We start from the raw sequence: 57,671 nt of genomic DNA on the forward strand, positions 1-57,671 counted from the left end.
CTCTAGTATCTGGAAAAGCAACTATATTTATTTTTCCAGATTTAAATACTGGAAATGTTGTATATAAAGCAGTTCAACAATCTAATAATTTAATTTCTATAGGACCAATAATACAAGGATTAAAAAAACCAGTAAATGATCTTTCTAGAGGATCCTCAATACAAGATATTGTATACACAACAGCTATAACAGTAATTCAATCATATTTAAATTAAAAATAATTTAATTAATATATGTTTAAAAAAAATTTCTATAAAATATAGATAACGAATTAGATATACTTTTCTATACAATAATCATTTATTTTTAATAAAAAGTTTTTTTTTAATAAAAAATAAATACACTTACTATTATATTTATCTAAATAAATACAAAATATATATAAGTATAAATATTTAATACAATTATTTGGATTTTATTACAGATAATTAATTAATATTTTATAATTTAAAATTTTTAAATTCATTACTACTTAAATTAGAATCGATTTGTCCTACTAAATACGAACTTATTTCTGCCTCTTGAGGTGCTACTTGTACATTATCCGACATTAACCAAGAATTAATCCATGGAAGAGGATTAGAACAAGTAGGAAATATTGTTTTTAAACCAACTGATTTCATTCTAATATTAGTTATATATTCAATATATTGACATAATATACTAGTATTTAATCCTAACATTGAACCGTTTTTAAATAAATATTTTGCCCAAATTTTTTCTTGATTAGCTGCATTTTTAAAAATTAAATAACATTCATTTTTACATGAACTAGCAATTTTATGCATACCTTCATGCATATCAAATTTTGATATAATATTAATTATATACTGAGTAGCAGTTAGATGTAACGATTCATCTCTAGCTATAAGCCTAATTATTTTAGCATTACCTTCCATTAACTTTCTCTCTGCAAAAGCGAAAGAACACGCAAAACTAACGTAAAATCTTATAGATTCTAATACATTTACACTAACTAAACATAAATATAATTTTTTTTTTAATTCAGTTAAACTAACTTTTAACATTTTATTATTAATAATATGTTTTCCTTCTCCTAAAATCTGCCAGTAATGAGTCATTGTTATTAACTCATCATAATAACGCGAAATATCTATAGCTCTATTTATAATATGTTTATTAACAATAATATCCTGAAATATACTGGAAGGACTATTAGTAATATTTCGAATAATATGAGTATACGATCTAGAATGAATTGTTTCTGAAAAAGACCACGTTTCTATCCAAGTTTCTAACTCTGGAATAGATACTATTGGTAAAAAAGCAACATTAGGACTTCTTCCTTGAATTGAATCTAATAAAGTTTGATATTTTAGATTACTTAAAAATATATGTTTTTCCTGTTTAGATAACTTTTCAAAATCAATTTTATCTCTAGATAAATCAATTTCTTCTGGTCTCCAAAAAAAAGATAACTGTTTTTCTGTTATTTTTTCAAAAATTTCATATTTTTGTTGGTCATATCTAGAAATATTGACAGATTGCCCAAAAAACATTGGTTCCTTTAACTGATTGTTGTTTTTTTTTGAAAAAGTAGAATATTTCATAAAATTAATAACCAATTATATGTTTAAACATCATCTTAAAGAATAAATATATGCTACTAAAAACAACATAAATTATACTCTATATAATACATGCGCCATTATCACAATGATCAAAAAAATCAGAATTTTTTTTATTATTTAATTCAAGTTCTCCTGCTCTATCACGTGTATTTTGATAATATAAAGTTTTTAAACCAAATTTGTAAGCAATTAATAAATCTTTCAATAAATGCCTTATAGGAATTTTTCCATTTAAAAATAATTCTGGATCATAATTAGTATTAGTAGAAACACTATGATCTATAAATTTTTGCATAATACTAACTAATTTTAAATACCCAAGATTATTAGGTATACTCCATAATAATTCATATTTATTTTTTAATTTTTCATAATCTGGTACAACTTGTTTTAATATTCCATCTTTTGAAGTTTTAATACTAATAAATCCTCTTGGAGCTTCTATTCCATTAGTAGAATTAGAAATTTGAGACGATGTTTCTGATGGCATTAACGCTGATAGAGTAGAATTTCTTAATCCATATTTTTTTATTTTTTTTCTTAAAGATTCCCAATTAAACTTTAATGGTTCATTACATATTTCATCTACACTTTTTTTATACGTATCTATTGGTAATAAACCTTTAAAATAATTAGTTTCGTGAAACAAACTACATGGACCTTTTTCTTTTGCTAGATTAGAAGAAGCACGCAGTAAATAATATTGAATAGCTTCAAAAGTATTATGAGTTAATTTATTAGCACTACCGTCAGAATATCGAACATTATTTTTTGCAAGATAATATGCAAAATTAGTCACTCCAATACCTAAAGCTCTTCTTCCTATTGCACTATTTTTAGCAGCAATAATAGGATAATTTTGATAATCTAATAAAGCATCTAAAGCTCTTACAGTAATATTTGCTATATCTTCTAAATCCTCTATTTTTTTTATTTTTCCTAAATTAAATGCAGATAATGTACATAATGCTATTTCTCCATTTTCGTCATTTAAATCATTTAAAGGTTTAGTAGGTAATAATATCTCTAAACATAAATTAGATTGACGAATAGGAGCTTTATCAGAATTAAAAGGACTATGTGAATTACAGTGATCTACATGCTGAATATAAATTCTACCAGTCGAAGTTCTTTCATTTAAAATTAAAGAAAATAAATCAGTAGCTTTTACACACTTTTTCCTTATATTTTTATCTTTTTCATATGTTAAATATAATGTTTTGAACTTTTTTTGATCACAAAAAAAAGAATTATATAAATCTGGAACATCTGAAGGACTAAATAATGTAATATTTTTTCCAGATAAAATCCTCTCATACATTAATTTATTTATTTGCACTCCATAATCTACATGTCGAACTCTATTTTCTTCAATTCCTCTATTATTTTTTAAAACTAATAAACTTTCTACTTCATAATGCCAAATAGGATAAAATAGCGTAGCTGCTCCTCCCCTTACTCCACCTTGAGAACAAGACTTAATTGCACTTTGAAAATATTTATAAAATGGAATACAACCAGTATGAAACGTTTCTCCATTTCTAATAGAACTACCTATAGCACGAATTCTTCCTACATTTATTCCAATACCAGCTCTTTGAGAAACATACTTTACGATAGCACTAGCTGTAGAATTAATAGAATCAAGACTATCAGCACATTCTATTAAAACACAAGAACTAAATTGACGTATTGGAGTTCTCACTCCTGACATAATAGGAGTAGGCAAAGAAATTTTAAACGTAGAAATAGCGTTATAAAACTTCTTAATGTATGTCATTCTATTAATTTTAGGATAAGTAGAAAATAAACAAGCTGCTATTAGCATATATAAAAACTGAGCGCTTTCATAAATCTTACCAGTAATTCTATTTTGAATTAAATATTTTCCTTCTAATTGTTTAACAGCTGCATATGAAAAATTCATATCTCTATAATGATCTATACATGAATCCATAACTAAATATTCATCTATAGAATAATCTTCCAATAAATGCTTATCGTATTTCCCTTTTTTTACCATATTTATCACATGATCATATAATGAAGGTGGATGAAATTGACCATATGCCTTTTTTCTAAGATAAAAAATAGTTAATCTAGCAGCTAAAAACTGATAGTCAGAAGCATCTTCTGTAATTAAATCTGCAGATGATTTTATCATTATTTCATGTATTTTAATGGTTTGTATGCCATTATAAAACTGTATTTTAGAACGAGATATAACTTTAGACAAAGAAATTTTATTTAAACCATTTGCAGCCCAATTTAATATTTGATTAATTTTTTTTAAACTAATTATTTCTTTTCTACCACTTCGCTTAGTTACAAATAACCTATCATTCATATAACATATACCTATACTTTTTTCGTTTTAACTAATAAAAATAAACATAATAATTTTTGTTAAATACAATTATTATGCATAAACAACAAAATTAATAATTTTATCATTCTCAAAATAATATAGTTGTACATAACAACTTGTTAATTTATTACCATATATATATATATGTATATATACTTATAGAATTAATTAATCTAAAATAGATTCGTTCACTTTTTGTAAAGCTACTACTTTTTCTTTAGAAGTAGTTCTTATTAATATTATTCCTTGTGTATTTCTTCCTAAAATACATACTTCTGAAATCCTCGTTCTTACTAAAGTTCCAGCATTAGTTATAATCATAATTTGATTATTATTTACAACTTGTATAGCACCTATCATTATCTTATTTTTACTAGTTATTTTAATTGCAATCACACCTTTTGTAGCACGCGACTTTACAGGAAATTCTGATAATTTTGTTTGTTTTCCATATCCATTTTCAGTAACAGTTAAAATATTTCCAGATCCACGCGGGATTATTAAAGAAACTACTTTATCTTTTTCATCCAGTTTTATTCCTTTTATTCCAGATGCTACTCTTCCCATAGTTCTAACTTTATCTTCAGCAAAACGCACTACTTTTCCTTTTTTTGTAAATAACATAACATGATCTGTTCCATTTGTTAATGCAACACCAATTAATTCATCATCATTTCGTAAATTTATTGCAATAATTCCTTTATTCCTTGGGCGTTTAAATTCTGATAATCTTGTTTTCTTTACTATTCCTTTTGCTGTTGCCATAAATATATTTATACCATGATTATATTTATTAATTGGTAAAATAGCTGTAATTCGCTCTTTATAACTTAAAGGTAATAAATTGACAATAGGTTTTCCTCTAGCATGTCTACTCGCTTCTGGTAATTGATACACTTTCATCCAATAGATAATTCCTTTACTAGAAAAACATAAAATCGTATCATGAGTATTAGCAACAAGCAAACTTGCAATAAAATCTTTTTCTTTCATTGAAGTAGCAGATTTTCCTTTACCACCTCTTTTTTGAGCATTGTAATCGGATATAGGTTGATATTTCACATACCCAGAATGAGATAGAGTTACGACAACATCTTCTTTATTGATAATATCTTCTATAGTAACATCTGATTGATCAACTATTATTTTTGTTCTTCTTATATCTTTAAAATTCTTAGAAATATCTTTTAATTCAGTTTTAACTACATTAATCAAGTTTTCAGAATATTTTAATATATCTACTAATTTTTGAATTTCGATAACAATTTGTTTATATTCGCTAAAAATTTTATTTTTTTCTAAATGCGTTAATTTATATAGTCGTAAATCTAAAATTGCTTGAGCTTGTTTTTCATTTAATAAATATTTTTTATTAGTATTAATAAATGCATGGTTTATATTTATTGATTGTAGTATTGCATTTTTTTTATAAATATTATTTATAAAATCTATTTTATTCACTATCCATCTTCTAGATAATAGAATTTTTTTAGCTTCTAAAGAACTAGAAGCATTTTGAATAAGTTGAATCATTCTTTTAATATTACCTAAAGCAATAGTAAATCCTTCTAATACTATAGCTTCATTCATAATTTTTTTTAGTTGAAAAACCGTACGACGTCTTACTATATTTTTTCTATGTTTAATAAAACAATGTATTATTTCTTTTAATGTCATTATTTTTGGTTGTCCATTACATAATGCTACCATATTAATTCCAAAAGAAATTTGTAATTGTGTTAATAAATATAACTTATTTAATATAACTTCTGATATAGCTTCGCGTTTTATTTCTACTACAATTCTCATACCATCTTTATCTGATTCATCTCGCAAAGCAGTTATTCCACTAATCCTTTTTTCTTTCACTAATTCAGCAATTTTTTCTATTAGTTTAGATTTATTTACCTGATATGGTAATTGATAAATTATTATCGATTCTTTTTTAGTTTTTTTGTTTATTTCTATATTTGTACAAGATCTTATATATATTTTTCCTTTTCCTGTACTGTAAGCTTCTTTTATACCAGATTGTCCATTAATTATACCAGAAGTTGGAAAGTCTGGACCAGGTATGTATTTCATAAGATCTTGTACATTCAAATTACTATTATCAATATACGCCAAGCAAGCATCTATTACTTCTTTTAAGTTATGAGGAGGAATATTAGTTGCCATCCCTACAGCTATACCAGAAGACCCATTTATTAATAAATTTGGAATTTTTGTAGGAAGAATATCTGGTATTTTTTCTGTCTCATCATAATTATTTACAAAATTAACTGTATCTTTGTCTAAGTCACTTAATAATTCGTAGGCTATTTTTGACATTCTTACTTCCGTATACCTCATAGCAGCTGCAGAATCGCCATCTACAGATCCAAAATTTCCTTGTCCATCTACCAGCATATAGCGCAAAGAAAAATTTTGAGCCATGCGAACAAGAGAATCATAAACTGCTGAATCACCATGAGGATGATATTTTCCAATAACATCTCCTACAATTCGAGCTGATTTTTTATATGGTTTATTCCAATAATTACCAAGTACACTCATAGCAAATAGTATTCTTCTATGTACTGGTTTTAAACCATCTCTGACATCTGGTAAAGCTCTACCTATGATAACTGACATAGCATAATCTAAATACGATTTTTCTAATTCTTTCTCAATATTTACTTTTTCAATTTCTCTTGAATCATCTAACATAAAACAATTATCCTTTACATTTTTTATTACGCAAAAAACGAATATAATTTATATATAATACTATTAAATTAATTCTATGATCTTCTCTATTTTAGATAAGAATTTAATTAGTGTTAACTACCTATCAACTATTTTATTGAAAATATATATACTTACATTAATATAATATTTAATTCTACTTTATATCTATAACAATAGAAGCATTAATACAATATTATTAATGCTTTATTATACTAATAAACACATATATTTAAACAAAATAAAAAACAATAAACATAGTAATATTTTACTTAAAATGATATATTTATAAAAATTTTATACATATAAAATATATAATTCTTAACATCATATTAAAATTTTGTAAATTTATTACAATAAATGACATTAACTAATTATATAATTTTGTAGTATTTTATAAAATATGATGATATGCGATTATATAATAAAAATCATACGTATTCGAAACTGTAATAATTATATGTACATACCTATCTAACTACAATAGTGCAATACATATTAAAAATTACAACTAACATTTAATTTTAGGATATATATTTCATGAAACAAGAAGAAAAAAATCTTATTGAAAATTTGTTTAATCAATTAAAAAAAAATGAAGAAAAGTTTCCAGGAAGAAATACAGAAGCTGAAAAATACATTAAAAATTTAATACTAAAACAACCAAACTCCATTTATTATATAGTACAAACAGTTTTAGTTCAAGAAAGCGTGATTAAAAAATTAAATACTGAATTAGAGTTACAAAAAAAAAATTATAAAGAAAAAGAAGAACCTAATTTTTTATCTTCTTCATCATTAGATCAAAAAAATAATACAATTTCTTCTATTAATAACACTACTTCAGAAACAAAAAAAAACTATAATCATAGCCAATTAAACCCAAAAAACAATATTAACGATCTATATAATAATCATCCTAATAATACTAACAATGATAGCTTTTTAGGAAGTGCGATTAAAACAGCAGCAGGAGTAGCAGGAGGAGTAGTATTAGGTAATATGTTTTCAAATTTATTTCAACATAATAATAATGAAAAACATGTCGATCATATTATAGAACATGACACAATTATAGAAAAGAATATCAATAATACTAATTTTCAAAATAATAATAAAGATGATTTAAATAATACAGAAGAAGAACTGTCTTCTCATAATATGTTTCATACTGATAGTAATAATACAGAAGAAGAACTGTCTTCTCATAATATGTTTCATACTGATAGTAATAATACAGAAGAAGAACTATCGTCAAATGATATGTTTAGTGATAACGACGATATCGATGATCTTAATGATTTATAAATAAATTTTATATTTATCAAATATACTGAAATCAAAATAAATTATAATAATATTTTAAACCAATCATTATAAAACCAGCAAAAATCATATAACTATGCTGGTTTAAACTTTATGTTATATATATACTAAATATAAAAAATTATAAGCTATTACTATGTTTTATCAAAAAACTTTTAACACCTAATGAAGAAGGAATCATTCCTTCTTTTCCTTTTTTCCAATTCGCAGGACATACTTCTCCAGCTGTTTCAGTATGTTCAATAGAATCTATAATTCTTAATAATTCCTGTGTATTTCTTCCAAAAGGAAGATCATTGACAACTTGATGTCGAATAATTCCATGTTTATCTACTATAAAAGATGCTCTTAAAGCTACTCCTAAAATAGGATGTTCTATACCATACAATTTTTGTATTTTTCTCTTTATATCAGAAACCATTACATATTGCACTGGTCCAATACCTCCATTTCGACGATCAGTATTTCTCCAAGCATTATGCACAAAAACTGAATCTACAGAAATACCTATAATTTGAACCTTGCGTTTTTCAAAATGAACATAGGCATTATCTAAAGATATCAATTCAGAAGGACATACAAAAGTAAAATCCATAGGCCAAAAAAATATAATAGAATATTTGTTATGTATAAATTTTTTTAAATTAAAATTATCTACAATATTACCATTTTTTAAAATAGCTGATGCAGTAAAATCTGGAGCAGGTAATGTTACTAATGCCATAAATTTTCCTTAATAGAATGTTAACTATTTTAAACGATATCAATTTATATCTTTTACTTTTAAAAAATGTTATTACGCGGTATAATTATTTATAAAAAATATAAGTCTGTATATATATTTTAAAAACTAATTATTTAAACATTGTAAAAATGGAATCTATTCTAATAAAAATGAAAAACATTAACTATTCTTGGAATAATATTTTAATAGAAGAAAAAAAAAACCTTACTTTTTAAATCTAATTAAATTTATAAAACAACAAAGATTAAAAAAAAATATATATCCTAAAGTAAAAGATATATTTAACGCTTTTAAATTTACGCCATTTTATGGTATAAAAATAGTAATAATAGGACAAGATCCTTATCATAATAGAAATCAAGCTCATGGATTAGCTTTCTCTGTCTGTTCTAAATGTACTATAATTCCTCCATCACTAAAAAATATTTTTAAAGAAATCTATAATGATCTAAAAAAAAAAAGTTTGTTTACTAATGGATGTCTAATTCCTTGGGCTAAACAAGGTATTCTTTTACTAAATACTATTTTAACAGTAGAAGAAAACAAACCTATGTCTCATGCTAATGTTGGATGGGAAATTTTTACAGACCAAATTGTCAGTAATATAAATAAACTAAAAAAAAATATAATTTTTATACTATGGGGATCATTTGCAAAAAAAAAACTACCATTAATTAATAAAAAAAAACATTTTATATTAACTTCATCACATCCATCCCCACTATCAGCTCATAGAGGATTTATAGGATGCAATCATTTTTCTAAAACAAATAAAATATTATTAAAAATAAAAAAAAAAATTATAGTTTGGTAATACAATATCTAATTAAAAATTAAGATCATTTTAAATAAAATTTTTAACAAAAATAATATTTATATATTCCATTATATCATAATAATAAGTTAAATTTTATTTAACAACGTTCACTCTAGATTTTCTTAATATTTCATTATTAAATAAATAACCTGTTTTTATAACATCATATATATGATGTGAACCTTTATCTTTAATATCAAGATAATTATTAACTTCATGTTTTTTATGATCGAAAAAACTATTTTTACTTACTTCTATTTTTTTTAATCCAAATTTAAAAAGGCACTTTAAAAGCAGATTTCTAGTTAATACAATTCCTTCGATAATAGGATCTTTTAACGTATTATCTTTTTTTACTATACATAATATATTATCTAATAAATCTAAAACAGAAAAAAAATCTAAAAAAAATCGTTTTAAATATTCATTTTTAATAATTAGTAACTCTATTTCTATTTTTTTTTCAAAGTTTTCTATATTCGCTTGATGCCTTAAATTCAAATTTTTAATTTCTTTTTTTATATTAAAAATTTTTTTTTGAATTTCATCAACATTTTTTAATGTATATTTAACATTTTTAATATTGTCTATTTCATCTATAATAGACTCATTGTGGTCTTTTGTTTCTTCTAATATTTTTTGATCTTGCTCTTTTTTTAAAAAATTTTTATTTTGACTAGTTTTTTTATTTTTTTCATTCATAAAACACCCTTTAGAAAGATAAAAACTTTATATTATTAGTTAAAATTTAAACGATAAAAAATCGTTATATAAAATTTAAAAATTTTATTATAATTTAATATTTTTTGATAAATCCAATAAAAAGGAAATAACAGTGGTAAACAAACAATTTTACTACATTGGAATAATTGGTCAACCTAGAAATAATCATTCTTTGATAACTCATAAAATTCTATATTACTGGTTACTTAAGAAAGGATATGAAGTAATTATCGAAATTGATGTTTCAAAAAAATTAAAATTTAAAATAAAAACTGTTGGTACATTAACAGAAATTGGAAAATTATGTGATTTAGCTATTATCGTAGGTGGAGATGGAAACATGTTACACGCAGCTAGAGTTCTATCTTCATATAATATAAAAATTATCGGAATAAATCGAGGAAAACTAGGATTTTTAACTGATTTAGAACCTGATACTGCATTGAAAACACTAGAAAAAGTACTTAACGGTAAGTATTTTTTAGAAAAAAGATTTTTTTTAAAAATACAATTATCTGAAAAATTTGATAAAAAAAAAAAAGTTTTAGTGCTATTAATGAAGTCATTCTACATTCAAATAAGGTATCTAAGATGATTGATTTTGAAGTATATATTAATGGAAAATTTTCTTTTTCTCATCGATCAGATGGTTTTATCATATCCACTCCAACTGGATCTACAGGTTATTCATTATCAGCTGGAGGTCCTATTTTAGAACATTCTTTAAAAGCAATAATACTTATTCCAATGTTTCCTCATACTTTATCATCACGTCCTGTAGTAATTAGTAACAAAAGTAACATTTGCTTAAAAATAAATAATAAGTACGAAAATTTACAAATTAGTTGCGATAATCAAGTTATTCTTCCTATAAAAATAAAAGAAAAAATTTTTATACAAAAAAGTGCAAATTACTTATATTTAATACATCCGAAAAACTATAACTACTTTAGTCATTTAAGATCTAAATTACATTGGTCAAAAAATTTTTTTTAAAATATATAAATATATACAGTTTAAATGTATTAAATTAATATATTGCTATTGATTTATAACGTAACATACAAAACATATTTATTTTATGGAGCTGGCGGGAGTTGAACCCGCGTCCAAAACACTTACAATTATGGTTCTACATGTTTAGTCTATATTAATTTATTATTCTTCTGATATAAAATAGACATAGATCAGAAAAAAATCTTATAAAAACTTTAACATAAAATACTTATAAGAAAGTATTGACTATGCGATCTTTTTAATTATAACCTTTTATACACAAAAACGAAAAAGAAACGTTTTTGTAAAAGGGCTTTATATAGTTTTTTAAGCTGCTAAAGCGTATTCTGTTTTTTTATTTGCGTTTAAATTTTAACGGTTTTTACGAGGCAACCGTAACCCTCGACATGCACCATATATTTTTGGTTATTTTGTCGAATCCATAATCAGCCCCAAAAAATATAATTATCATTATACCAAATATTTTTTTTTTTATATACATTTTTCACATTTATTTAAAACACGCATATTTTTAAAAATATTATATATCTCTTTCAAAAACATATTAAATGTACTATATTTATATCACATTTAACTAAATTTATACGAATTTATTCGCTAATTTATTAGTATTTTTTTATATATAAAAATATACTATTAATTAAAATTAAATTCTTATTATTGTAAATTAATTTTAAGGAATCTTATAAAATATTATGAATACTCTTGAAAAAATAAAAAAACAAATAAAAAAAAATAGTATTTTACTATATATGAAAGGTTCTCCTGAAAAACCTCAATGCGGATTTTCCGCTCAAGCAGTACAGGCTATATCTTTATGTAAAAAAAAATTTGCTTATATTGATGTTTTAGAACATCCAGATATACGCAAAGAATTACCGAAATATGCTAACTGGCCTACTTTTCCACAATTATGGATAAAAGAAGAACTTATTGGTGGATGCAATATAATATTAGAAATGTTTAATAATGGAGAACTTCAAAAATGCATTAATTCTGTTTAGAACACTATTTTCGAACTTTATCAATTACCAATTTAAACTTTTTCTATATACGTATATAAAAAACATTTACTAATTTAAATATAATTAATCTTGTATAGATTGAAATAACAATAAACAAAATCGTATAACCTATTTATATTTTATCAAATCATATAATTTAATTTTTAATTAAACATTATTTTCGTTTGGAGGCCATCCCCCTAATCGCTTCCAACGATTAACTAATTCACAAAAAAGATCGGCTGTTTGTAACGTATCATATAATGCAGAATGCGCTTGATTATTGTCAAACAAAATACCTGCTGCTTTACAAGCTTTAGCTAGAACAGTCTGACCAAAAACTAAACCACTAAGTGCTGCTGTATCAAAGGTAACAAATGGATGAAAAGGATGTTCTTTTATTCCTATTCTATTTATTGCTTCAATCAAAAACATATGATCAAATGCAGCATTATGTGCTACTACTATTGCACGACTGCATTTTTCTCCTTCAATTCCTTTGTATATACAAGAAAAAATAGACTCAAGAGCTTTTTTTTCACTTACTGCTTGTCTTAAAGGATTATAAGGATCAATTTTATTAAAAGCTAATGCTTCTTTTTGTATACATGCGCCTAAAAATGGAATAATATGAAAATGTAAAGTATCTTTTTTCTTTAACCATCCATTTTCATCCATACTTAATGTTACAATAGCTATTTCCAATAAAGCATCTTTTCGTGGATTAAATCCAGCTGTTTCTAGATCTATTACTACTGGATAAAAATTACGAAACCTACCAGATAAAGAATTTTTTTTATTATTATTTAACATATTACATCTCATTTAAATCATATTTAACAAAATTTTATTATTTATTAAAATAAATAATAAAAATAACAAACATATATATATTTTAACTTTTTTATTTTAATCACATACATATGTACATAAATTAAAAAATAAAGTGTATACTTTATACATAATTTATATAATAAAACTTTTTAAGTACAAATAAAATACTAAATTATTAAAATCACAATATATATATTGTTCATAATAATATGTTTATTAAAAAACTTATATAAAGTATAAATACTTTTTTTAAAAAATAAATAAAATATTATTTCTATTAAAAACACTATTATTTATATAATTAAATCCATCCAATGAAATAAAATAAAATCATATTTATTAAAAATAACATCACTCATTCTATTATACTACAGGAAAAAAAATGCGATTTATCTTACCAGAATTACCTTATTCATATGATGCACTAGAACCTTATTTTGATAAAAAAACAATGATTTTACACCATACTAAACACCACCAAAATTATGTCAACAACACTAACGCAATTTTAGATTCTATCAATTATCAAGCAAATTCCATTGAACAACTTATTTCATCTTTACATGCAGTTCCATTAGATGAAAAAAAATTAATATCTTTACGCAATAATGCAGGTGGTCATGCTAACCATAATTTTTTCTGGAATTGTTTAAAACCAAAAACAAAACTTACCGGAGTTTTAAAAAACAAAATCGAAACTCAATTCAACAACATAAATCATTTTAAAGATATATTTGAACAAACTGCTGTAAATCATTTTGGATCTGGATGGGTATGGTTATTACATAATGAAGGAAAATTAAATATTACTTCTACAATTAATCAAGATAATCCTTTAATGGAAAAAAATACTAAAAATTTTAAAGGATATCCAATTTTATGCCTAGATCTATGGGAACATGCATATTATTTAAATTATTTTAATAATAAACTAGACTATATAAAATCTTTTTGGAATATAGTAGATTGGAACGAAGCTACAAATAGAATTTAAAAAATAATATTTTAGTTGAATACTACTTCAATAAAAAATAAATTTGTTTATAATAATTATTTTATAAATTTGACATAATCATAAAAAACTTAAAATATTGTTATTTAAAGTTGTAAAATTTACAAATTTAAATAACAAAATTATAACTTAAAGTTAAAATATGAAAAATATAAAAATGATAGTAGGATTAGGAAATTCAACAAAAAAATTTGAAAAAACTCGACATAATGCTGGACACTGGTATATAAATAAATTAGCTCAATTCTTTAATATATCTTTAAAAAAAAAAAAAGAAGGAGAGATAGGAACAATAATAATAAATAAATTAAAAATAAAATTATTTAAACCAAATTCTTTTATGAACTTAAGTGGAAAACTTATATTTTATATAGCTTCATTTTATAAAATTAAATTAAATAATATTTTAGTTGTTCATGATGATTTAGACTTAATACCAGGAATCATTAAATTAAAAAAAGGATACGGACACAACGGACATAACGGAATTAAAAGCATAATCAATAATTTTAATCAAGAAAATAACACTGAATATTGGTTTTTTAGAATTCGAATCGGAATTGGAAGACCTACTAATTCTATAACAGTATCTGATTTTGTATTGTCAATTCCCTCTTATGAAGAAAGACTATTAATAAATAATTCTATTAAAAAAAACATAAAATTAACTTATACATAAAATATATAAATTGTAAAAATAGGATAACAATGGGATTTAAATGCGGTTTAATAGGTCTACCTAATGTAGGTAAATCAACTTTATTTAACACATTAACAAACATGAACGCTTCTGCACTAAATTTTCCTTTTTGTACAATAAAACCAAACATAGGAATAGTACCTGTAATAGACGAAAGATTAAATATGATTAAAAATATTGTACATCCTAATACCACTATTCCTGCAAAAATGACATTAATAGATATTGCAGGACTAGTAAAAGGAGCTTCAGAAGGAGAAGGTCTTGGTAATCAATTTCTCTCTAATATACGTGAAACAGATGTAATTATACACGTTATTCGTTGTTTTAAAGACGATAAAATTATTCATATATATTCTAAGGTAAATCCTATTAATGATGTAGAAATTGTTGAAACAGAACTAATTCTTTCTGATATAGATAGATGCCAAAAAATTATTTCTAAATTAAAAAAACAAAATTCAAAATTAAATAAAAAAATAATCGAAACAAAACATTTATTAAACTCATGTTTAACATATTTAAACCAATCTAAAATGTTAAATAGTATTAATTTTGATGAAATTGAATTAAAAATTTTATCTACATACAATTTTTTAACCTTAAAACCGTTTATTTATGTAGCTAATATTGATGAATCAAAAAATCAAAAAAAATTTTTAGATTCTTCATCTTTGTTAAAAAATAAAAAAATAATACCTATTTGTCTAACTCAAAAAAAAGATCTTAACTCTTCACCTTTAATAAAAAATAAAAATGAGAAAATTAAAAAAAATTTTGAAAATTTAAAAAAAATTATAAAATGCGGATATGACTTACTAAATTTAGAAACATTTTTTACAGTTGGAGAAAAAGAAGTCAAAGCTTGGACTATCAATAAAAATAGCTATGCTCCTACAGCAGCAGGAAAAATTCATTCTGATTTTGAAAAAGGATTTATAAGAGCAAAAGTTATATCTTATGCAGATTTTATTTTTTATAAAGGAGAAGTACAAGCTAAAAAATTTGGAAAATGTAGATTAGAAGGAAAAAAATATATAGTAGAAGATGGTGATATTATTCAATTTTTATTTAATAACTAACTTATAGAAAAAATATTTATTATAATTATTATTAAATACAAAAACATTATTTATATTTCTGAAATTTATATCTTCTAGAAATAAATATACAATTTTCTAGAAGAAATATAAATTTATTGATTTAATAAAATATTTTTTAGTAAAATAAAATCAGGATTGATATTTTTAGAAAGAAGTATGCTTTTTTCTCTACTTGCTAATTCTTTTGGTAAAGATAAAGAAATATTTAAAACTTCATCAACTACAGTTTTAAATTTAGCAGGATGAGCAGTTCCTAAAAAAATACCATATTCATGGTCACGTATTTTTTCTTTTAATAACTTATATGCAATAGCAGCATGAGGTTCAGATGTATAATTTAAGCTATATAACTCTTTAATGTTTTTTTTAGTTTCAATATCCGAAACAGAACCAAAACCTAAACTTGTCATACTCCATTTTTTTCTTCTAAATATTTCTTCTACTCTAGGCCAGTTATTAGGTTGACTAATATCCATAGCATTTGATATAGTTGAAACAGTTTTTTTAGGTTTCCATTTTTTATTTAATAAAAATCTTGGAACTGTATCATTAGCATTAGTAGCAGCAATAAAAGACTTTATTGGTAAACCTAATGATTTAGCTAATAATCCAGCAGTTAAGTTACCAAAATTTCCACATGGAACAGATATAATTAATTTTTGTCTATTTTTCTTTGGTAATTGTGAAAAAGCTTCAAAATAATAACAAACTTGAGCTAATATTCTACTAATATTTATTGAATTAGCAGAATTTAAACCATAATTTTTTCTTAAGTATTTATCATTAAATGCTTTTTTTACTAAATCCTGACAATCATCAAAACTACCATTAATAGATATTGTTTGTATATTATTACCTAAAGTACAAAAAAGTTTTTCTTGTAATGCACTAATTTTACCTTTAGGATACAAAATAACCACTTTTACATTATCCATTAAATAAAAAGCATGTGCTACAGCAGCTCCAGTATCACCGGAAGTAGCAGTTAAAACAGTAACACGTTTACTATTTTTTTTATTTAAATAAGATAATGTTTGAGCCATAAAACGAGCTCCAAAATCTTTAAAAGCTAAAGTTGGACCATGAAACAATTCAAAACATGAAACGTTTTGATTTAGTGTTCTTATCTTAGGACTTGAAAATGAAAAAGACCTTCTAACTATTTTTTCAAGTTCATCAAAAGGTATTTCGTTACCTATAAACATAGATAAAACAAAAGTACTTCGATAAATAAAATCCATATCAAGTATTTTTTCTAAATCTGATGACTTGATAATTGGTAATTTTTTAGGAAAAAATAACCCTTGATTATTACCCAAACCTAACTGAACAGCTTGTGAAAAAGTAACTATTTCTGTAGTGTCTTTTAAATTATATAACTTCATATTAATATTACCTTATTTTTCGTGCTCCCACTGTATCAACACGACAAATATCAACGAAACCTCTATCATTATCTAAATAATTCTTTGATAACCACATAGCAATATTATTAGCTTTTGTAATATCTTGACATACACTAAAAAAGGTTGGACCAGATCCAGATATTCCACAAGATAAAGCACCTAGATTCATAGCTAATTTTTTAGCTTCTAAAAATTTAGGTAATATTTTTTTTCTATATGGTTCAGCAATAAGATCTTTCATACAATTAGCTGCTAAATTAGATTGATTAGTATATGAAGCATGAACGAAACTAGACAAATTTCGACTATGTTCGATACAAATAGATCTTGAATAAACATTAGGAAGTAAAGACCGAGATAATTCTGTAGAAACTTTAGTGCCAGGCCAAGCTATAATCCAAAACCATTTTTTAAAACTAGGAATAGATTGAGATATTATATCTTTTTTATGAATGATTAACTGTAGTCCTCCCAAATAACACGGAGCTACATTATCATAATGTATACTTCCAGATATTTCTCCTTCTAATTGTCCCATTAAACATAATATTTCTTTAGAAGATAATGGTGTTCCAAATAAAATATTCATAGCTACTAAACTAGCTACTATAGAACAAGCACTAGATCCTAAACCTGATCCTATAGGCATATTCTTCTCTAAGTTTATAGATACAGAAATATCTTTTTTAATAATTTTAGAAAAAAGAATCCAGCATTTCCAAACAATATTTTTTTTTAAATCACTAGGTAATTCATCAGAAAAACAACCAGAACAAGTTATTTTAAATTTTTTAGACATTTTAATTGAAACACAATCCCCTAATAATTTTCCACTAATAGGAGATATAGCTATACCTAACAAATCAAATCCAACATTAATATTACCAATTGATGCTGGTGCATAAACTTTTACCACTTTTCTACTCCTAACTTCTACGATAATGTACAAAGTAAATCTGAAAACACTCCAGAAGCAGTAACATTATTTCCAGCACCATATCCACGTAAAACTAAAGGAAGAGGATTATAATATTTACTATATAAAGATAATGCATTTTCTCCATTTTTCACTGTATATAACGGATCACTTTTTTCTATAAAACGAATTTTAACACAACATTCTTTATTTTCATTAATAGTTCCAACAAATCGTAATACCTTCCCTTCTTTATTTGCTTGTTTTACAAGATTTAAAAAATACGCGTCTAATTCTTTTAATTTATTCATAAAATTTTCTTTATCTTTAATATTTTCAAAATATTGAGGAATTATAGATTGTATTTTAATATCTTTTAATTCTATATAATTACCTACTTCTCTAGACAATATTAATAATTTTCTAGCTACATCTATACCAGATAAATCTTCATATGGATGAGGTTCAGTAAAACCCATTTTTCGTGCTTTTGTAACAGCCTTAGAAAACAAAATTCCTTCTTCTAATTGTCCAAATACAAAAGATAAAGAACCGGATAAAATACCTTTAAATTTAATTAAATAATCTCCAGAAATTAATAATTTTTTTAAAGTCTTAATAATCGGTAAACCTGCTCCTACATTTGTTTCATATAAAAATTTTTTTCTATATTTACAAGCAGTATTTCTAATATCATTGTATAATTTAATACTAGACGTATTAGCTTTTTTATTCGAAGTTACAACGTTAAAATTATTTTTAAAAAAATTACAATAATTTTTTGTAATCACAGTATCTGAAGTACAATCAACTATTACTGGATTAAATAACGTATTATTTTTTTTAAAATCTATTAATTTATCGACAGAAAACGATGTACTACTATTTAATAAATCTTTTTTCCACTTTTTATAATTAATTCCGTTAATATCTGTCAATATATATTTACTATTTGCAATACCACAAACTTTTAAATTTATATTTTTTTTCTTCAAAAAATTCTTTTGATGGTAAATTTGAGTTAATAATGTACTCCCAACATTACCTACTCCTATTAAAAATATTTCTATGATTTTATTTATATAAAACAATCTTTCATGCAAATATTTTACTACTTGAAGAAGAAAATTTTCCTCTATTACAATTGATAAAGATCTTCGTGATATACCATAAACTAAATCTACTATATTTATTTCTAAATTAGATAATGCAGAAAAAATTTGAGTAAAAATTCTTAATGTATTAAACTTATTTATACCTACAACCGAAACTATAGATAAACCATTTGTTATAGAAATTGGATATATAATTTTATTTTTAATTTCTAATTCAAATTCATTTTCTAATATATTCTGCAAATACTCTTTATATTTATCATAAATATAAAAAACAACTTCATTTTTAAAAAATGATTTATTTACTAATAAAATTGATAATTTATTACTACTAAAAACTTTTGAAAAAACCCTAGAAAATATATCATAGTTTTCTTCATTACTAACAGTGCAAAATTTCACCATTGTGACTTTATTAAGGTGAGTAATACCTTTAATACATAAAGAATTGCTATTTAATATAGTATTAGATACCAAAGTACCTTTCTCTTTAGGTTTTAAAGAATTTTTTATTAAACAAGCTATACTAAAATTTTTTAATGGTTTAATTGTTTTTGGATGCAATACTTTTGCTCCAAAGTAAGATAATTCTATTGCTTCATCATATGAAAGATATTCTAATAATTTAGCATTTTTTATTATTCGTGGATCAAAACTATATACTCCATTTACATCCGTCCATATTTCACAGTGTGATGAATCCAAACATACTGACAATACAGAAGCAGAATAATCTGAACCATTACGCCCTAATAATACTAATTCTTTTTTAGAATTTCCAGCAATAAATCCTGGCATTAATATTATATCTTTTTTTGAAATTTTTAAACTTTTTATTTTTTTTTGTGATTTTTTAATATCTATAAATACATTTCCAGAACGACTAATTATAGCAAAAAAAACATCTATAGGATCTATGATCCTAACAGTAAAATCTTTAGATAAAAATAATAAATTCATTATTTCTATAGAAAATATTTCTCCTGTAGACATTATTTTTGCATAAGTTTTTTTTGAACACTCCTGTAAAAAACTTATACAAAATAATAAATCTTTAATTTTTTCAAATAACTTTTTTATCAAAAGCACTGAAGATTCAAAATAATTATTCGATTTTTCAGAATAAAGTTCTAATAATAAATCATAAAAAAATTGATACATTATATTTAATTTACATGAAAAATTTTCTTTACGAACTGCCATATTAATTAATTTTTCTAAACTATCTGTAATAGTAGCAGGTGCTGATAGTACAACTGAAATTTGTTCTTCTTTTGCTTTTTCTATAATTATTTTAAATACATTTAAAAAATTTTGAGCATCTTTTAGAGAAGTACCACCAAATTTTAATGTTCGCATATACAAAATGCTCCTAAAACAATAAATTAATTTTACTTATTTTCAATCTTAACATTTATTAAAAATATTAAAAATGCATACATTTATGCATATATTTAATAAAAATGAAATGTTTTAAATAAATTTTAAAAAAATATTATTCTTTATAAAAATAAAATTTATTTTAGTTATTAAAACTAAAAAATTTTAAATTTAAATTGAAATTAATATGCAATTATTTTGTAAATATGCTAATAAAAAACTATTTTTATAAGAAACAAAATTTATTTGTTAATAAAAATCTGAATTATAGAAATATATGTATATCTACTAAACATAAATAAAAATACTTGTATAAATTTTAACATTTTTACATGTAAAATTTAGTCTTTAAAAATAAAAATATATAAACATATTATTTACCCTTAAATAAAAAAATACTTGAATTATATTTAAAATTTAAATATTCCATACTATCAAATATATACATATTAAATATTACTATATTAGCTTAACAATATAAATACTATAATATATAGTTTTAAAAAACAACTAACAAAAAAAACTATTCAAAAATCTGTTGATTTAATTTCATAAAAATATAAAATTTTAATAAAATAATCTGATTATTATCAGTTTTCTATTATAAATTAACTATTTATATTATAAATATATTCATTATATATGTTTCTAAACACCTATAAAAATATTTATCAAAATTATTTTCATAAAAATTAAAATTTTTATTAAAAATTAAAAGTTTATTTTTTTAAATACGAGGTCATCCAAAGATATGAGTAATCTTTTAAATCACTATTTTTTTCTATTTTATTTCTTAATAACATCAAATCGTGAGCAGGATAAAATATTTTTTTATCAATTGTATTCTGACTAAATTTTTTAGGAAACTTAAACATATTAATTTGTAAAATCCAAATTTCTTTTATAAATACAATCATTTTTTTAGGCATAGCCAATTTTATAGATGCATAATCTAAAACGTTGTTTGTAGAAATAGAAAAAGATTTAAAATAAGAAAACTTTTTTTCTTTTTTAATTTCTAAAGTTTTTTTTACTTGAAAATACCATAAAAGAACAGAGAATAAAAAAGCAGGTTCTACTGTTATTTTTTTATGAATATAAAAATCTGTTTTTTTTAAAGCTTGCATAGTTAATAATTCTATAGGATATATTATCCTTTTTTTTATACATGAAGATAAAAATGGAAAAAGAGGTATTAATAAAGAAAATCTTCGCAGTTGTTTATATATACTATAACCATATCCTGTATGAAATAATTTTATAGATTCATTAAATAACCTTGCTGGAGGGACTTTATATAATAAATTAGATAATTTTATTATAGGTTTTTTAGTTTTTTCTTCTATTTTCATTTTTAATGAAACAGAAAATCGAATTACACGTAACATCCGTACTGGATCTTCCCTATATCTAGTTTCTGGATCACCAATTAATCGAATAATTTTTCTTTTTAAATCTTTAACACCTCCAACATAATCTTTAATAGTAAAATCAGTCATACTATAATATAAAGTATTAATAGTGATATCTCTTCTCTGAGCATCTTCTTCAATGTTTCCAAAAGTATTATCACGTAACAACATGCCATTTTTAGTTGTTTTCGTAGAGTAATTTACTATATTCCGTAAATTATTTTTTATATTCCCCCTAAAAGTAGATACTTCTATAATTTCAGAACGAAACATAATATGAGCTATTTGAAAACGACGGCCAATTAATCTAGAATTTTTAAATATTTTTTTTAATTGTACTGGAGTAGCATTTGTAGTGATATCAAAATCTTTAGGTTTTTTTCCTAATATTAAATCTCGAACACTACCTCCTACTAAATAAGCTTCATAACCTGATTTATTTAATCTATATAAAACTTTAATAGCATTTTCACTTATTTTTTTTCGAGAAATGTTATGGTATTTAAAAATTGTAAGAATCATTATATTATTTTCTGTAAATATTAATACAAATATAAATGTTAGCTGCTTAATTTACAATTATTTTTACTAAATAAAAACGTTAAAACTAATCTTTTAAGAAAAATAATACATAGATATGTTTTAAAATTATTTTTAATAATTTAATAATTTTATTATTTACTAAAATTAGCATAATTCTTTTAAACAAAAATAAATTTAAAAAACTATAAAAATTACATTTTTATGATTATAAAAAATTTATTTATAATACAATATTTTACATTTTTTAAAATTAATTTAAATTTGTAAAATACTAATATTAAAAAAAGATATATAAAATATAAAATTATTACTTTTTAAATTCTTGTAAAAAAATCACTAAATTTTTAGTAGACTAAAACGGGATTAATCACCCCGTTTAATTTAAAAAACTACTTTATCCCATTAATTGTTTTTCTCTCATTTCTGCTAACGTTTTGCAATCAATACATAAATCAGCTATAGGACTAGCTTCTAATCTGCGAATCCCTATTTCTATAGTACAACATCTACAATATCCAAATTTGTTATTTTTTAATCTATTTAAAGTAATCTCTATTTTTTTTATAAGTTTTCTTTCTCTATCTCTATTTCTTAATTTAAGACTAAATTCTTCTTCTTGAACAGCCCTATCTATCGGATCAGGAAAATTTGAAGCTTTTTCTTGCATGGTTGATAATGTAGAACAAACATCTTTTTTTATTTGTAAATACCAAGCTGTTAAAATTTTTTCAAAATGATTTCTCTGATATATATTCATATATTTTTCATCTTTTTTAACTGTATAAGAACAAACTCCAGCTATAGCTAATATACTCAAAGATGAAACTTTACTATTTTTTCGTTTATACATTATATTCTCTAATATTAAATATTGTTTAAAATAATAATAAATATCAAAATTTTAAAAAAATACAATTATTTATTACATCAATTATTTTTTTTAAATTCAATCTATAATTATATTTTACATAAATTAATTTTCTAATAAATTATAAATTTAATTATAAATAATATACTAAATATATTTAGACGAAAATATAAATATATAGGAAAAATAAATTAAAATATTAATTATCAATTATAATTTTTAATTTAAAATAAAAATTTCTTATTTTTATCATTTTACATAAATAAATGATATGTTGTCATAGATTAACATTTTTAATTTATAACTTAACCTAAATTAAATTATACTTTCAAAATATATTAAAATATTTAACTATCAAAAAAAAACACAAAACTATGAAAATTGCCTTAGGTATTGAATATAACGGAAAAAATTATCATGGGTGGCAAAAACAAAAAGAAGTAATATCTATTCAAGAAATGTTAGAAAAAGCTATTAGCTATATTGCTAATCAAAAAATAAAAGTAATTTGTGCTGGAAGAACAGATACTGGAGTACATAGCTCTGGTCAAATAGTTCACTTTAAAACAACATCAAAAAGAACAGAAAAAGCATGGACTGTTGGTGTTAATACTAAACTTCCTAGCGATATTTCAGTCTGTTGGATAAAAAAAGTTTCAGATAATTTTCATGCGCGTTATAGTGCTATATCTCGTCAATATCAATATATTATTAATAATAGTATACTACGATCAGCCTTACTAAATGACTATTCTTATCATTTTTTTAAACCACTAGACGAGAAAAAAATGCATTATTCAGGACAATGTTTAATAGGAGAACATGATTTTACTAGTTTTCGTTCTACATATTGCCAATCTAAAAATCCTTACAGAAAAATATTAAATCTAACAGTATCTAGATTTAAAAATTTAATAATTATTAATATAAAAGCTAATTCATTTTTACAACATATGGTAAGAAACATAGTCGGTTCTTTAATTGAAGTAGGAACTAACAAAAAACCTAAAAATTGGATACAAAAAATTTTAATTAAAAAAAATAGAAGATTAGCTGGAATGACAGCAAAATCTTCTGGATTAAATTTAATCTATGTTAATTATCCAATAAATTTTAATCTTATTAATAATAAAAAACCTCATTTTATACTATAAAAATAAAAAATATATACAAATTTATTTTAAATAAAATAATACTCTTAATAATATTTACATTATTCAATATACAAATATTTAAAAATAAAAAAAATAACAATAGTAACGATATATACTTCAAAAGTTTATAAATTTTACTATTAAAACATATTAAACTATAAAGTATATAAAAATAAATAACTTTATTATATAAAATAATAAATAATAGCTATTAATTTAATTAAACGTTTAAATGAGAGATATAACATGTTAAAAAAATTATTTAAAAATTTTTTTCTTAATAAAAATGAGAAAATATTAAAAAAATTTAATTTAATAGTGCAAAAAATTAATTCTCTTGAAAAAAATATAAAAAATTTAACTGATAAACAACTATCCAATAAAACTGAATATTTTAAAAATTCTTTAAAATCAGGGAAAAATCTTAATGATTTGTTACCAGAAGCCTTTTCAGTTGTACGAGAAGCCAGTATAAGAATATTTGGGATGAGACATTTTGATGTTCAATTATTAGGAGGGATCGTATTAAACAATCAAAGTATTGCTGAAATGAAAACTGGAGAAGGAAAAACTTTAACTTCTACTTTACCTGCATACTTAAACTCCTTAATTGGAAAAGGAGTTCATATAGTAACTATGAATGACTATCTCGCTAAACGTGATGCAGAAAATAATACTCCACTCTTTAAACTTTTAAAAACAACTGTAGGGCTCAATATTTCAGGTATGTCACAAAAATTAAAAAAAAAAGCATATCTAGCTGATATTACATATGGCACTAACAACGAATATGCTTTTGATTATTTAAAAGATAATATGGTTTTTCATTCAAAAGAAAAAACTCAACGTAATTTATATTACGCATTAATAGACGAAATTGACTCAATATTAATAGATGAAGCCCGTACTCCTTTAATAATATCTAACTCATTAGAAAATAGATCGCTATTTTTTTTAAAAATAAATAATATAATACATAAATTAAAATTACAAAAAAAAGAAAAAATAGAAAAAAATCATGAAATAGGTGATTTTTATATAAATAAAAAACAGAATCAAATTCATTTAACTGAGAAAGGATTAATAAAGATAGAAAAAATTTTAATTAAACTAAAATTAATTGAAAGAAAAGAATCTTTATATTTATCTAGTCATTCCCTTTATATTCAACATGTAATAGCAGCTTTAAAAGCTCATTATTTATTCAAAAAAAATGTAGATTATATTGTCAAAAACAACTCCATAGTTATAGTAGATGAACATACAGGTAGAGTTATGCCAGGAAGACGATGGTCAGATGGTATTCATCAAGCTATAGAAGCAAAAGAAAAAGTATTTATAAATAATGAAAATCAAACACTAGCTTCTATCACTTTTCAAAATTATTTTAAATTATATAAAAAATTAGCTGGAATGACAGGAACTGCTATTACTGAATCAAAAGAATTTTACGAAATTTATAAATTAAATACTATTGTCATTCCAACTAACAATCCCATGATAAGAAAAGATTTACCGGATTTAGTTTTTATAAATAAAAAAGAAAAAATGAATGCAATAATTTTAAATATTAAAAATTGTGTGAAAAAAAAACAACCTATATTAGTTGGAACTATTTCTATCGAAAAATCTGAAGATATTTCTAATAAATTAAAAAAAATTGGAATAAAACATAACGTCTTGAATGCCAAATCACATAAAAAAGAAGCGGAAATAATAGCAGAAGCAGGAACATTAGGAATGGTAACAATCGCTACTAACATGGCAGGAAGAGGAACAGATATTGTATTAGGTGGAAGCTGTTACTTTAATCAAAATAAAAATATAAAAAAAGAAAATTTTGTAAAATGGAAAAAAAATCATAATTTAGTATTATCAGTAGGAGGATTACACATCATCGGAACAGAACGACATGAATCAAGAAGAATTGACAATCAATTGTGTGGGAGAGCAGGAAGACAAGGAGATATAGGTTCGTCACAATTTTACATATCATTAGAAGATTCTTTAATAGAAACATTTGCCTCAAAAACTATTATTAATCTTATGAAAAAGTTAGTAATTGATCCAAAAATTCCAATACAACACAAATTAATAAATCAATGTATTCAAAATGCTCAAAAAAAAATAGACATGAGAAACTTTCACATACGAAAACAACTAATAGAATATGACAATATTATTGATTATCAAAGAAATACTATATATAAACAAAGAAATCAGATAATAAAATCAAAAAATATATGTAAAATAATAGATACTATTGCTCAAGACGTTTTTGAAAAAACTATTAATCAGTTCATTTCAAAAAAAATATCTAAGAAAAAAGAATTAAAATCAATTCTAAAATTAGAAAAATTTTTAGTTGATAAATACAATTTATCTATACCCATAATACAATGGATCGAAAAAAACAAAAAATTAACTTCAAAAAACATTAGCAGGAGAATTACTAACTATTTTAAATTATATCATCTTTTTAAAAAAGAATTAATTGGAAAAAAGAAAATACAAAATTTTGAAAAAATGATTTTTTTAAAAATATTAGATTTATTATGGATAGATCATCTTTCATCTATAGAAAATTTACAAAAAGGAATACACTTAAGAAGTTACGCACAAAAAGATCCTAAACAAGAATACAAAAGAGAGTCCTTTGAAATGTTTATTCATTTATTAAAAATACTAAAGTATAAAATAATTACTACTTTTAGTAAATTATTTACTAATTTATATGATGACAAAAACATGATATTTAACAATAATTTAACTAACTAAAAAAATTTTTTGGACTTTATTATTTTGATAAAAATTAAAATATATAAAATATATAAATTTTTATGTAATACAAAATAAACAATTAAATTTAAAAAGTTAAAAAGTAATTCATAACTATTTAAAAATTTATTAAAAGAAAATGTTTTTAGTTTAATTAAAAACTAGAATTAATCTAATTTAAAATATTAATTACAATTACTATATAATAGTATAAAAATAAAAATTAATTATTTTTTTAAATTGTTTAATTAAATTTTTATAAATAAAAATATAAAATAAACTAAGGAACGTTAGGCTATGTCTAATGATATCTATAAAGATGTAGATCCACTTGAAACTAAAGACTGGATGCAAGCATTACAGTCAATGATTGACAGAGAAGGAAGTCAAAGAACTCAATTTATAATAAAAAAGTTAATTAAAAAAGCAAAAAAAAATGGAATTAAAATTTTCAAAAAAAACTTTAATAGTGATTATATAAATTCTATTCATTATTCTAAAGAAAAAAACTATCCAGGAAATTTAAAATTAGAAAAAAATATTTGTAATGTAGTACGTTGGAATGCAATTATTCTCGTATTACGAGCTTCAAAAAAAAATTTAGATTTAGGTGGACATCTAGCATCTTTCCAATCTGTAGCTACTTTATACGAAGTATGTTTTAATCACTTTTTTAAAGCTGATAATAAAAAAAACGGAGGTGATTTAATTTATTTTCAAGGGCACATATCTCCAGGAATTTATGCTAGAGCATTTGTAGAAAATAGATTAAGTGAAGAAAAAATGAATAACTTTAGACAAGAAATAAATGGTAATGGATTATCTTCCTATCCACATCCAAAATTGATGCCAGAATTCTGGCAATTTCCAACAGTATCTATGGGATTATCACCTATTTGTTCTATCTATCAAGCAAGATTTTTAAAATATTTAAAAAATAGAAAATTAAAAGATACATCTCAACAAACTGTATATGCTTTTTTAGGCGATGGAGAAATGGACGAACCTGAATCTAAAGGAGCTTTAAACATTGCAGTTCGAGAAAAATTAGATAACTTAATTTTTATTATTAATTGTAATCTTCAAAGATTAGATGGTCCAGTTATTGGAAATGGAAAAATAATAAATGAATTAGAAAATACTTTTAATGGTTCAGGATGGAAAGTAATTAAAGTTATATGGGGAAGTAGATGGGATTCACTATTAGATAGAGATAAAACTGGAAAACTTGTAGAATTGATGAATGAAACAGTTGATGGAGATTATCAAAATTTTAAATCTAAAAATGGAAAATATATAAGAAAGTATTTTTTTGAAAAATATAACCAAACTAAAATATTAGTAGAAAACATGACAGACCAAGAAATATGGAATCTAAATAGAGGAGGACATGATCCAGTAAAAATTTTTAATGCTATAAAAAAAGCAAAAGAAACAAAAAAAAAACCAGTAGTTATTCTACTTCATACTGTTAAAGGATACGGAATGGGAAAAAGTGCAGAAGCAAAAAATACTGCACATCAAGTAAAAAGTATAAATATTGAAGATCTATTAAAAATAAAAAAAAAACTTAATATACCAATAGAAGATGATAAGATTGAATCTTTACCGTTTGTTAGATTTAAAAAAACATCTGAACAATATAAATATATAATAGAAAAAAGAATTTCATTAGGAGGATTTGTACCACAAAGAAGAATAAAATTTTCTGATAAAATATCTATACCTCAAATTATAAATTTTAAAAAATTATTAGAAAAACAACAAAAAAAAATTTCTACCACTATTGCTTTTGTTAGAATTTTAAACATTTTGCTAAAAGATAAAAAAATAAAAAAAAGAATAGTGCCAATTATTGCTGATGAAGCTAGAACTTTTGGTATGGAAGGATTATTTAGAACAATCGGAATTTACAATTCTGAAGGACAAATTTATACACCTCAAGATAAAGAACAACTCTCTTTTTATAAAGAAGAAAAAACAGGACAAATGCTTCAAGAAGGAATAAGCGAACTAGGAGCAGCATCTTCTTGGTTAGCAGCAGCTACTTCATATAGTAGCAATAACTATCCTATGATTCCTTTCTTTATCTATTATTCTATGTTTGGATTCCAAAGAATTGGTGATTTATTTTGGGCGGCTGGAGACCAACAAGCTAGAGGATTTTTAATAGGAGGGACCTCTGGAAGAACTACGTTAAATGGAGAAGGATTACAACATGAAGACGGTCATAGTCACATTTATTCATCTACTGTACCAAATTGTATTTCCTATGATCCTGCATACGCATATGAACTTGCTATAATAATTCAAAATGGAATAGAAAGAATGTATGGACCAAAACAAGAAAATATTTATTTTTATATAACTACTTCTAATGAAAATATAAAAATGCCAGAAATGAAAAAAGAAATAAAAGAAGGAATATGTAAAGGAATTTATAAACTACAAACTATTCATGGAAAAAAAAATAAAGTTCAACTAATAGGTTCAGGTTCAATTCTTCAAAACATAATAAAAGCGGGAGAAATTCTAAGCAAAAATTTTAATATTGGATCTGAAATTTATAGTGCAACTTCATTTACTGAATTAGCTAGAGAAGGTCAGGATTGCGACAGATGGAATACATTAAACCCAAAAAAACCACAAAAAATACCTTATGTTACAAAAATAATGAAAAAAATTCCAACAATAGCAGCAACTGATTTTATCAAATCTTATCCTGAACAAATTAGAAGTTACATCCCTACAAGAGCATACCGTACATTAGGAACCGATGGATTTGGAAGATCAGACAGTAGAGAAAATTTAAGATCACACTTTGAAATAAGTCCATTTTTTATAGTAATAACTGCTTTAAATGAACTTGCTAAAAAAGGAAAAATAAAAAATGAAATAGTAGAAGAAACAATAATTAAATTCAATATAGATCCAAAAAAAATAAATCCAAGAATAGCATAATTTTTAAAAATAAAAATAAAAAAAAAAAAAATAAAAAATAATATGAAAACATATACAATACCAGAAATAGGAAACGAAGAAGTAGAAGTAACAGAAATAGAAATAAAAAAAGAACAAAAAGTAAAACCTGAACAAACTTTAATTACAGTAGAAGGACAAAAAATTTCTATAGACATCCCTTCAACCGTAAAAGGTAAAGTTAAAGAAATTTTAGTAAAAATAGGACAAAAAATTAAGACAGGAACACCATTCATAAGAATAGAAACCGATAAATTAACAGAAAAAAAGGAGAAAAAGAGTAATAGAGTAGAAGAAAAAGAGAAAATAGAGACAAATTCAGAAAGTGAAAAGAGAAAAGAAGAAGAGAAAGCGAATACAGACATAGAAAGAGAGAGAGATCAGGATAAAAGTCATGCATCTCCTACAGTAAGAAGATTAGCAAGAGAGAGAAAAGTAGAACTAAGTAAGATAAAAGGAACAGGAAGAAAGGGAAGAGTTCTTAAGGAAGATATTAAGGTATATCTTAAGGGACGAGAGGATAATTCTACACTATTTTTATCCCGTAGTAAAGAGAATGTTTTTTTCAAAAATCCTTCTTCTTCTTCCGAATTGAATTTAGAAAAAGAACATACATATTTCTTTAATCGGGTTGAATTAAGTGCTATTAATCAATTAAAAAAAAATTGGAGTTCAATTCCTCATGTTACACAGTTTGCTGAAGCTGATATTACGGAATTGGATGAATTGAAGAAGAATCTATCTGAAGATTTTTTAAAAGAAGAAGATTTATATTCAATTACTTATCTTCCTTTTATTTTAAAAGCATTATGTTGCGCATTAAAAAAGTTTCCTAAATTTAATAGTATTTACTCTGATTCTACATCTAGTTTGATATTTAAAAAATCTTTTAATATTGGAGTAGTAGTGGATAGTAAGGAAGGTTTGTTTATTCCGGTTTTAAAAAAAGTGAATAAAAAATCTATTATAGATATTGCGAAGGAAGTTTTTCTTTTATCTGCAAAAACTAGGAAAAAGAATTTGTTATTATCAGATGTTCAAGGATCTTCTTTCACTATTTCTAATTTAGGAGGAGTTGGAGGTTCTTTTTTTACTCCTATAGTTAATAGTCCTGAAGTAGGGATACTAGGAATTTCACGTGCTTTTTTAAAGCCAATATGTATTTTTGATAAGATTTTACCACGTTTGATATTACCTTTGTCTTTATCGTATGATCATCGAGTAATTAATGGTGTATATGCGGTTAATTTTTTAAATTTTATAATAAAAATATTATCAAATGTAGCATTATTAACAGTTTATTAATAATTTTTTATAGAGTATATTATTGATGTAAGCACAATTTTTTTTTTTATATACTGAATTAGTTTTTAAGGGTTTATTTATGAATTCTGAATATAATGTTGATGTAGTGGTAATTGGATCCGGTCCAGCTGGGTATTCATCTGCTTTTCGTTGTGCAGATTTAGGTTTAAATACTGTATTAGTAGAACGCTATTCTAATGTAGGAGGTGTTTGTGTAAATGTTGGGTGCATTCCTTCTAAAGCTTTTTTACATATTGCTAAAGTCATTAGAGAAGCTGCTGATTTATCACATCAAGGAGTTTTTTTTAATAGTCCAGTGATTAAAATAGAAAAACTTCGATTATGGAAAGAAAAAAAAATAAAAAGCATTAGTTCTAATATTTCTTTAATGGCTAAAAGAAGAAATATAGAAGTTATTTTAGGATTAGGAAAATTTATAACTTCTAGTAGTATGAGAATAGTTTCAGAAAAAAAAATATCGACAGTTTATTTTAAATATGCGATTATTGCTGTTGGTTCAAAATCTGTAAAATTACCTTATCTAAAATATGACAATCCAAAAATATGGAATTCAACAAAATCATTAAATATGGAATACATACCAAAACGTTTGTTAATTATTGGAGGAGGAATAATTGGATTAGAGATGGCAACAGTATATAGTGCTATAGGTTCTCAAGTAGATATAGTAGATAGTAGTCAGGTCACTTTGCCGTTTTTAGATAACGATATAGTTTATACTTATTTGAAATTATCAAAAAAAATGTTTGATTATAAATCAAATACTTCTATTTTAAATGTAGAAGATAAAGATAGTTTTTTTATTGTTAAAATGAAAAATAGAGATGGAAAAATATATGTAAATAAATATGATAATATTTTAGCTGCAGTAGGGCGTTTTCCTTCAACTTCTGAACTTAATCTTGATTTAATAGGGGTTAAATTAGATAATTTTGGTTTTATTAAAGTAGATGATCAACAAAGAACAAATATTCCGCATATTTTTGCGATAGGAGACGTAGCAGGAAAGCCAATGTTAGCTCATAAAGGAATTTATGAAGGTCATATAGCAGCGGAAGTTATTTCTGGCAAGAATGTATATTTTGATCCAAAAGTTATTCCAAGTGTCGCTTATACAGATCCTGAAATAGCATGGGTTGGCATTACTGAAAAAGAAGCAATTAGTAAAAATATAAGTTATGAGGTGTCTATTTTTCCTTGGGTTGCTTCAGGTAGAGCAATTGTTTCTAATTCTTCTAGTGGTTTAACTAAATTAATATTTAATAAAGTTACAAAAAAAATTATAGGAGGTGTTATTATAGGTAATAATGCTGGTGAATTATTATCAGAGATCACATTAGCTATTGAAATGGGATGTGATGCTGAAGATATAGCTTTAACTATACATGCTCATCCTACTTTAAGCGAATCCATATGTTTAGCTTCTCAAATTTTCCAGGGTACTGTAACTGACATTCCTAATTTAAAAAGTAAATTAGAAACTAATTAAATTAATATACTCAATATTTTTTATAAAATATTTTAATTAGATTAGCTCGTGCACGGTGGTTATTATAGTTTGCACGGGCATGTAGTTGTTTGTATTTTTATATTTTATATTTTAAATTTTAAATTGAGATATATATTATTCATTGTGATAGTTTTTAAATTATTTTTTTACAGTATTATGTGATTTTTCTTATATTTTTAAGCATACTTAAAACTAATTTAGAGTAGTTTTTTATAGATTTTTTTCTATTTTTATAATAATTAAGTACAGAGTTTTTATTTGAAAGATCAGAAATGCTACGGATAGATATGAAAGGTGTTTGAAAAAAAAAACATACTTGAGCTATAGAAGCTGATTCCATATCTATTGATAAGGGTTTCTTTTCTACATTTTGAATTTTAATTTTTTTAGTATTTGTAATGAAAGAATCTCCGCTGATCATGTTTCCAATAAAATAGATTATTTTTAATATTTTTGAACAATTTTGAGCTAGTTGAATAAATGGATAATATGCATGAAATATTTGTGGACATCCTGCTATTTGGTTATTTTTATATCCAAATGATTCTAAATTAACATCATGGTATTGAACAGAATTAGAAATAATAACATCGCCTATATTTAATTTTTCGTTAAATCTTCCACATGATCCAATATTAATGATTCCATTGACCAAATAATTTTTTATAAGCAAAGTAGTTATTATACTAGAAAAAACTTTTCCAATTCCTGATTTAACTAGAATAATATGTGTATTGCATATATATCCATCGTAAAAATTATGATTATTTATAGTTTTTTTCTTATACAGTTGCATTTTTTTTTTATAATTTTTATTTCTTTATCTGTCGCGCCAATAATTCCAATTTTTATTTTTTTCATAATTTTTAAAACGTTTTTATCATGTAATAAAGTTAAAGTAAGTTCTATTTTGTAGATTATGTATTTTTTATGCGCTAAAAGATTCTCCGCAACTACAGGTTTGTTTTGCGTTCGGATTTTTAATAGAAAACATGGATCCTGAAAAATCTTCTAAGTAATCGATAGTTCCACCGTGGATATATTGTATACTAATAGGATCTATAACAAAAGAAATTCCTGAATTTTTAATAACAGTATCATGTTTATGAACTTTTTCATCGATTTTGAAATTGTATTTAAACCCATTGCATCCTCCTCCAGTAATGTAAATTCTTAAATTTAAATTTTTATTTAACAAAATTTTCTTTGTTTTTTTTATAGCAGATTGAGTAATATTTATATAGTAATTATTTTTATTTTTCATATTGTATAAATCTAAAAATTATAGAGTATATTATTCGACATAATATGAGTGTGTTAGTTAGTTAAACAATTATTTGTTTTATTAAGTATTTTTTAATATTTAAAGTTCTTTTTATTATAAAAATTATTTTTTTCTAAGAAAAGAAGGAATATCTAGATAGTTTTGAGTTTTTTTATTATCTTGTTTTTGATTATTGAATTTGTTTTTTTCATTATTTTTGATTTCTTTAGAAAAATTTTTTCTAGTAATATTTTGGTACCTGTAATCAGAAGATAATTCTTTAGACGATATGTTTTGAATGGAAGGGAAGTCGTCGTATCTTTCATTTCCAATACCAGTAGCTACCACTGTTACTCTTAGAGATTCATTCATATCAGGGTCGAGAGAAGTTCCAATAACTATAGTTGCGTTATCAGAAGAAAATGATCTAATAGTATTACCTACAGTTTCGAATTCATCTAATCGTAAGTCAAACCCGGCGGTTATATTTACTAATACTCCTTTTGCTCCTGATAAATCAATATCTTCTAATAATGGACTAGAAATTGCTATTTCTGCTGCTTCTTCAGCTCTATTTTCACCTTCTGCTATTCCACTTCCCATCATTGCATGTCCCATTTCGGACATAACTGTTCTAACATCAGCGAAATCAACGTTCATTAAACCAGGTTTTGTGATTAGTTCAGCTATTCCTTGTACTGCTCCTTTAAGTACATTATTAGCTGCACTAAAAGCATCTAGCAAAGAAATTCCTCTACTAAGAACTTTTAATAGCTTATCATTAGGTATTGTTATAAGAGAATCTACATGTTTAGATAAATCTACTATTCCTTGATCTGCAAAAATCATTCTTTTTTTTCCTTCGAATGAAAAAGGTTTTGTTACTACAGCTACTGTTAAAATATTTAAATCTTTTGCAATTTCAGCAACTACTGGAGCTGCTCCTGTTCCTGTTCCTCCTCCCATTCCTGCTGCTATAAAAACCATATCAGATCCTTCTAATGCTGATTTTAGAGCTTCTTTATCTTCTTCTGCAGAATTTTTTCCTATTTCAGGATTAGATCCAGCGCCTAATCCTTTAGTAGTATTATTTCCAATTTGAATTGTTTGACATATTTCAATTTTTTTTAGTGCTTGAGCATCTGTGTTTATAGCAAAAAAATCTACTCCTTCTATTTTTTCACGAACCATATGTTCAACAGCATTACCTCCACCTCCTCCTACACCAATGACTTTTATAACGGCATCGTTAATTAGTTGAGTTTGTTCAAACATTTTTTTTTTCCTTTCAGTGAATTGATATATATATATTAGAATTCTTTGTATAACCAATTATATATTTTTTTGAAGTATCTATTTAACAGTGTATTATTTTGACCAGTATTTTTATTCTGTTTAAATTTTTTTTTTCCATAGTGTAAAAGTCCTACAGCAGTAGAATACTTTGGTGTAGAAATAATGGATTTTTCATTATTGGTATTCAGTGGAGATCCAATTCTTATTTTTTTATTAAACACATTATAAGAACATGTTGTTAAAGATTTTATTTGAGATCCGTTTCCAGTTATAACTATTCCTGATTTTAGTTCAGCAGAATGATTTTTATTTTTTAATTTTTTTTCTACTATTTCTATTTCTAGTTGTACTAAACTAAGTAGTTCTATATATCTTGCTTCGATTACTTCTGTTAATTTTTCTATTGTGATATGGGGAAATACATTACCTTGAGTATCTAATATTTTTAGGTTTTTATTTTTCGGTATTTTAGATAAATCCGCATGTCCATATTTTATTTTAATATGTTCTGCTTCAGGAATAGAAATAGAAAAAGCATAAGATATATCGTTAGTTACCATATTTCCAGCATATGGAATAACCTTACTATAATATAAATATCCGTATATATATATAGTGATATCTATAGTTCCCGCTCCTATATCAAGCATGCATACTCCTAGATTTTTTTCTTCAGCTGTAAGTACAGCATTTCCAGAAGCTATTCCGGAAAATATAAATTTATCTATTGTAATTCCATTTTTTTTTGTAGCATGTTGAATGTTTTCTAGTATATTATTATGACATGTAATGATATGTACATTTGCTTCCATCCTTTTTCCACATAAACCTATTGGATTTTTTATTCCAATTTGTTGATCTATAGCATATTCTTGCGGAATAATATGTATTATTTGATAATCGTCATTAATCTTAATAGAACTAGCTGTATGAATGATATGATTAATGTCAGTTTCATTTACTTTATTTTTAGAAATTGGGATGATTCCTATTTCATTTTTAGAACCTATATATTTATTAGATAGAGTTACATATGCGGATTTTATCTTGCATTTAGAAATAAATTCTGCTTGGAATAATGCTTTTTTCAAACAATTAGTTACTGATTTTAAATTGTTTATAAATCCTTTTTCGATTCCTTTAGATTTAGATTCTCCTATTCCAATAATATTTATACCTTTTTCAGATATTTCTCCAATAACAACTGATATTTTCATAGTACCAACATCTAATCCAACTATTAGTTGTTTTTTTTGTGTATCGATCATTCTTTTAGTCCATACTGTAAATAAATACTGTGATAATATATTTTATTAGATAATTTAAAAAGTTAAATGTTTATGGTATTAATATATGTTAAGTAATAAATACATCATATTATAGATTATTTAATGTATAAATATGCTTTTTATAAAAGATTATTTTGATTTTAAAAATAGAAATAATTAAATATTTTTTTAATTTAATTTAATTATTAATTAACAATAGATAGAGTTATTTAAATAAAATAATATATATGATATATATATATTTATACTTTAAACATAAAATTTGTAAGATAAATGTAAATATTTATCATATTAAATGGTTTTTATGTGAACTATTAAGTAAAATATTATGAAAATTTTTTAGTTAGATATGTTTTATAAAAAATTTTTTAAAAAATTTTAAATTTTAAATAATTGATTAGTATACACGTAATTTGATGAATAAATTCATTTATGTTTATTTAAGAAATATATGTGAATGACTATATGTTATATAATGAATTTTTATTTCTATAAAAAATAAACATTATAGAAAATTTTATTTTGAAAAAATATTTTTAATATTGTATATATAAATTATATTTAGTTTTTAAATTTAAATAAGAACGATGGGTATAAATGTTTATATTTATAAAAAATATAATCAAATTATTGATATTTAAGCAGTATATTACAGGCAGACGATTTATATTTTTATATGAAAATTAATTTTAAAAAAAATATTTTTAATGTAAAGTTACTTAAATTAATTCTAATTTAATTAGATAAGATTTTGTTATCAATTGTAATGTTATTTTAATTTATATAGGAACTTATATAAAACGTAGTAATGTTATTAAGGATTATTTTTTAAAAATTAATTAATATTAATTTTTTATATTTTAAATATTCTTATAAAAATAATATGAATTTAGTTTTATTTTTATAAAAATATATGCAATATTTGTTTATTAAATATTTGAGTTAGACTGTAATAGAGTTTTTTCAATAGATATTGATATAAAGTATATAATATTATTATATATATTAATGTTTTTAATAGATTTTATATGTTAATTTTTAATTATATAAAAAATTTTTTCTTTTATTTTTTGTAGTTTGATTTAGTTTATCGAATATAGAAATATAATTATATTTAATTGTATTAGAATTATAAGATTAATATTATTGAATAGTTAGTATTTATTAAAAAATTTATATTAAATTTTTAATTAAATACATGTGTATTTTATTGATTTTAATATATTTATATGTATGTATATACATAAATTTTTTGTCAAGATATGTACATAGATTTTTTTTATAAGAATCAATTTACTTGTGATTGAATTGAGATATTTTTCATTAATAGTTATTTGTTTTTAAAACATAGGAATAGATAGATTTTTTTAATATTTATAATTTTTAATTTTAAATATTGATAATAAATATTATTTTAGACATTAGTATTACTATTTTATTTTTAAAAAAATACTAAATTTTTTACAATTGGAATTAACAGTGTATTAATGAAAAAAAATTTATAGAACAAATTTTGAACTCTAAATTTTTATACATATTCTAAAATAAACAAGAATAGATTTATTAAAATAATAAATTATATATTAAATATATTTCAGTAAAATGGTTAGATAGTGTTTTTTTTATAATAATTAAGATTGTATTAATTTTTAATAAATATTTAACAACTTTTAAAAATTTTAAATTATAATGCTTTTATTTACATAAATATTGTATGTATATATATATATAATGTATTTAAGTATGAACATTGGTATTTTTAAAATTTTAATAGATCTAGAAATGTACATTTTATAATAATTAGTATATTAAATTTTTTTTTTAAAAGTAAAAAGCGCCTATGTATTAATTAAATACAAATAGTATTTATATTATGTTTAATTTTTAATCAAAAATAATTTTAACTAATAGTTCTGTTATATATATGTTTGTTTTATTAATAATATGATAAATAGTTTTACAGATGTACATATATTAAGTTTTAATTTTATTAAAGTTGAATATTTATTGAATAGTATTTTCATTTGTAGTAGAACTACAAGTATCTAAAATAGAAAATAAAAAATTTATGGTTTAATATGTACTTTTCATGTGCATTTTGTTAATTATAGTAATTTTTTTAACAATTGATTTTTATTAGTGAATATATATATAAATGTGTATAAGTTTATTAATAAGAATTATTTTTATATTTTGTACATGTTATATGTATATATATATTGATAGCAGTTTTATTAAATTTAGTTTTTATTTAGATTAAGGATTATTTTTTTGCATTAAATTAAAATAATTTATCTAATAGATAATGTTAATGATTATTTATATAGTTTATATATTATTAGTAGCATAGTTTAATTAAAATTTATAAAAAGCTTGACGTATATTTTTTTTTGTTTCAAAATCAATTTTTATGATAATTAATATTGCTATCCAAATAGTAATAAAGTTAGCTTTGCCATAAATTAAAAATGGAAGTGTTGGTATTGGTATTATATTTTGTTGGGTAGTATTGAACATATTAATTATTGTTTGAGTTAAAAACCAAATAGAACAAGATAATGAAAAAAATCCAGAGAAGTTATTATTTTTTTTAAGAGATTTTTCTCCAATTTTTGTTATGTATGTAATCATAAAAATAATAATAAAAATTAAATAAAAAAAATAAAAAAAGCTCAATTTTTTGGAGATTATAATGAAAGTAGAGTATAGATTAGTATTTTTTAGAAAGTAATATTTATTAGTAAAATTATTAATTGTGTTATATGTTAGATTTTTATATTTATAGTTTAATATAAATTCAATAATTTGCATATTAGATGCAATTGTTATGAATAATACTTTTATAGTTAAAAATATGGTTTTTATGTAGTATTTTTTTATAAACTTGTGATTTAAAAATAATATTAATGTTGAAGGAAGTATAGCTAAAAAAAACATTTTTTTTCTTTTATTAGTTAAGCATATTAAATATATGGTTGTAATAAAAAGAATAAAAGCATTGTTTACATCTTTTTCAAAAATAAAAAAACTACATAATATCATTAATATAATTATCAGTTTGAGTATATTCCAAACATTTTTTTTTTTGTTAGTTTTCTAGAACAATAACTAGAAATATAGATAAGAAAAAATAATTTTATTAATTCTGGTATTTGAAAAAATAAATTATTATATTTATTAATTATTTGTAATGTATATTGAAAATTTTTCAGAGAAATTATTAAAAAGAGTGTTATAAAAATTATTTGAAGTATAATTGTGTTGTTTTTTTTCCAAAAAGAAAGAGGAAGATATACTATGGTATAAGTTATTATGGATAGTATTATTAAATAAAAAAAATTATTATGTATTAACAATACTGATTGAGACAGTATGTTTTCTTTCTTTATCGTATTTGGAATAGAAAATAATATAGTATATAAAATTAAGTTTATTAGAATAATAAACCATCTAAATAGAGATTCATATGATTTTATAGAAAAAGTATACATTTTTTTTCACTATTTTTATTGTTGAATAATATATTAAATTAACAATTTAATTAGTTTTATTCAGGATATGAATGAATTTTATTTATAAAAATTTATTTATATAACAATATTAGTAGAATAGAAAAATAATATATAAAAAATTTTATTATTTTTATATTTTCTAAATAGAATAAATAATGAGATGTTTATTTTAACTATTCTAGAGTATATATAGAATATATATGTCATTAATTTTTAATTTAAAAAAATAATTTAATCTTTATTAAAATTAATTATTTTTTATATAATAAATTTATAAATTCTTTTAATTTTATTAAATTTAATTTGATTAAATCAGGTTACATAATATTTAATTTAATATGTATTAAACATATTAAATGTAATTGTAGATATAATTTATTATACGATGTTCCTTAAAATTTTTTTTTTAATATATAAAAGTTTGTTTATTATTAAAAATAATAAGATATATTAACTTTAGTATTTAAAAATAATCTAATTTTTAAAGAAAATGTAATTTATATTTAATAATTTAAGCAACAAAATAAAAATTTATATAGTTAGAAATTATAAATAGTTGTAATTTTTAGTAAATATTTATAAAAATTTAACATTTATTTTTTTACATAGTAAAATTTATAATAAATAAAGTTTGTTGATTTTACAATATAAAAAATGTAATTTAAACGTAGATATGGTATTTTAGTTTTTTTTTTTAATTATTATTTTTAATTAATTATTTATGTATAGCAAATAATTATTGCTAGATTGTGTTATTTATACATATAGAAATATTTTTAATATTATTAATTTAAAATTAAAAATGAATTTTATCTGTATTATTTGGTATGTTAAATAACTATAGCTTATAGTATGAATTTTATATATGCATACGTAGTATTTTATAGATATATAAGTATCTCTTTGTTAAATCAATTCAGCTGTTCTAATAACAGCACTTCTAGATCTTGGATTTAAAATAATTTGGTGTTTATTAGGCATTTTTTTTGAAATTAATTTTAATTTTATTGAATTAGATAAAAAAATTTCTTTTTCTGTAATAGGAATACCTTTTGGAATGAAATTTTTTTTACTATATTTGTTAAAAAATTTTTTTACAATTCTGTCTTCTAAAGAATGGAAACTGATTACAACAATGCGACCTTTTGGAGCTAAAATTTTTAATGATTGTTGTAATGCGATTTTTATTTCTTCTATTTCTTTATTTATTTTTATTCGAATAGCTTGAAAACTTCTAGTAGCTGGATGTTTAAATTTTCTTATTTTTTTAGGTATTATTTTAGTAATCAAATCAGCTAGTTGTTTCGTAGTTACAATAGGTTGTATGGAATTTTGTTTTTTTATTGCATAAGATATTTTTTTTGCGTAACGTTCTTCTCCATATTCCCGTAGTACTTTTTCTATTTTTTCTTGTTTAGATGTTAATAACCATTGTGATGCCGAAATTCCTTTTTTTGGATTCATTCGCATATCGAGAGGACCATCTTTCATAAATGAAAATCCTCGTTTAGAAGAAGTAATTTGAGGAGTAGATACGCCTAAATCAAATAGTATTCCATTTGTTTTTTTTAAAATATTATTTTTTTTTGAAAAGTTAAAAATATTTGAAAATACATTGTTTTCTATTTTAAATCTTGAATCTGTAATTTTTTTAGAGTAGGAAATAGAATCAGGATCTGTATCTATAGCAAAAAGCTTCCCCTCAGAACTTAAATTTTTGAGTATTAAAGAAGAATGACCTCCATATCCAAATGTGCTATCGATGTAAATTCCTTTTTTTTTTATTTTAAGTGATTCAATAGCTTCATTTAGGAATACTGTCGTGTGTAGTGTTTTAAAATGATAGTTGTACATATTTTTTTATAAAGTAGAAAATCATTAAAGTAATTAAATTGTTTGTAAAAATAAAATTTTTAATTTAAAAAAATGGTAAAAAAGTAGAGTATCTTTATAAGACATAGATAATCATTATTATCGTTTTATATTTATGTATTTATTTAGTATTTTAAATTTATTTATAAAATATAACAATATCTATTTATTATTTATTCCAATAATTCCAGATGTGCATATTTCTAGAATTTTACTGATAATTTCTATTTTTGAAATAAAAGATTTTATTTTTTCAGGTGTTCCAGTTATTTGTATAATATAGTATGAATGAGAAACATAAATTATTTCTGCTTTAAAAATTTTACAGTTTTTTTTAATTTCTTCGTTTCTAGAATCAATAATTTTTACTTTTATTAATGATATTTGACGTGATATATGAGCATTTTCTGATATTTCTATTACGCTTATTATATTAATTAGTTTTTTTAATTGTTTTTGAATTTGTTTTATAGTATTTTCATCTCCTCTAGTTTGAATAAAAACATTAGATAGAGTAATATCGTTTGTTGTTGATACGTTAATACTATCTATATTGTAGCCTCTTTGAGAAAATAGTCCTACTACACGAGAGAGAGAACCTGGTTCGTTTTCTAAGATTAAAGATAAAGTTCGTTTCATTTTTCAGATAGATTTTTCCTTAAAATCATTTCGTTCATAGCTCCCCCTTTTATTTGCATAGGATATACATGTTCGGAGCTATCAATTATGATGTCTACAAAGACTAGTTTGTTTTTAGATAAATTTTTAAGAGCTAACATTAATTTCTTAGATAGTTCTAATGGAGAATTTATTCTAATTCCTACATGTCCGTAAGATTCTGATAGTTTTATAAAGTCTGGTAGAGATTCCATGTAAGAGTGAGAATGTCGTCCAGAGTATAGCATGTCTTGCCATTGTTTTACCATACCTAAACATCTATTGTTTAAATTCATAATTAGTATAGGTATATTGTATTGCATAGCAGTAGATAATTCTTGAATATTCATTTGAATACTACCGTCTCCTGTAATGCAAATAACAGTTTCTTTTGGAAAAGCTAATTTTACACCTAAAGCTGCTGGAAGTCCAAATCCCATAGTACCTAAACCTCCGGAATTAATCCAACGTCGAGGTTTTTCAAATAAGTAATATAAAGCTGTAAACATTTGATGTTGACCTACATCTGAGGTAACAAAAGCTTTTCCTTTTGTTAACTTCCAAATAGTTTGTATAGCTAATTGAGGTTTTATTTTTTTTTCGTTCTTTTCATATTGTAAACTTTTTTTGTCTCTCCATTCTTTTATTTTTTTCCACCATATAGTGAGTGATTTTTTATCTTTTTTGATTTTTTGATTTTTTAGTAAAGAGTTTATTTCTTTTAAAACATCTTTTGCATTACCTAAAATTGGTAATTGAGCTTTTATAATTTTTGAAATAGAAGTTGCATCAATATCAATATGTATAATTTTTGCATTTGGACAATATTTTACAACATCATTTGTAGTTCTATCATCAAATCGAACTCCAACGGCAAAAATTACGTCTGCATAATGCATTGTCATATTAGCTTCATATGTTCCGTGCATACCTAGCATTCCAATGTGTTGTTCATGGGTTCCTGGAAATCCTCCTAAGCCCATAAGTGAAGTAGTTACAGGAATGTTAAGTTTTTCAGCTATATTTCTGATTTCTTGATGACTATTAGAAGTTATAATGCCTCCTCCTATGTAAATAACAGGTTTTTTAGCTTGTATTAATAATTCTAAAGCAATTTTTATTTGTTTTTTATTTATATTAATTTTAGGATTGTATGATTTAAATTTTATAGTTTTTGGCCAATAATATGGTATTTTATTTTTTGGATTTAGTATGTTTTTAGGTAGGTCTATTACAACGGGGCCGGGTCTTCCTGTAGAAGCAATCCAGAATGCTTTTTTTATTGTTACCGCTATATTTTCGACAGATTGAACTAGAAAACTATGTTTTACTATAGGCCGGGATATTCCAATCATATCGCATTCTTGAAAGGCATCGTATCCTATGAGGTGTAAAGCTACTTGTCCGGAAATAATAACCATAGGTATTGAATCCATAAAAGCAGTAGCTATTCCAGTAATAGCGTTGGTTGCTCCAGGACCTGATGTCACTAAAACTACTCCTGTTTTTCCAGTAGATCTAGAGTAACCATCTGCCATATGGGTGGCTCCCTGTTCGTGTCTTACTAAAATATGATTTATTTTTGTTTTACTAGTTTTTAAAGCATCATAAATGTCTAAAACAGCTCCTCCAGGATAACCAAAAATATATTCTACTTTTTGATCTATTAGAGATTGAATAACTATTTCAGCACCAGATAATAATTTCATTTATTTTCCTAATAGTAAAATTTTTGCTTTAAATATTTATAGTTAAATATTTTACAAGAATTAATTTAATTGGGGTTAAGTATACTTAATAAAATTTAAGTTTATAATATTAAACATATCATATTTTATAGAAGATAGTTATGTTTTAACATGTTATATATATTTTTTAAGTATTTTAATACTAATATTTAAAGAATTAATTTAATAGTAGAAATCTTTTTTTAAGATATATCTTTAAAGTAAGATAATTAAATAGATAGTTTTTATATTATAAGTTTAATAAATAATTTTAAATAAAATTTAATTAAAACATATGGAATTAGTTATTTAACAAATATTAAAAAATGTATGTGAATTTAATTCTTATTAAGAAAGTATTAGTATATGTTTTTTGAAGTAAAAAATTATATATTTTACATACATAAAATTGCATTATTATTTTTAATAAACAAGTAAAATATTATACATAAATTATATACGAACGCGTTTTAGAAGGGGTTTTTACAGGAAAATATTATAATTATTTTTAACTTACATATACAAATATTTATACATGTATGTACATATATATATAATGTTTTAAATTTTTAGTAACTAGTATAATTATAGAAATATATATATATATAAATAAATGATTAATGTCTATATGGTTTTTTTTTTATAAATAAATATATTAATTTATTTATTTTAAAAATAGTATGTAATTCTAGTTATACTAGTTTTATGTTTATTTTAAATTTATTTGATTAGTTAGTTGGATGTTTGTTATAAATTTTTTTATTTATAATAAAAGTAGTAATTGAATAGTAATAAGAACGTTGTTAAAAGCAATATATATAATGATTATAAACAAGCATATATATAACGAAGAATATATGTGTATATATTTTATATTATAAAAAATGAGTTATTTCAAATAAAATTAAATTATTTTGAGTAGATATATGAAAACAATACGTTTTTTATATGGTTTTTTATTAAAAGCATTATTTTTTTTATACTTTTTTTGTTTTTTTTGTATTTCTTTATTAGCAAATTCTTATGCTAAAACATCTTCTATGGTACTTCAAAATAGTTTTTCTTCAGTAATACAAAAAACTATTCCTTCGATTGTTAGTATTTATGTTGATGGAATGATTACTGTAGAAAATCAAAAAATTGAAGATCAAGATAATATTTCTGAAAATAAAAAAAATAAACGTACAAAACAAATCGCATTTTTTAATAATCATTTTCTTACTAAAAAAAATGAAAATATTTATGAAGTTAAGAAAAAGTTTAAAGCACTTGCATCAGGTGTAATTATTGATTCTAACAATAGATATATTGTTACTAATAATCATGTAGTAGAAAATGCTGATTGTATTATTATTAAAACATATGACAATTATTATTGTTTAGCAGATGTTGTAGGAACAGATGCTTATACTGATTTAGCTGTAATTAAAGTTAGAGGAACAAAACAATTAAAAGAAATAAAAATTTCTGACTGTAAAGAGTTAAAAGTTGGAGATAGTACTATAGCTATAGGTAATCCATATGGTTTACCTGATACTGTAACAACAGGAATAGTATCAAATATTGGAAGGAGTGGTTTAGATTTAAATAAGTATGAAAACTTTATTCAAACTGATGCAGCTATTAATAATGGAAATTCTGGAGGAGCATTAATTGATTTAAAGGGAGAATTAATAGGAGTAAATTCTGCTATTTTTAGTCCAGTAGGTGCTAATGTAGGGATAGGTTTTTCTATACCAGGATATGTAGTAAAAATTATTAGTCAACAATTAATTTCAAATGGTTCTGTTCATCGTGGGAATTTAGGTGTTTCTGGAGTTGATTCAGATCAAAATATGGCTGAATCTATAGGAACATTTAAAATTGATGGAGCTTTTATAACTGAAGTGGCAGATAATACTTCTGCGAAAAAAGAAGGATTGCGTGCTGGAGATGTAATTGTTTCTTTGAATAATAGAGCTATTACTAATTTTTCTGAATTAGTTTCAGAAATGTTAATTGCAGAATGTGGATCTAAAGTAAGATTAGGGGTGATAAGACATAATAAAGTATTTTTTATAAATGTAAAAGTAGAAGAAAACAAAAAGAAAAAAAACATTTTACCTGAATGTGTAAATCATTTTTTTTTAGGATCTAAGTTATGCAATTTTAATTATAAAATGAATGGAGTAGATAATAAAAGTGTAAAAATAAGTGCTATTAAGCAAGGTTCTTTTTCAGATATAAAAGGATTTAGAAAAAATGATGTAATTTTATCGGTAAATAAACGTTCGATTATAAATTTAAAAGATTTGAAAAAAAAATTGAGTCAAGAATATATATTGGTTCTTTTTCAAGTTTTAAGAAATAATAAAACAGTATATGTAGTCTGTAGTTAATCTTATGTAACATATATTTTACATTAGTTGTCCTAGTGTTTATGAAAGTTGTAAAAAACAGGACAACTAATGATTTAAAAATTTTATATAAAAATTAAATATTAATAATTAATCTTGATATATGTTTCTGAGTAATTTATTAATTTCTATTTTACTTAGTGTTTTATTATCTACCTTTTTTACTATGATTGCAGAGTATAATCCATATTTTTTATTTTTTGAAGGTAAATTTCCAGGTACTACTACTGATTTGCTTGGTACCCGTCCATAATAGATTTTGTCGTTTTCTCTATCATAAATTCTTGTACTTTTTCCGATATAAACTCCCATAGATATTACTGATCCTTCTTCGACAACAACACCTTCAACTATTTCAGATCTAGCTCCAATAAAGCAGTTATCTTCAATGATCGTAGGTGATGCTTGAAGAGGTTCTAAAACACCGCCAATACCTACTCCTCCTGAAATATGAACATTGTTTCCTATTTGAGCGCAAGATCCTATAGTTGACCAGGTATCTATCATAGAGTTTTCTCCAATATATGCTCCTATGTTCACATAACTTGGCATTAGAACACTATTTTTGCCTATAAATGCTCCGTTTCTTACAGTAGATAAAGGTACAATTCTTACATTATCTTTCTGAAATTGAGATTCGTCGTAATCACTGTATTTTAATGGTATTTTATCGTAGTAACAGGTTTCAAGAGCATGAAATATAGAATTTTCTTTTATTAAAAATGCTAATAAAATCGCTTTTTTAACCCATTCATTAACTATCCATGAATTGTTTTTTTTTTCTGCTGCTCGTAATGTTCCGGAGTTTAGTAAATTAATAGTTTTATCGATAGATTCAGAAATAGAAGAGTCGATATTATCAATGTCTAAAGTATCTTTTTTTTCATAAGCTTCATCAATTATTTTTTTTAAATTTTCCATGAATAAATATTTCCTATAATGAATATTAATGGTTTTAAATACTATTTAATTTAATATTATAAATTATATATAGATATATATAACAAATATTTTTATATTAGAAATATATTTTTTTAGAACTTAAAATATTGAATTCTAAAAATAGATTTTAATCATATTTAATATAATAAATTATTGTAAATAGAATTAAACTTTATACAGTAAGCACGCGAATATTAAATATATATAGTATATCAATATTTTTTACAAGTAGGAGGTAAAATTATAATTTATAAAGTAAGAATCTCGCATCCATTTTCTGTAACTAAAATGGTATGCTCATATTGAGCAGAATAGCTATGATCTTTTGTTTTTACTGTCCATCCATCCTGCATACATTGAACATTATGGTTTCCAATATTAATCATAGGTTCTACTGTAAAAGTCATGTTTTTTTTTATTTTAATACCAGCGATTTTTTTATTATAAAAATGTAAAATTTCAGGTTTTTCATGAAACTTTTTTCCGATTCCATGTCCACAATAGTTACGAACTACAGAAAATTTATTACTTTCTACATATTTTTGTATTGTTTTTCCAATGATAGAAGAATAAACTCCAGGTTTTATTTTTTTTAAAGCTAAAAATAAGCTATTTTTTGCAATTTTACATAGTTTTCTAAATTGTTTTGTGGTTTTACCTATAACAAACATTTTAGAGGCATCTCCATGATATCCATTTTTAATAACTGCAACATCAATATTAATGATATCTCCTTCTTTGAGGTATTCTTTGTAGTTAGGAATACCGTGGCATACTACGTCATTTACGGATGTGCAAATAGAATTCGGAAATCCATTATATCCTAAACAAGCTGGAATAGCTTTTTGTTGTTTTATTATATAATTATGGCAAATACGATCAATTTCACCTGTTGAGATTCCTGGTATAAGAAAGGGTTTAATCATATTTAATACTTCTGAAGTTAATTTCCCTGCGATTCTCATTTTTTTAATTTCTTGACTTGTTTTGATTAGAGTGCTAGTCATTCTTTACCTAAATTATACTATATAGTGGAATTATATAAAAAATATTTAATTTTATGAAATGTCTAATTTTACCTTTTTATTAAAAATCAAAATTTTTTAGTGTGTAAGTATATATATGTAACAATATTATAAACTAAAATAGTTGTAATAATAGATGATATACTGTAGCAGTATATTATAGATAAATTAAATTATATCAATTAAATTTTACTTATTAAGTTGAACTTGAAAAAAATATTATTAAAATAAAATATATGTAGTTAATTGATAAAATTATTAATGCAAATTATTTGGAGTTGTTATGCATATTATTTCAATGAAGGATATGTTAAAAGCAGGAGTGCATTTTGGTCATCAAACACGTTATTGGAATCCAAAAATGAAACCTTTTATTTTTGGATCACGCAATAAAGTGCATATTATTAATTTAGAAAAATCATTACCGTTATTTAATATAGCTTTATGTGAATTAAAAAAAATATTTTATAGAAACGGAAAGATATTATTCATAGGTACTAAAAAAGCAGCAAGAAAAGAGATAAAAATAGCAGCTGTAAACTGTAAGCAATTTTATGTTAACCATCGTTGGTTAGGTGGAATGTTAACGAATTGGAAAACTGTAAGACAGTCAATAAAACGTTTACAGGATTTAGAAATTCAATTAGAAGACGGTACGTTAGATAAATTAACAAAAAAAGAACGACTTTTAAGATTAAGAGAATTAGATAAATTAGAAAAAAGTTTAGGTGGAATAAAAAAAATGGGAGGGTTACCTGATGCTATTTTTGTTATAGATGCTGAATATGAAAATATTGCTATAAAAGAAGCTAACAATCTTAGTATACCAGTATTTTCTATAGTTGATACAAATTCTAATCCAGAAGGAGTTGATTTTATCATTCCTGGTAATGATGATGCTATTAGAGCTATTAAATTATATTTAAACACAGTAGTATCTGTTCTTCGAAGGAGTAGTGATAAAAAAATAATTATTAAAAAGAATAAATAGAACTGTAATATATTTTATGATCTAATATTTTATTGATTATTGCATTGGTTAATATCATACGTGTTTTTATATGCAGATATTAAATAGTTTGTTTGACTAAACTTGCATAGAAATATATTATTTAAAACAGTTAAAATTATACAATGTAATATATTAAATATTATTTCTTTTATTAAAGAGAGTTTCGATATGGAAAATGTTTCAGCTTCTCTTGTAAAGAGTTTAAGAATGAGAACAGGAGTAGGTATACTAGAGTGTAAGAAAGCTTTGATAGAGTCGAATGGAAATATAGAATTAGCTATTGATTATCTTAGAACATCTGGTATAAAAAATGCTAAAAAAAAAATAAGAAATACAACTTTGCAAGGTTCTATTTTCTTAAAAATTAAAAATAATTTTGGAGTTATTTTAGAAATAAATTCTGAAACTGATTTTGCTTCTCGTAGTACAGAATTTAACTTGATAGGTACAGAGTTAGCAAAAATAGCTATTGAAAAAAAAATAAAAGGTATTGATGAATTAAAAAACATTTTTGAAAAAAAAAGATTATTTTTTATTAATCAATTTTCAGAAAATATTTCTATTCGTAGAATTAAATTTTTAAATGGAGAGAGTTTAGGATCGTATATGCATAATTCTAGAATTGGAGTATTAGTATCTAGTGATTTAAAAAATGTTAGAACAGATATTTTACATCAGTTAGCTATGCATATTGCAGCAAATGACCCAGAGTATATTTCATCCGATAATATTCCTAAACATATTACGGATAGAGAGTATGAAATACAATTAAATTTATCGAAAAGAATAAATAAAAAAGATTTTGTTATAAAAAAAATTCTAGAAGGTAGAATGAAGAAATATGTAAATAGTATTTGTTTGATGGAACAAAATTTTTTGTTAGATAATACTAAAAAAGTAAAAGACGTGTTATTAGAACATAAGTTTTTGGTAAAGAATTATATTCGGTTTGAATTAGGTCGTTAAATACATAATTATTAAATTATATTTAATAAAATTAATCATTGTATAAAAGATAATTAATTTTACATATCTGTTTAGAGGAACTAATAGTTTAAGTTCCTTTAAATAGATAAAAATGTTTACATTTTATCAAAAAATAAATTATTTAAAGTTAGTATTAATTTTGTGTTAAGTAGTTTTATAGTGGATATAAAATAATGAAAATGTGTATTTATAAAAAAAAAGTATATAATCGAGTATTAATAAAATTAAGTGGAGAATCTTTACAAAACGAAAAAAAAACCGGTATAAATCAGTTTTTTTTATACCGCATAGCAAAAGATATAAAAGAAATAGTACAATTAGGAATACAAGTTTCTATTGTGATTGGAGGTGGAAACTTGTTTAGAGGTTCTAGTCTAACTAATATAGGAGTAAATCATATTGTAGCGGATCATATAGGAATGCTAGCAACTATCATTAATGGACTAGCTATCAGAGACATTTTATTTCAAAAAAAAGTTCAATCATATTTAATGTCTTCATTTTCTATAAAAGGAATGTGTTCAAGTTTTAATTTAGATAAAGCTAGAAAATTACTTTCTAGTAATATAGTGATTATTTTTGGAGGAGGAACGGGTAATCCATGCTTTACTACAGATTCAGCTGCATGTTTGAGAGCTATTGAAACTAAATCAGAAATAGTATTAAAAGGAACAAATGTGAATGGTGTATATTCAGCCGATCCAAAAAAAAAGTTAAATGCGATAATGTATCATAAATTAAGTTATAAAGAAGTATTAGACAAAGAGTTAAAGATAATGGATTTGTCAGCATTTATTTTAGCGCGAGATTATAAAATTCCTATTTGTGTTTTTAACATTAATACTCCAGGATTACTGTATAAGATTGTTACTGGAGTTCAAGAAGGAACATTTATTGGATACTGATGTATAAAAAAATAATATAAAAACATTTTTATTTAAAATAATTTTAATTTGTAAAATTATTAGGAATATAGTTTTTAAAAAAATATTTATTTAATAAATTTTTTATTATTGAATATGTATAAAAGTACATATATATATATATATATTTATAAATATTAGTATGGAGAGTAATATTATGAATGATTTAAAAAAAGATGTGTATGTTAAAATGGATAAGTGTATAGATTCTTTTAAAGAATCTATTAAAAAAATTAGTACTGGAAGAGCTACACCTTCTTTGTTAGATTCTATAAATATAGAATATTATAATAACATAGTACCTTTAAAAAAAATATCTAGTATAGTTGTTGAGGATTCGCATACGTTGAAAATAAATACTTTTGATTCTTCTATACGTTCTGTAGTAAAAAAAAATATAATGAAATCTAATTTGGGATTAAATCCTGTAATAGTAGGCGATAGTATAAAAGTATTTATACCTATTTTAACTGAAGAAAGAAGAAAAGAATTTATAAAATTACTGAATCATGATGCAGAAAAAGCAAAAATTAGTATTAGAAACATAAGACGTGAAGCTAATGAAAAATTAAAGAATGGTAAGAAAAAAAAAATAATTAGTAATGATGAAGAATATATTACTCAGAATGCTATTCAGGATTTAACTGATAATTATATGAAAAAAATAGAATTTATAGCTCTAAAAAAAAAGAATAATATTCTAACTATATGATTAAAAAAATTGTTTTAAATATAATTTTTTATATTTAAACATGAAAATTTTTAATTTATATAAGTATTATGAACATAGTTAAATAGCACTGTTTATTTTTATAAAAAATACTAGATGACAAATATTAGAAATATTCTTCATATAAATTTAATAATATTTTATTTTTTATTTATAAAAAACATATTTTTATTAAAATAAAAAAAAAGAGTATATATTTATTTTTTTTTAAAAATTATATACATATAAGTGTTTGTATAATAATTTATTTTTATATGAATTTTATATAAATAATCTTTTATATTTTTTTTTAAAATCAAAAAATGATTAATATTAATTAAAAATAATAGATCATAAGTAAGAATATAAATTTTATTAAAAATAATATTATTTTAAATAAATATAAATATATGAAATGTTTTATTTGGATCTAGTTTTATATATATTTGAAATAGAAATGTGTAAGTATTTTTTTTATAAAAATAATAATATATTAGTATATATAACTATAAGTTTAAAAAAAATGATAAAAGAATAAAAAATTTTAATGTAAAAGTATTAGTATTGTTATTGTTTGTTTATTATTTATGATAGATAGTAATTTATAAATACATTTATTAAAATAATAGTTATATATAATTATTTATAACAATAAAGTTTAAAATAATTATTTTTATAAATTTTGTATTGTTTTATAAAAATAAAGGATATTTATATTTTATATGATTAATATACCTGATTTTTTACCTCATTGTTTTCCATTTTTACTTATTGATAAAGTAATTGCATATCAAAATAATAAATATTTATATGCATTAACAAAAATAGCTAACAACAGTTTTTTTTTAAATATTCATTATCCAGAGAGACCTGTTTTCCCAGGTTCTATAATTTTAGAAATAATAGCACAATCAAGTGGTTTGCTAGAATTCATTAGTAACGGAAAATTAAAAAAAAATGAAATATATTATTTATATAAAGTTAATACATTAAATTTTAGATGTCCTATTTTTGCAAATAATATATTAGTAATTAAGGTTTTTGTAAATGAATCACGGAATTATATAACAAGATTTAAAGGTTTCATAACAGTTAAAGATAAAATAGTATGTAATTTCTATATCTCGTGTATTAGAAAGTGTATTTATTAAATCAATACAATTTAATTGTTTTATGTTCACATTTTAATTTTAGAATTTAAAAGTTATATTTTTAATAGATAAATTTATTATTTGTTAATTAAAACATGTTTATAACTTATGAATTGAAACTGTGTAGTAATTAATTATTTTTATTATTGAGGAAATATATTTTTTCATGAAAAGAATTTTTCCATGTTATATGCGTACAGCTGGAATAGATGAAGTAGGAGTTGGTGCAATAGCAGGAGATATAGTTAGTTCTGCTGTTATTTTAGATCCAAAATTTCCTATATTAGGACTTCAGGATTCAAAAAAAATATCTTCAAAAAAAAGATTGGTTTTGTATAAGAAAATAATTAAAAACGCTTATTCATGGAGTATAGGTAAAGTTTCTTGTAAAGAAATAGATATTTTAAGTGTATCTAAAGCAATAGAATTATCTATGATAAGAGCAATTAATCGATTAACAGTTAAACCTACTTTTATATTTATAGATGGCATTAGAACTTTAAATATATCTATTCCTAATATTTCAATTATTAAAGGAGATAATATTGTTAAAGAAATAAGCGCTGCTTCTATTATAGCTAAAGTATCACGTGATAATAGCATGGTAGTATTAGATAAAATTTTTCCAAAATATGGTTTTTTAAACCATAAAGGATATTGTACATATAAGCATATATGTGCATTAAAAAAGTATGGATTTACTAAATTTCATCGTCGTAGTTATAGGTTAAAATTATTATAACGAACAAATAAATTTTATAGGTTCAATATAGTTTTACTATTTAGGGAGTTAAAGTTTGGAAGAAAAGTTTTCTCATTTAAGTGTTCATAGTGATTATTCTATGGTAGATGGAATATGTAAGCTTGAAGTTTTAGTTAAACAAGCTTATGATTTTAAAATGCCTTATTTAGCTTTAACAGATTATAATAATTTATTTGGAATCTTAAAGTTTTATAAAATTTCTCAGAAATATGGAATTAAACCAATTATTGGATTAGAAACCAAAATTATTTCTAGTGATTTTGGTGATACTTTTTTTGATATAATTTTATTAGCTTCTAATTATACAGGATATAAAAATCTTCTTATTTTAATTTCTAAAGCATATAATTTTAAAAAAAATAATAAAAATATTTCAGTAGTATTTATTTTTAGAAAATGGCTAACTGAATTTAGAAAAGGATTAATAATAATTTCTAGTTCTGAAAATGGAGATATATTTCAATCTTTATTAAAAAATAATTATTTAATAGCTAAGAATTATTTAGAATATTATCATAAATATTTTCCTAGAGCATGTTACATAGAAATATCTAGAATAGGAAAAGAAAATGAAAGAAATTATTTAGATTTAGTTGCTGATTTTTCCTATCAAAATAGGATTCCAATAGTAGCTACTAATAAAGTGCGTTTTTTAAAAGAAGAAGATTTTTATGCGCATACTGTTAGATTATCTATTAATCAAGGTATAAGTATTTATGATAAAAATTTTAAAAATAATTATACAAGGAAACAATATTTTCGATCTCAAGATGAAATGTGTTTTCTTTTTAAAGATACTCCAGAAGTTTTAGTGAATAGCATAGAAATCGCAAAACGTTGTAATGTCTTATTGCAGTACAAAAAAAAATTGTTACCTGTCTTTTATGACAACGTTATTTCTGAAGATAAGTTTTTAATAAAAAAATCTAAGAAGGGATTAGAAGAAAGATTAAAATTTATTTTTCCAAATAAAGAACAAAGAATAAGTATGAGTAAGAAATATTTCAATCGATTAAATAATGAACTTAAGATTATTAATCAAATTGGTTTCCCTGGATATTTTTTAGTAGTGATGGAATTTATAAATTGGTCAAAAAAAAATAATATACCAGTTGGACCTGGTAGAGGATCAGGTGCTGGTTCTTTAGTAGCTTATGCATTAAAAATTACAGAACTAGATCCTATAAAATTAAATTTATTATTTGAAAGATTTCTTAATCCAGAACGTGTTTCTATGCCAGATTTTGATATTGATTTTTGTATGGATAGAAGAGATGAAGTAATTAATCATGTATCAAAGATTTATGGAAAAGAACTAGTATCTCAAATAATAACTTTTGGAACTATGACAGCTAAGTCGGTAGTTAGAGATGTTGGGAGAGCATTTGGACATCCATATGGTTTTATGAATAGTATTTCTAAGTTAATTCCATTAGATCCTGGAATATGTTTAGATTCAGCATTGAAAATATCAAATGAATTAAGTGATTTATGTAAAACTAATTCTGATGCTCGTCATATTATTTTTATAGCTAAAAAGTTAGAAGGATTAATAAAACATGTAGGAAAACATGCTGGAGGGGTGATTATAGCTCCAAAAAAAATTTTTAACTTTTCTCCGTTATATTGCGATGCATTTGGAAAAAATTTAATTACTCAGTTTGATAAAGATGATTTAGAACAAATCGGTTTAGTTAAATTTGATTTTTTAGGATTAAAAACTTTAACTATTATTCATAATGCAGTGAAGGTTATAAATGAAAAGAGAAATATATTATGTAAAAAATGTATAGATATAAAGTTAATCTCTTTAAAAGATAAAAACGTATTTAATTTATTACAACAATCGGATACTATTGGTATATTTCAGTTAGAATCTAGTGGTATGAAAGATCTTATTTTGCGTTTAAAACCGGATTCGTTCGAAGATTTAATAGCTTTAATAGCTTTATTTAGGCCAGGACCGTTACAATCTGGAATGGTAGATAATTTTATTAATAGAAAAAACGGAAAAGAAAGAATTTCTTATCCAATAGAAAAATTAGAACATGATTTATTACGTCCAATATTGCAGTCGACATATGGCATAATTTTATATCAAGAACAAGTCATGAAGATAGTTCAAGTATTAGCTGGTTATACTTTAGGAGCTGCTGATATCTTAAGAAGAGTAATTAGTAAAAAAAAATTGTTAGAAATGAAACAGCAGAGATCTATTTTTTTAAATGGAGCTAAAAAGAATAATATTAGTACGACATTTGCAGAAAAAATATTTAGTTTATTAGAAAACTTTGCTGATTATGGTTTTAATAAGTCTCATTCTGCAGCGTATGCTCTTATTTCGTATCAAACGTTATGGTTGAAAACATATTATCCTACATATTTTATGTCATCAGTTATGAGTTCAGAGATAGATAATACAGAAAGAATTATTACTTTAGTTAATGAAGTAAAAAGAATGAATATTAGAATAGTTCCTCCTAGTATAAAATATAGCGAATATTTTTTCTATGTTAACGACAAAAATCATATAGTTTATGGAATGGGTGCTATTAAAGGAGTTGGAAAAATTGCTATAAATTCGATTGTAAAAATAAGAAAAAAATATAAGCAATTTTCTAGTTTTTTTGATTTATGTATAAAGATAGATCATAAAAAAATTACTAAAAAAATTTTAGAAAAGTTAATCATGTCAGGAGTTTTAGATACATTTAATAGATGTAGAATAGAATTATTAAGGCAATTAAATTATGTTTTTAGGTCATCTGTTAAATATTTAGAATATAAAATG

40 protein-coding genes, 1 other RNA gene and 2 pseudogenes (2 of these 43 only partly in view) are annotated in these 57,671 nt (G+C 22.9%); 21 read left to right on the top strand and 22 right to left on the bottom strand.

The annotated features are described in order from the left end of the window. On the top strand, positions 1-215 hold the 3' end of the coding sequence (pta, locus tag D9V65_RS00720; protein WP_158341683.1) for a phosphate acetyltransferase. Its footprint begins 1,897 nt before the window's first position; 215 of the gene's 2,112 nt are visible here — the last part of the coding sequence; its start codon lies off the left edge, out of view; it ends in the stop codon at positions 213-215. A 225-nt stretch (positions 216-440) separates the two neighbouring features. Here the strand turns inward: pta and nrdB are convergent, their stop codons facing one another. The 3 genes from nrdB to gyrA form a co-directional block, all read right to left on the bottom strand. After that, positions 441-1,571: a class Ia ribonucleoside-diphosphate reductase subunit beta gene (gene nrdB / locus D9V65_RS00725; RefSeq protein ID WP_158341684.1), complete on the bottom strand. Its 1,131-nt coding sequence runs from the start codon at positions 1,569-1,571 to the stop codon at positions 441-443. A gap of 79 nt (positions 1,572-1,650) precedes the next feature. Next, on the bottom strand, positions 1,651-3,939 hold the full coding sequence (gene nrdA / locus D9V65_RS00730) for a class 1a ribonucleoside-diphosphate reductase subunit alpha (RefSeq protein ID WP_158341685.1): 2,289 nt from the start codon (positions 3,937-3,939) through the stop codon (positions 1,651-1,653). 189 nt (positions 3,940-4,128) lie between these two features. Continuing rightward, positions 4,129-6,669: a DNA topoisomerase (ATP-hydrolyzing) subunit A gene (gene gyrA, locus D9V65_RS00735; RefSeq protein WP_158341686.1), complete on the bottom strand. Its 2,541-nt coding sequence runs from the start codon at positions 6,667-6,669 to the stop codon at positions 4,129-4,131. Positions 6,670-7,227: 558 nt separating this feature from the next. Here gyrA and D9V65_RS00740 point away from each other — a divergent pair. Further along, on the top strand, positions 7,228-7,995 hold the full coding sequence (locus D9V65_RS00740; protein WP_158341687.1) for a DUF2076 domain-containing protein: 768 nt from the start codon (positions 7,228-7,230) through the stop codon (positions 7,993-7,995). A 139-nt stretch (positions 7,996-8,134) separates the two neighbouring features. Here the strand turns inward: D9V65_RS00740 and D9V65_RS00745 are convergent, their stop codons facing one another. After that, entirely contained in the window at positions 8,135-8,737 is a 603-nt protein-coding gene (locus D9V65_RS00745) for a redoxin domain-containing protein (RefSeq protein WP_158341688.1), read from the bottom strand. A 250-nt stretch (positions 8,738-8,987) separates the two neighbouring features. Here D9V65_RS00745 and ung point away from each other — a divergent pair, with 250 nt between their 5' ends. Then, a complete protein-coding gene (ung, locus tag D9V65_RS00750; RefSeq protein ID WP_261978548.1) occupies positions 8,988-9,572 on the top strand; it encodes a uracil-DNA glycosylase in 585 nt (194 codons plus the stop codon). Between the two features lie 96 nt (positions 9,573-9,668). Here the strand turns inward: ung and grpE are convergent, their stop codons facing one another. Next, positions 9,669-10,277 carry a nucleotide exchange factor GrpE gene (gene grpE / locus D9V65_RS00755; RefSeq protein ID WP_158341690.1) on the bottom strand — a complete coding sequence of 203 codons (609 nt, stop codon included), beginning with the start codon at positions 10,275-10,277 and terminating at the stop codon, positions 9,669-9,671. A 133-nt stretch (positions 10,278-10,410) separates the two neighbouring features. Here grpE and nadK point away from each other — a divergent pair. Next, positions 10,411-11,294, top strand: a pseudogene (gene nadK / locus D9V65_RS00760) (NAD(+) kinase). Positions 11,295-11,377: 83 nt separating this feature from the next. Here nadK and ssrA read toward each other — a convergent pair. Next, positions 11,378-11,748, bottom strand: a transfer-messenger RNA (tmRNA) gene (ssrA, locus tag D9V65_RS00765). A gap of 262 nt (positions 11,749-12,010) precedes the next feature. On the opposite strand from ssrA, the gene grxD reads away from it, so the two are divergent. Next, on the top strand, positions 12,011-12,319 hold the full coding sequence (grxD, locus tag D9V65_RS00770) for a Grx4 family monothiol glutaredoxin (RefSeq protein WP_158341691.1): 309 nt from the start codon (positions 12,011-12,013) through the stop codon (positions 12,317-12,319). A 168-nt stretch (positions 12,320-12,487) separates the two neighbouring features. Here the strand turns inward: grxD and rnt are convergent, their stop codons facing one another. Beyond that, complete coding sequence (rnt, locus tag D9V65_RS00775; protein ID WP_158341692.1) at positions 12,488-13,132, bottom strand: ribonuclease T; 645 nt, start codon at positions 13,130-13,132, stop codon at positions 12,488-12,490. A 403-nt stretch (positions 13,133-13,535) separates the two neighbouring features. Between rnt and D9V65_RS00780 the strand changes: the two genes are divergently transcribed. From D9V65_RS00780 to ychF, 3 genes are all read left to right on the top strand, one after another. Next, entirely contained in the window at positions 13,536-14,147 is a 612-nt protein-coding gene (locus D9V65_RS00780; RefSeq protein ID WP_158341693.1) for a Fe-Mn family superoxide dismutase, read from the top strand. Positions 14,148-14,307: 160 nt separating this feature from the next. Beyond that, positions 14,308-14,844: an aminoacyl-tRNA hydrolase gene (gene pth, locus D9V65_RS00785; RefSeq protein ID WP_158341694.1), complete on the top strand. Its 537-nt coding sequence runs from the start codon at positions 14,308-14,310 to the stop codon at positions 14,842-14,844. Between the two features lie 29 nt (positions 14,845-14,873). Continuing rightward, the gene (gene ychF, locus D9V65_RS00790) at positions 14,874-15,947 is read left to right on the top strand and encodes a redox-regulated ATPase YchF (RefSeq protein WP_158341695.1); all 1,074 of its coding nucleotides are present in this window, start codon (positions 14,874-14,876) and stop codon (positions 15,945-15,947) included. 113 nt (positions 15,948-16,060) lie between these two features. Here ychF and thrC read toward each other — a convergent pair whose 3' ends face one another. From thrC to dksA, 5 genes are all read right to left on the bottom strand, one after another. Then, positions 16,061-17,353, bottom strand: coding sequence for a threonine synthase (gene thrC / locus D9V65_RS00795; RefSeq protein ID WP_158341696.1), 1,293 nt, complete (start codon positions 17,351-17,353; stop codon positions 16,061-16,063). Positions 17,354-17,360: 7 nt separating this feature from the next. Beyond that, on the bottom strand, positions 17,361-18,290 hold the full coding sequence (thrB, locus tag D9V65_RS00800; protein ID WP_158341697.1) for a homoserine kinase: 930 nt from the start codon (positions 18,288-18,290) through the stop codon (positions 17,361-17,363). A gap of 17 nt (positions 18,291-18,307) precedes the next feature. Further along, the gene (gene thrA / locus D9V65_RS00805) at positions 18,308-20,764 is read right to left on the bottom strand and encodes a bifunctional aspartate kinase/homoserine dehydrogenase I (RefSeq protein WP_158341698.1); all 2,457 of its coding nucleotides are present in this window, start codon (positions 20,762-20,764) and stop codon (positions 18,308-18,310) included. Between the two features lie 740 nt (positions 20,765-21,504). Then, positions 21,505-22,719, bottom strand: coding sequence for a polynucleotide adenylyltransferase PcnB (gene pcnB, locus D9V65_RS00810; RefSeq protein ID WP_158341699.1), 1,215 nt, complete (start codon positions 22,717-22,719; stop codon positions 21,505-21,507). A gap of 415 nt (positions 22,720-23,134) precedes the next feature. Continuing rightward, on the bottom strand, positions 23,135-23,590 hold the full coding sequence (gene dksA / locus D9V65_RS00815; protein ID WP_158341700.1) for an RNA polymerase-binding protein DksA: 456 nt from the start codon (positions 23,588-23,590) through the stop codon (positions 23,135-23,137). Positions 23,591-23,982: 392 nt separating this feature from the next. Between dksA and truA the strand changes: the two genes are divergently transcribed. The 5 genes from truA to lpdA all read left to right on the top strand — a co-directional run bounded on the left by truA (position 23,983) and on the right by lpdA (position 33,334). Continuing rightward, positions 23,983-24,762, top strand: a complete 780-nt coding sequence (truA, locus tag D9V65_RS00820) for a tRNA pseudouridine(38-40) synthase TruA (RefSeq protein WP_158341701.1) — start codon at positions 23,983-23,985, stop codon at positions 24,760-24,762. 246 nt (positions 24,763-25,008) lie between these two features. Further along, the gene (gene secA / locus D9V65_RS00825) at positions 25,009-27,540 is read left to right on the top strand and encodes a preprotein translocase subunit SecA (protein WP_158341702.1); all 2,532 of its coding nucleotides are present in this window, start codon (positions 25,009-25,011) and stop codon (positions 27,538-27,540) included. A gap of 297 nt (positions 27,541-27,837) precedes the next feature. Continuing rightward, a complete protein-coding gene (gene aceE, locus D9V65_RS00830) occupies positions 27,838-30,501 on the top strand; it encodes a pyruvate dehydrogenase (acetyl-transferring), homodimeric type (protein ID WP_158341703.1) in 2,664 nt (887 codons plus the stop codon). Between the two features lie 42 nt (positions 30,502-30,543). Continuing rightward, positions 30,544-31,824 (top strand): 2-oxo acid dehydrogenase subunit E2, encoded by a 1,281-nt coding sequence (locus tag D9V65_RS00835; protein ID WP_158341704.1) that lies wholly within the window; start codon positions 30,544-30,546, stop codon positions 31,822-31,824. Positions 31,825-31,903: 79 nt separating this feature from the next. Beyond that, on the top strand, positions 31,904-33,334 hold the full coding sequence (lpdA, locus tag D9V65_RS00840; protein WP_158341705.1) for a dihydrolipoyl dehydrogenase: 1,431 nt from the start codon (positions 31,904-31,906) through the stop codon (positions 33,332-33,334). 175 nt (positions 33,335-33,509) lie between these two features. Here the strand turns inward: lpdA and D9V65_RS00845 are convergent, their stop codons facing one another. The 8 genes and pseudogenes from D9V65_RS00845 to ilvB all read right to left on the bottom strand — a co-directional run bounded on the left by D9V65_RS00845 (position 33,510) and on the right by ilvB (position 44,954). After that, the gene (locus D9V65_RS00845; RefSeq protein WP_158341706.1) at positions 33,510-34,151 is read right to left on the bottom strand and encodes a 5'-methylthioadenosine/adenosylhomocysteine nucleosidase; all 642 of its coding nucleotides are present in this window, start codon (positions 34,149-34,151) and stop codon (positions 33,510-33,512) included. 132 nt (positions 34,152-34,283) lie between these two features. After that, complete coding sequence (gene erpA / locus D9V65_RS00850; protein ID WP_158341707.1) at positions 34,284-34,619, bottom strand: iron-sulfur cluster insertion protein ErpA; 336 nt, start codon at positions 34,617-34,619, stop codon at positions 34,284-34,286. Positions 34,620-34,742: 123 nt separating this feature from the next. Then, complete coding sequence (ftsZ, locus tag D9V65_RS00855; RefSeq protein WP_158341708.1) at positions 34,743-35,894, bottom strand: cell division protein FtsZ; 1,152 nt, start codon at positions 35,892-35,894, stop codon at positions 34,743-34,745. Between the two features lie 35 nt (positions 35,895-35,929). Beyond that, positions 35,930-37,183 (bottom strand): cell division protein FtsA, encoded by a 1,254-nt coding sequence (gene ftsA / locus D9V65_RS00860; RefSeq protein WP_158341709.1) that lies wholly within the window; start codon positions 37,181-37,183, stop codon positions 35,930-35,932. A gap of 2,376 nt (positions 37,184-39,559) precedes the next feature. Continuing rightward, positions 39,560-40,282: pseudogene (locus D9V65_RS00865) on the bottom strand (FtsW/RodA/SpoVE family cell cycle protein); the annotation flags it as partial. 1,340 nt (positions 40,283-41,622) lie between these two features. Continuing rightward, on the bottom strand, positions 41,623-42,570 hold the full coding sequence (rsmH, locus tag D9V65_RS00870; RefSeq protein ID WP_158341711.1) for a 16S rRNA (cytosine(1402)-N(4))-methyltransferase RsmH: 948 nt from the start codon (positions 42,568-42,570) through the stop codon (positions 41,623-41,625). Positions 42,571-42,750: 180 nt separating this feature from the next. Further along, a complete protein-coding gene (gene ilvN, locus D9V65_RS00875) occupies positions 42,751-43,227 on the bottom strand; it encodes an acetolactate synthase small subunit (protein ID WP_158341712.1) in 477 nt (158 codons plus the stop codon). Further along, complete coding sequence (ilvB, locus tag D9V65_RS00880) at positions 43,224-44,954, bottom strand: biosynthetic-type acetolactate synthase large subunit (RefSeq protein ID WP_158341713.1); 1,731 nt, start codon at positions 44,952-44,954, stop codon at positions 43,224-43,226. The genes ilvN and ilvB overlap by 4 nt, the downstream gene beginning before the upstream one ends. A gap of 944 nt (positions 44,955-45,898) precedes the next feature. Here ilvB and D9V65_RS00885 point away from each other — a divergent pair. Continuing rightward, positions 45,899-47,350, top strand: coding sequence for a trypsin-like peptidase domain-containing protein (locus D9V65_RS00885; RefSeq protein WP_158341714.1), 1,452 nt, complete (start codon positions 45,899-45,901; stop codon positions 47,348-47,350). Between the two features lie 108 nt (positions 47,351-47,458). On the opposite strand, the gene dapD is transcribed toward D9V65_RS00885, so the two are convergent. Next, positions 47,459-48,289 carry a 2,3,4,5-tetrahydropyridine-2,6-dicarboxylate N-succinyltransferase gene (gene dapD / locus D9V65_RS00890; RefSeq protein ID WP_158341715.1) on the bottom strand — a complete coding sequence of 277 codons (831 nt, stop codon included), beginning with the start codon at positions 48,287-48,289 and terminating at the stop codon, positions 47,459-47,461. Between the two features lie 269 nt (positions 48,290-48,558). Continuing rightward, positions 48,559-49,317: a type I methionyl aminopeptidase gene (gene map, locus D9V65_RS00895; protein ID WP_158341716.1), complete on the bottom strand. Its 759-nt coding sequence runs from the start codon at positions 49,315-49,317 to the stop codon at positions 48,559-48,561. Positions 49,318-49,618: 301 nt separating this feature from the next. Here map and rpsB point away from each other — a divergent pair, with 301 nt between their 5' ends. From rpsB to dnaE, 7 genes are all read left to right on the top strand, one after another. Further along, a complete protein-coding gene (gene rpsB, locus D9V65_RS00900) occupies positions 49,619-50,326 on the top strand; it encodes a 30S ribosomal protein S2 (protein WP_158341717.1) in 708 nt (235 codons plus the stop codon). Between the two features lie 189 nt (positions 50,327-50,515). Beyond that, positions 50,516-51,313 (top strand): translation elongation factor Ts, encoded by a 798-nt coding sequence (tsf, locus tag D9V65_RS00905; RefSeq protein ID WP_158341718.1) that lies wholly within the window; start codon positions 50,516-50,518, stop codon positions 51,311-51,313. A 200-nt stretch (positions 51,314-51,513) separates the two neighbouring features. Beyond that, positions 51,514-52,239: a UMP kinase gene (gene pyrH, locus D9V65_RS00910; protein ID WP_158342161.1), complete on the top strand. Its 726-nt coding sequence runs from the start codon at positions 51,514-51,516 to the stop codon at positions 52,237-52,239. Between the two features lie 175 nt (positions 52,240-52,414). Then, positions 52,415-52,969, top strand: a complete 555-nt coding sequence (gene frr, locus D9V65_RS00915) for a ribosome recycling factor (protein ID WP_410049985.1) — start codon at positions 52,415-52,417, stop codon at positions 52,967-52,969. A gap of 719 nt (positions 52,970-53,688) precedes the next feature. Continuing rightward, positions 53,689-54,117 (top strand): 3-hydroxyacyl-ACP dehydratase FabZ family protein, encoded by a 429-nt coding sequence (locus D9V65_RS00920; protein WP_158341719.1) that lies wholly within the window; start codon positions 53,689-53,691, stop codon positions 54,115-54,117. Positions 54,118-54,283: 166 nt separating this feature from the next. Then, a complete protein-coding gene (locus D9V65_RS00925; RefSeq protein ID WP_158341720.1) occupies positions 54,284-54,859 on the top strand; it encodes a ribonuclease HII in 576 nt (191 codons plus the stop codon). Between the two features lie 55 nt (positions 54,860-54,914). Further along, a protein-coding gene (gene dnaE / locus D9V65_RS00930; protein WP_158341721.1) for a DNA polymerase III subunit alpha crosses the window boundary here: on the top strand, positions 54,915-57,671 show its 5' portion. It continues 750 nt past the right edge of the window; the window shows 2,757 of its 3,507 coding nt (coding positions 1-2,757); the start codon lies at positions 54,915-54,917; its stop codon lies beyond the right edge, outside the window.

Source organism: Buchnera aphidicola (Anoecia oenotherae), assembly GCF_005080765.1.
GTDB lineage: Bacteria > Pseudomonadota > Gammaproteobacteria > Enterobacterales > Enterobacteriaceae > Buchnera_E > Buchnera_E aphidicola_AB.

Bases quoted from the DNA above. Each gene is read 5' to 3' on its own strand.
- ilvB (WP_158341713.1), bottom strand. From the start codon at position 44,954: ATGAAATTATTATCTGGTGCTGAAATAGTTATTCAATCTCTAATAGAT.
- rsmH (WP_158341711.1), bottom strand. From the start codon at position 42,570: ATGTACAACTATCATTTTAAAACACTACACACGACAGTATTCCTAAAT.
- nrdA (WP_158341685.1), bottom strand. From the start codon at position 3,939: ATGAATGATAGGTTATTTGTAACTAAGCGAAGTGGTAGAAAAGAAATA.
- D9V65_RS00745 (WP_158341688.1), bottom strand. From the start codon at position 8,737: ATGGCATTAGTAACATTACCTGCTCCAGATTTTACTGCATCAGCTATT.
- dksA (WP_158341700.1), bottom strand. From the start codon at position 23,590: ATGTATAAACGAAAAAATAGTAAAGTTTCATCTTTGAGTATATTAGCT.
- gyrA (WP_158341686.1), bottom strand. From the start codon at position 6,669: ATGTTAGATGATTCAAGAGAAATTGAAAAAGTAAATATTGAGAAAGAA.
- D9V65_RS00845 (WP_158341706.1), bottom strand. From the start codon at position 34,151: ATGCAACTGTATAAGAAAAAAACTATAAATAATCATAATTTTTACGAT.
- D9V65_RS00740 (WP_158341687.1), top strand. From the start codon at position 7,228: ATGAAACAAGAAGAAAAAAATCTTATTGAAAATTTGTTTAATCAATTA.
- lpdA (WP_158341705.1), top strand. From the start codon at position 31,904: ATGAATTCTGAATATAATGTTGATGTAGTGGTAATTGGATCCGGTCCA.
- nrdB (WP_158341684.1), bottom strand. From the start codon at position 1,571: ATGAAATATTCTACTTTTTCAAAAAAAAACAACAATCAGTTAAAGGAA.
- D9V65_RS00885 (WP_158341714.1), top strand. From the start codon at position 45,899: ATGAAAACAATACGTTTTTTATATGGTTTTTTATTAAAAGCATTATTT.
- ftsA (WP_158341709.1), bottom strand. From the start codon at position 37,183: ATGATCGATACACAAAAAAAACAACTAATAGTTGGATTAGATGTTGGT.
- D9V65_RS00835 (WP_158341704.1), top strand. From the start codon at position 30,544: ATGAAAACATATACAATACCAGAAATAGGAAACGAAGAAGTAGAAGTA.
- D9V65_RS00920 (WP_158341719.1), top strand. From the start codon at position 53,689: ATGATTAATATACCTGATTTTTTACCTCATTGTTTTCCATTTTTACTT.
- pth (WP_158341694.1), top strand. From the start codon at position 14,308: ATGAAAAATATAAAAATGATAGTAGGATTAGGAAATTCAACAAAAAAA.
- frr (WP_410049985.1), top strand. From the start codon at position 52,415: ATGAATGATTTAAAAAAAGATGTGTATGTTAAAATGGATAAGTGTATA.
- map (WP_158341716.1), bottom strand. From the start codon at position 49,317: ATGACTAGCACTCTAATCAAAACAAGTCAAGAAATTAAAAAAATGAGA.
- aceE (WP_158341703.1), top strand. From the start codon at position 27,838: ATGTCTAATGATATCTATAAAGATGTAGATCCACTTGAAACTAAAGAC.
- erpA (WP_158341707.1), bottom strand. From the start codon at position 34,619: ATGAAAAATAAAAATAATTACTATATAAATATTACTCAATCTGCTATA.
- D9V65_RS00925 (WP_158341720.1), top strand. From the start codon at position 54,284: ATGAAAAGAATTTTTCCATGTTATATGCGTACAGCTGGAATAGATGAA.
- ilvN (WP_158341712.1), bottom strand. From the start codon at position 43,227: ATGAAACGAACTTTATCTTTAATCTTAGAAAACGAACCAGGTTCTCTC.
- secA (WP_158341702.1), top strand. From the start codon at position 25,009: ATGTTAAAAAAATTATTTAAAAATTTTTTTCTTAATAAAAATGAGAAA.
- grpE (WP_158341690.1), bottom strand. From the start codon at position 10,277: ATGAATGAAAAAAATAAAAAAACTAGTCAAAATAAAAATTTTTTAAAA.
- thrA (WP_158341698.1), bottom strand. From the start codon at position 20,764: ATGCGAACATTAAAATTTGGTGGTACTTCTCTAAAAGATGCTCAAAAT.
- thrC (WP_158341696.1), bottom strand. From the start codon at position 17,353: ATGAAGTTATATAATTTAAAAGACACTACAGAAATAGTTACTTTTTCA.
- ftsZ (WP_158341708.1), bottom strand. From the start codon at position 35,894: ATGTTTGAACAAACTCAACTAATTAACGATGCCGTTATAAAAGTCATT.
- rnt (WP_158341692.1), bottom strand. From the start codon at position 13,132: ATGTTAAATAATAATAAAAAAAATTCTTTATCTGGTAGGTTTCGTAAT.
- ychF (WP_158341695.1), top strand. From the start codon at position 14,874: ATGGGATTTAAATGCGGTTTAATAGGTCTACCTAATGTAGGTAAATCA.
- grxD (WP_158341691.1), top strand. From the start codon at position 12,011: ATGAATACTCTTGAAAAAATAAAAAAACAAATAAAAAAAAATAGTATT.
- pyrH (WP_158342161.1), top strand. From the start codon at position 51,514: ATGTGTATTTATAAAAAAAAAGTATATAATCGAGTATTAATAAAATTA.
- D9V65_RS00780 (WP_158341693.1), top strand. From the start codon at position 13,536: ATGCGATTTATCTTACCAGAATTACCTTATTCATATGATGCACTAGAA.
- truA (WP_158341701.1), top strand. From the start codon at position 23,983: ATGAAAATTGCCTTAGGTATTGAATATAACGGAAAAAATTATCATGGG.
- pcnB (WP_158341699.1), bottom strand. From the start codon at position 22,719: ATGATTCTTACAATTTTTAAATACCATAACATTTCTCGAAAAAAAATA.
- tsf (WP_158341718.1), top strand. From the start codon at position 50,516: ATGGAAAATGTTTCAGCTTCTCTTGTAAAGAGTTTAAGAATGAGAACA.
- rpsB (WP_158341717.1), top strand. From the start codon at position 49,619: ATGCATATTATTTCAATGAAGGATATGTTAAAAGCAGGAGTGCATTTT.
- dapD (WP_158341715.1), bottom strand. From the start codon at position 48,289: ATGGAAAATTTAAAAAAAATAATTGATGAAGCTTATGAAAAAAAAGAT.